We start from the raw sequence: 57,671 nt of genomic DNA on the forward strand, positions 1-57,671 counted from the left end.
TCGGGTGAGTGCCAAAACAGGTCTTGGCATCGATGAACTGCTAGAGCAGTTGGTGGCAACCATTCCTCCCCCTTCCGGCGATGCAGATGCGCCTTTGCAGGCGCTTATCATCGATTCCTGGTTTGATTCCTATGTGGGTGTGATTTCGCTGATACGTGTCATGAATGGCGTGATCAAGCCAAAGGACAAGATGCGGATCATGTCCACAGGGCGGGTTTTCCAGGTGGAAAAGGTGGGTGTTTTCACCCCTAAACAACTCAACAAATCACAATTGGGAACCGGAGAGGTGGGTTTTGTCATTGCAGGCATCAAGGAGATAGACGGTGCCCCCGTGGGTGACACCATCACCCTTGAGAATCGCCAGGCATCTGCACCTCTGCCCGGATTCGAGGAGATGCACCCACGGGTCTTCTCCGGCCTCTATCCGGTCAACTCAGATGACTATGAGGCCTTGCGGGATGCACTACAGAAACTGCGCCTCAATGATGCTGCGCTGCACTATGAGCCGGAGACCTCACAAGCCCTGGGATTTGGTTTTCGTTGCGGCTTCCTGGGCATGCTGCATATGGAGATAGTCCAGGAGCGCCTGGAACGCGAGTACGATCTCGATCTGATCACCACCGCACCCTCCGTAGTGTATGAGGTGTTGAAAAACAACGGTGAACTGATTCACATCGAGAATCCGGCTGCATTACCCGATCCCAGCAAGATCGAAGAAGTCCGCGAACCTGTGATCAATGCAACAATCCTTGTGCCCCAGGACTACCTGGGTAACGTGATCACGCTTTGCATAGAAAAGCGTGGTGTACAGAAGAACATGCAGTACCTGGCCGGGCAGGTACAGTTGAGTTACGAACTGCCGATGAATGAAGTGGTGCTCGATTTCTTCGATCGGCTCAAGTCGGTAAGTCGTGGGTATGCATCATTCGAATACGAGTTCACCCATTTTCAAGTGGCTCCACTGGTGAAGCTGGATGTGTTGATCAACGGTGACCGGGTGGATGCCCTCTCTTTGATCGTTCACAAAGACCAGTCGCAAAGCCGCGGTCGTGAACTGACAACGAAAATGAAGGAGATCATTCCGCGACAGATGTTTGAAGTTGCCATCCAAGCGGCAATCGGCAACAAAATCATTGCCCGCACGACGGTTAAGGCTTTGCGTAAGAATGTAACGGCCAAATGTTACGGGGGCGATATCACACGCAAGCGCAAGCTGCTCGAGAAGCAGAAAGCGGGAAAAAAGCGTATGAAACAGGTTGGTAAGGTAGAGATCCCACAGGATGCCTTTCTTGCCGTGCTGCAAGTGGGTAAGGATAATTAGCTCTCCAGGAGAGGATACCAAAAAACAATGAATTTTGATTTTCCTACATTTCTTGTTGTCGCCAGTGCCCTGACAGGCGGCATCTGGTTGTTGGATAGCATCTTTCTGGCACCGAAACGACGTCGACTGGCAACTGATCAAAGTGTAGATACGGATGAGGTTTCCAGTGCGGGAAAAGAGCCTCTGATCGTTGAGTACTCACGCTCTTTCTTTCCCGTAATATTCGCCGTATTGATACTCCGTTCCTTTCTGGTGGAACCGTTTCGCATTCCTTCCGGGTCGATGATGCCGACACTGCTGGTTGGGGATTTCATTCTGGTGAACAAATTCAGCTACGGAATACGCTTGCCTGTCTTGAATAAGAAAATAATAGAACTGGGTGATCCAGAACGGGGTGACCCCGTTGTCTTCCGTTATCCAAAACAGCCTTGGGTGGATTACATTAAGCGTGTCATCGCAATACCTGGGGACACAGTCTATTACCGAAACAAGACGCTGTATGTGAATGGAGAGGCGATGCCGCAAACTCCTGTGGGGCGGTATACGGGTATCGGCAGCGGAGTGCGCATGACCGGTGCCATAATGGCCATGGAAGATCTTGATGGGACTGATCATTCGGTTCTGATCAATCCTCTTGCACCTGATCTGCCTACCGGATGCAGGGTTTTGAGCCAGGGACCAATCACCATTCCACAAGGACAATATTTCGTGATGGGCGACAATCGGGACAACAGTAACGACAGCCGCTGCTGGGGGCTGGTTCCCGATGAGAACCTTGTCGGTAAGGCCTTCGGTATTTGGATGAATTGGGATTCCGAAATCGATTCATTCCCGCCCATAGCCTGGGAACGCATCGGAAAGGGTATTGATTAGCCGTTTTAAAAAAATTCACTTGCTGAATAGCCTGTTATCAGCTATTTGTGCAGTTTCTTCATGAAATATCGAGGTATCGCGAATGCAATCACTACAGAAACAAAGAGGACTCTCTGGTATCAGTATACTGGTAATCCTGATCGTTGCTGGCTTTTTGGTTTATGTCGGTATCAAGATCACGCCTGTCTATATCGATCACTATGCAGTTAAGGCAGCTCTCGAATCGGTGAAAAACGAACCTTTATCAGCGCGCAAGTCAAAAAGAGAGATTCGCAATATGATTCTCAAAAGGTTGGATATAAATAGTATTCGCCATGTCAATAATGATCACATAAATATAAAGCGTAGTGGTAAGAGCACGACAATCAATGTCGCATATGAAGAGCGTCGACACATTGCGCACAACATCTCTTTGGTGATGGATTTTGCAGAAACCGTTGAGTTAACAGCCAATTGAAAGCTGATGTCGATAAACTGTGCCGAGAACTCGGCTACCACTTTACCGATCCGCAGTTGATAGAACAGGCACTGACACACCGCAGCGTTGGCGGTAAAAACAACGAACGCCTGGAATATCTCGGTGATGCCATTTTAGGGTTCGTCATTGCCGATGAACTGTTCAACCATTTTCGGGAAGCGAGCGAAGGCCAGTTGAGCCGTTTACGTTCGAGCCTGGTCAAGCGCGATACCCTGGCCGAAGTGGCCCGTGGCTTCAATCTCGGTGACTACCTCCACTTGGGACCGGGTGAGTTACGCAGTGGCGGTCAAAGCAGAGACTCGATTCTGGCGGATGGATTGGAGGCGATCCTCGCATCGATCTATCTGGATGGGGGTTATGAGGCGTGTCGTCACGTGATTCAGACTATTTTTCTGCCTCGACTGAGTAGAATGAGCCTGGAGAATCAGCAGAAAGATCCCAAGACAGGATTACAGGAGTATCTGCAGGCGAATAAGATCGATTTGCCCAGTTATGAGATTGTGGATATCAAAGGTGATCCCCACAACCCGCTCTTTACCGTAAACTGCGCTGTTATAGGATTGGGAAAGAAGGCTATAGGAGAAGGCTCAAGTAGAAGGAAGGCTGAACAGGATGCTGCATCGAAAATGCTGACGCTTTTAATAGATGACCGAATCAAATAACCATTGCGGATATGCGGCGATCGTCGGACGTCCGAATGTCGGTAAATCGACACTTCTGAACCGCCTGCTGGGTTTTAGGTTGGCCATTACTTCACACAAGGCGCAAACTACACGCCATACAATTCTTGGCATCAACACGCTCGCCGGAGGCCAGGTGATCTATGTGGATACACCGGGAATTCATCAGCGTAGCGACAATGCCATGAACCGCTATCTCAACCGCACCGCTAAAACAGCACTGGCGGATGTGGATCTGCTGATATTCGTGGTTGATGCGTTGAGTTGGAACAGTGAGGATGAAAAGGTGTTGACTCTGATCAAGCAAGTCGAAACGCCCACTATACTTGCTGTCAACAAGGTCGATCGAATTAAACAGAAAGAGAGGCTATTGCCCTATCTTTCCGAGCTCTCATCTCGCCATCACTTCATTGAGATCGTACCGGTATCCGCAAAAAGCGGAAGGAATCTGGATACGCTTCAGGAACTGGTGCTCCGGACATTGCCGGAGGCTGAGAATTTCTATCCGGACGACCAGTTGACCGACCGGCCTGAAAAATTTTTTGCCGCCGAGATGATTCGGGAACAGATTACCAGAAGGTATGCCAAGGAGCTGCCCTATGCGGTATCTGTTGAAATAGAGCGTTTTGAGGAGCTGTCAGGGCTTTATCGTATCCATGCAGTCATTTGGGTTGAGAAAGCGGGACAGAAGGGGATCCTGATCGGTAAGGACGGACAGGCCCTGAAGGAAGTGGCAACACAGGCGAGGAAGGCCATGCAACAATTCTTTGATTGCAAGGTACACTTGGAGCTCTGGGTTAAAGTGAAAAAAAGCTGGTCCAGTGATGAGGCGGCATTGGTCCGCTTGGGCTACGGCGAATCTTAACAGGCCCTAATGAATGAATTAAGTCCGGCATTTGTAATACACCGAAGAGACTATCGAAATACCAGCCTCCTGTTGGAGCTTTTTCTTGCCAATCAGGGACGGATACCAGCGATAGCCCGTGGTGCGAAATCCGGTCACTCCTCCCGTGCTCTGTTGTTGCAACCCTTTTCCCCCCTAGGTGTTACTTTGACCGGCAGAGGTGAGGTTAAAAATCTCACACAGGTAGAACCGGATGGTCATCCCTATCGTCTGAAACAAGAGATGATCTATTGTGGAATCTATCTGAATGAGCTGTTGATGCGTCTTCTACAGCGAGGAGACCCCTACCCATCCCTCTATGTCCATTATCAGCAAACACTTGCCAGACTTGCCTTTGGGGAATCCGCCAACCAGTGTTTAAGGGACTTCGAAGTCTCCCTGGTAAGAGAGTTGGGTTATGGATTATTGTTGGATTGCACTGCGGATACCAATGAGCCGATTTCGCAAGGGCAGATATATGAATATCACATCGAGCATGGCCCAGTTGTCGCAACTGGTAGTGGTACAGGCATTGGCATTCATGGTCAGACACTGATCAGTCTGCATCGTGGAGAGAGACTGGATGAGCGTGGCAGGGTGGAAGCAAAACAGCTCATGCGTCGGGTCATCAGCTATTATCTGGGTGACAAGCCCCTTAAAAGCAGGGAGCTTTTTCAATCCTTAAAATAATTAATTAAAGGCGCTTATTTCCAAAACGGGTGAGTGATATTATAAATACCGCAGGCCGTGAAATAACTCCAAGCACCGTAAATAATCGCAGATTGTGAATCGTATACATTATTAATATTTAAATATGATTGACGTATATAAAAATCATCTTGCGACTGGCTTTAGTATTGCGGCCAGATTTATTTTTACATTTTGATTATTTTCAAACTATCCATTTTTTCGAAGGCGCTACATAGATGGACGAAAAAGAGATTTTACTTGGTGTCAACATTGACCACGTGGCTACCTTGCGTCAGGCGCGTGGAACCCGATATCCCGAACCGGTACAAGCCGCCCTGGTTGCAGAACAGGCAGGCGCAGATGCCATCACCCTGCATTTGAGAGAGGATCGCAGACATATCCAGGATAGAGATGTTGAAATCTTAAGCGATCTGTTGCAAACGCGAATGAATCTTGAGATGGCTGCAACATCGGAAATGGCTGCCATTGCAAAACGCTTTAGCCCCCACGACTGTTGTTTAGTACCGGAAAAACGCGAGGAGTTGACTACCGAGGGTGGTCTGGACGTGGCAGGTAATTTGGACTACATGACTGATTTCTGCGCTGAGCTTAATGATGCCGGAATCCGTGTGTCACTCTTTATCGATGCAGATTCCAAGCAGTTGGAGGCTGCTAAGGAAAGTGGTGCACCTGTGGTTGAAATACATACCGGTCACTATGCAGATGCGGCATCAGACAGAAATAAGCGTTCCGAACTAGAACGTATAATCAATGCAGTAGAATATGGAAACAGCCTTGGATTACAGGTCAATGCGGGGCATGGACTGGATTACCATAATGTTAAAGCCATTGTCGCCATCGCAGGGATCACCGAGTTGAATATCGGACATGCCATAATCTGTCGAGCGCTTTTCTGTAGCCTTGACCAGGCAGTAAGAGAGATGAAGGCACTCTGTAGCAATATGATTTAGTGCAAACAGGCACTGGTGCAATATGATTACTGCCCGACACAGTCGATCATTGACCATAACTATACAGTAATTAGCATTCATCAGCCGACCAGCTGCGTGCGCATGACGATTGCCAGGACCACCAGTACCAAGGTGGCAATCCAAACCGCTATATAGATCCTCATTGCCCGTTTTGCCTTGGTCTTTTCGGCCCAGCTGCGTGGCTGGATGCCTTTAACCAGAAACACAAGTTTGGCCGCAAGGTTGACGCAAACAATATTTGCCGCAAGCAGTAGTGCCGCACCCATCGCCAAATCCACTCGCCAGTGGCCCAGTGTCAGGCCTACCGCAGCGGCAGGTGGCAGCAGGGCAACCGCAACCATGACACCTACCAATACACTTGGCAGACCAGTGGTGAGCGAGAGTGCGGCAGCCGCTCCAGAGGCAAGAGCTAGGGCTAGAGAATCCATGCCGACATCTGTCCGTGCCAACAGTTCAGGGCTGCCTGAACCGAAGGGCCATAGTAACCCGATGATATAGGAGAGTCCGATAGCAATGACGATACCTGTTAGCAGGGATTTGAGAGAGCTCTTCATCAGATGAACATCACCCAATGCAGTACCGAGACCGAACGCAAGATTGGGACCCAGCAGGGGAGCGATAACCATGGCTCCGATGATGACAGCGACATTGTCCTTCACCAGCCCGATTGCCGCTACGATGGTCGATAAGATGACCAGGAAGATAAAGTTGCTGTCCAGACGCGCGTTCTTATCCACGGCTGCATACATTGCTTCCCTTGTAGAACTGGCGGAATCCTCTTCTCTTTCCTGTTCGGTCCTTGCGCGGGGCAGGGTGGCATCGACGGGAAAGACAATGATGCGGGCGGTCGATTGAGCGCCGAGTATATTCTGCAATGCATCGAGAGCCGGTTGCACATTTTCGTCAGTGACCAGCATACGCATAGGTTGCCTGCCATCCTCTCCCTCCTGCCCCAGCCTGAAATCCCTCGCCTTGTACTTCTCGGCGATAATGGAAATAGTGGGTTGGCTGCTGGCATTGGCAATGACTTCTATCAGCTTCATTTCTTGTTTCTACTCACATGAAAACGAGGCATGCGGACGTTTATCAGATTGTCTGTATTGGGTAAGTAATCTGTCCAATCAATCATAAGAGAAAAATATGATGTAACTGCAAATAAACGTAAATTACCGCATAATTAATCCCAATCTTATAACTATTTCACACGGCATTCATGCTATTTCCGAATAATCCGGCTTAGGTATCCGAATTTCAAATGCCCGATTATCTGCGCACTACTTTTTGGCCGGCAGCGCTATCATTTGTCTGCAAATAGGTGATAGGTTCAGTCCTGTCGACTGGTACAATGTCTTGGCCCGCTGCATCAGGGAGGCAGGTGAGGGTGATGGCGTGACAGTACAAAACAGTACTATGTTGTCCATATCGGCCACATCGTAGAGTAAGATCCAGGGGAATGCACAGCGTAGAGCGATCAGAACCTCAATGATCTCGGATTCCGATCTGGGCAGAATATTGACTGCGAACACCCCGCCTGTATTCAAAGCGTGAGCTGCATGCATGACAAAGTCAGTGGAGAGCTGTGAATTGGCGGTTCCCTGTCTGGTGCATATATCGGATACCAGAATGTCGAAATTAGCCTGATTTATCTCGAGATATTTTTCTGCCGGCAGTTGAAAAACTGTATGGCTTGATGGGATATGGAAATATTGTTTGGATATTTCAATTATTCTGGCGTCGATTTCGACTGATACCAACTCAATATCAGAATATTGTGACAGAATGAACCTTTCAATCGAACCGGAGCCCAGCCCCAGATTTAGCAGATTGCTTGGTCGAGGCATAAACAGGAGTGAGCAAAGCAGTGCCTGAATATAGGTGAGTACAGGAAGGGCTGGTTCCTTTAACAGCATGACTGATTGGATGGTACCGTCAGGAAACCGGATCCATCGTAAGTCACCATTCTGGCGTATTTCAAAACTCTCTAAACCTGCCGTTCCATGATTAACCTGTTCTCCTGGAAGAGTCAGAAGATGCTCCATGTTCATGCTGTATTGCTCTATCTTGAGCATGGTTTTTGTTGTACAGATGATTGTAGACCTTGCGAGGGCAGTGAGAGTTAACGTAGTGCCGGATGGCTAGCTGCTGATGTATCTGACCAATTGTTCGATCACGAATTGCTGTTCTTCAATGATCGCTTTTACCAGATCGCCGATGGAGATGATGCCTACGAGCTCATTATCTTTCATAACTGGGAGATGACGGATGCGTTTTTCCGTCATGATCGCCATACACTCCTCTGTGGTCTGTTCAGGGTTGACCACCAGAACCTGGCTACTCATTATCTCTTTTACCCGGGTCTCTTTCGATGTACGTCCCTTCAGAATGATGTTGCGGGCATAATCACGCTCGGAAAAGAGTCCGACTATCTTTTTGTCCTCCACAACGACCAGAGAACCGATCTCATGGTCAGCCATCGATTGCAAGGCTTCAAACACCGTGGCATTGGGATCGATGGTCTCGATATCGTAACCCTTGCGTTGTAAGAGCTGATTGACTGTTAGCATGCCGATGCCTCCTGTGGATTTTTCTCGTTAGTGCTCGTGCATAGTGTATGAGGTTGTTTACAAACCCCAAACTGGCTTGGATTTCCCATAATAATAGATCATCAAGCCCCGAAAGAGGGAAATCAATACTGCGTTCAGTGGATAAATCGGGGTAAAATCAAGGCCATGAAATACAAAACCATTGAACAATTCGTCGGTAATACACCACTGGTCAGACTTCAGCGTCTGCCCGATGATGACAGTAATACACTGCTTGTGAAACTGGAGGGGAACAATCCCGCCGGCTCGGTGAAAGACAGGGCTGCTGTCAGTATGATCAGCCATGCCGAGGCTCGTGGAGAGATCAAGCCCGGCGATACCCTGATCGAAGCGACAAGTGGAAATACAGGGATCGCACTGGCAATGGCGGCGGCAATCAAGGGTTATCGATTGATTTTGGTGATGCCTGAGCATATGAGCCTGGAACGGCGTGCTGTGATGAAGGCATTCGGGGCTGAACTGCTATTGACCCCTAAAGAGGGCAGTATGGAAGCCGCTATCGATAAGGCAAGAGAACTGGAGGCTTCAGGTCGAGGATTGATTCTTGATCAGTTTTCCAATCAGGACAATCCCCAAGCCCATATTGAAGGTACCGGACCTGAGGTCTGGCGGGACACAAACGGTGAAGTGACCCATTTTGTGAGTGCCATGGGCACTACGGGTACCATTATGGGTACCTCCGTCTATCTCAAACAGCAGAATCCACAGATTGAAATCGTCGGTGTTCAGCCCATGGAAGGTTCGAATATACCCGGGATTCGCCGCTGGCCGGAGGCCTATTTGCCAAAAATTTACGATGCCTCAAGGGTTGATCGAATAATCGATGTTTCTCAGGCGGATGCGGAAGAGACGACACGTCAGTTGGCGGCCAAAGAGGGGATCTTCGCCGGTATCTCCTCCGGTGGAGCCGTTGCCGCTGCGCTGAAACTGGCCTCAATGGTGGAGAATGCGGTCATTGTCTCCATAATCTGTGACCGGGGTGATCGCTACCTCTCCACCGATGTCTTCCCAGCAAGCTGAAATGGGGCGCAGAAGCAGACGCAGACGCCAACCGTTCCCTGTGGAGCCGGTCGAAGCCGAGATAGAATCCCTGACACAAGATGGGAAAGGCGTGGCACACATCGATGGCAAGGCCACATTCGTCTATGGATCGCTGCCGGGTGAGCGAGTACGCTTTGTCTATACCGGACGTCGACGTAAATATGACGAGGGTAGGGTGGTTGAAGTCATCGAGTCCTCGCCACAGCGAACAGAGCCCCGCTGCAGTCAATTCGGCATTTGTGGTGGCTGTAGCCTCCAGCATCAACAGCCGGAAGCACAGGTTGCCAGCAAGCAGCAGGCAATGTTGGATGCCTTGAAGCATATCGGTAAAGTCGTGCCTGAGGAGGTAATGAGTCCCCTGGTGAGTGAATCAGTCTGGGGTTATCGCCGCAAGGCCCGCTTGGGTGTGCGCTATGTGCCGAAAAAAGGTGGTACCTTGGTAGGCTTTCGCGAGCGGGGTTCATCCTTCGTTGCCGATATCGATCAATGCCATATTCTGCATCCCAGGGTCGGTCAACTGATACCGCAGCTTAGTGCATTGATCGATCAGTTATCGATACATGATCAAATTCCCCAGATTGAGATGGCCATGGGCGATGAGGAGTGCATTCTGATCTTTCGCATGCTGTCGCCGCCTTCCGACGAAGACCTGATGAAGCTTGCGATATTTGCTCCCCAGCATGGAATTTCTATTTATATTCAGGAAGGCGGGCCTGAATCAATCCGCCCATTGGACTTTGAGCCTACAACGCTTAGCTATTCACTGCCCGAGTATGATCTCCAGCTCGATTTCCTGCCCAGTGACTTCACCCAGGTCAATACGGATATCAATCGACAAATGGTAAAGCGAGCGATCTCGCTGCTTGAATTACAACCCGATGACCGGGTATTGGATCTGTTTTGTGGATTGGGTAACTTCACCCTGCCATTGGCAAGTGCTGCAGGACAGGTCACCGGTGTTGAAGGTGACAGCGGATTGGTCGCCAGGGGCAGAGAGAACGCACTGCGCAACGCAATCGATAATATCGAGTTCTATACCGCTAATCTCTATGAGACGTTGGATAACGAACCCTGGCTCATGCAACGCTTCAATAAGGTGTTGCTCGACCCACCCCGGAGTGGGGCGGTTGAGATACTCGAGCACTTACCCAAACTGGGCGCTGAACGCATTGTGTATGTCTCATGCTACCCGGGAACCCTGGCGCGGGATGCCGGTATACTGGTGCATGAACAGGGTTATCGCCTGAAATGTGCCGGTGTCATGGATATGTTTCCGCATACAGCTCATGTGGAGTCTATTGCACTGTTCGAGAGATACTGAGCCCGGCGCCAATTGATTTGCAGGTAACTAATATATGGCATTAGAAATAGAGCGTAAGTATTTGGTAATAAACGATAAATGGCATGATGGCATTATCAAGGAATCGGTTATGAAACAGGGCTATCTTGCCAACGTACCCAATGCCAGCGTGCGTGTGAGGGTATCAGGAGAAGAGGCTCGATTGACCATTAAAGGGAGAAGCGAAGGAATCAGCCGAAACGAGTATGAATACCCCATTCCTTTAGGGGATGCTGAAGAGATATTGAATAACCATATTTCGGGGGCATTGATCGAAAAGATCCGTTATCGGGTCAAGTGCGGTGACCATCTCTGGGACCTCGATGTCTTTGATGGTGCCAATCGAGGCTTGATTGTGGCTGAGGTGGAACTGAGTTCAGAGGAAGAGGCTTTTAAAATGCCTGAATGGGCAGGTGAAGAGGTTTCATCGGACAGCCGCTATTACAATGCAAGTTTGGTCACACATCCCTATTGTGACTGGTAGGGGGGCGGACAGTGGGGTGGCGCCGGCTTAGCTTACTGCTGTTTCTCCCGCTCTTCATCCATGCCTGCTCCACTTCCCATGTTGACGATTCGATACGCATGGGCTTGGCATCGTCACCCATGAACCTCGATCCCCGCTATGCAACCGATGCCACATCAGAGCGGATCAACAGACTCCTCTATCAGCGCCTGGTGGCGTTCGATGAGCAGAGCATGCCCGTACCGGATATTGCTGATTGGCGTCGATTATCTCCACGTCACTATCGATTTCGTCTGAATCCCGAAGCCGGTCGATTTTCCCATCAGCGCAAATTGGATGCTGATGATGTCATCGCCACATATCGATATGTACTGGATGCGAAAAATGCATCGCCTAAACGTTCAGGGCTTGCGCTGATCGAGAGCCTGACCAAGGTGGATGAACTGACTATCGATTTCAAGCTCTCCCGTGCAGACCCATTGTTTCCCGCCTACCTGACGCTGGACATCCTGCCTGCGGATTTAATCGCCGATGATCACGATTTCGCACATCAACCGGTCGGCAGCGGTCCTTTCTCTTTCCATTCATGGCCAGTGAGCGGGAAACTGTTGTTGGTGAGAAGAAGTGACAAGCGGTTGTTCGAATTCGTGGAGGTAAAAAATCCGACGGTGAGGGTACTGAAGCTACTCCGAGGGGAGATAGATATGTTACAGAATGATATCTCACCCGAGCTGATCGGATACCTGGAGTCGCAATCCGCAATCGAAATAGCGCAACGTCATGGCAGTAACTTTACCTATATCGGGTTCAATCTGCGGGATCCCCATACCGGGGACCCGAGGGTGCGTCTGGCAATCGCCCATGCCCTTGACCGGCAGGCAATCATCGAGCATGTCATGCACGGCGCCGCGCGGCAGGCAGAGGCACTCTTACCCCCAGAGCATTGGGCGGGTGCACCATCTCTGATGGCTTATGAGTATGATCCTGAGAAGGCTGCCAGGCTCTTGAATGATGTGGGTTACACTACCGCTGATCCGTTGCGCTTGGTCTATAAAACCTCCAGTGATCCCTATCGGATTCGGCTGGCAACAGTGATCCAGAGTCAACTCAAAGCGGTCGGCATCGAAGTTGAACTGCGCAGCTACGACTGGGGCACATTTTTCGGTGACATCAAAGGCGGGAACTTTCAGCTCTACAGTTTGAGTTGGGTCGGAATCCGCACACCGGATATATTCAGGTATGTCTTTGGCAGCGATTCTCTGCCCCCCACGGGCGCCAATCGCGGACGATATGTCAGCCATGCCGTCGACCGGTTGCTGCGGCAGGTTGAATCGGCTGATACCCTGGAGAGACAGGCGGATCTCTACCATCGGATACAAAAACAACTTCACCAGGATCTGCCTTATCTGCCACTCTGGTACGAGGCGCAGGTGTCAGCCTCGAATCCAAGGGTCAGCGGCTATCGGTTAATGACAGATGGCAACTATGACGGACTTGAACAGGTAAGGCTTCGGCAGCCCGAGGAAACAAGCGATGCCCAGATTGCAGTTGCGCATTGAACTGTCTCAACAACGCCTGATCTGCAGTGAACTCGGCCGGATTATCAGATCCTATCCTGTCTCGACAGCGGTAAACGGCCCAGGTGAGTTGTGTGGCAGTGGTTGTACGCCACGGGGAAGACACCGGATACGCCTGAAGATCGGAGACGGTTGTGAGGAAAACACAGTCTTTGTTGCACGACGCCCGACCGGTGAACATTTCAGCCGGCAACTGGCCGCCTCAGAACCGGAGCGCGATTGGATCCTGACCCGTATCTTATGGCTGACCGGCATCGAAAAGGGAAAAAACAGAGGTGGGGATGTGGATAGCCTACGCAGATTCATCTATATCCACGGTACCCCGGAAGACCAACCAATGGGAGTGGTCGCCTCCCATGGCTGTATCAGGATGCGCAACCGGGACCTGATCGACCTGTTCGACCGGGTCGAGAATGGCACCCTAGTGGAGATCGTTGAATAGTGGGGGCATTCCTAATCTCCCGCCTGTTGAGCGCACTCATCGTCATCATTGGCGTCGTCTGTCTGGTTTTCATGCTCATCCACCTTGTGCCGGGGGATCCTGTGGATGTCATGCTGGGCGAATCTGCGATACCGGCGGATCGTGAGGCGTTGCGAAGCAGCCTGGGACTCGATCGACCGATAACGGTCCAGTTGACTGACTTTCTCAAAGGTGTCGCAGTGTTGGATTTGGGAGACTCTCTGCATACCAGGCAGCCCGTGTCCGAACTGCTTGCCAGCCATATACCCGCAACCCTGGAACTGGCCTTGGCGGCGCTTATCGTCACCCTGCTGACCGCAATACCCCTGGGTATTTTGGCCGCTGTGAATCGAGGAGGTATGGGTGATTGGGGCGCTATGGGTTTCTCCATGTTGGGTCTCTCGATTCCCAATTTCTGGCTTGGTCCGTTGCTCATACTCTGCTTCAGTCTGTGGCTGGGTTGGACACCGGTAAGCGGCCGAGAGGACTTTAGCAGCCTGATCCTGCCCGCAGTGACGCTGGGTACGGGATTCGCCGCCATCCTGGCGCGCATGGTGCGCAGCAGCCTGTTGGAGGTGCTGGGAGAGGATTATGTTCGGACCGCACGGGCCAAGGGCCTGGATGAGACCAGGGTTATCTGGCGCCATGCCATGAGAAACGCATGGTTGCCGGTGATTACCCTGCTTGGCTTGCAACTCGGGGCCTTATTGGGTGGGGCCGTGGTCACCGAAGTTGTATTCGACTGGCCGGGTATCGGTTCCCTGATGATCGAATCTATTCAGAAGAGGGATTATCCGGTTGTACAGGGTTGTGTCCTGTTCATCAGTCTCGCCTATGTACTTGTCAACACACTGACCGATATCCTGTATGGCCTGATAGATCCGCGCATACGCAGTGGAGGCACGGCATGATGCGGCGCTGGCTCCCCTATCTGTTGATCGCGCTCTGGGGCATTGCCGCGCTGATCGGTCCCTGGTTCAATGAACCGGCAAACCTGATCGATCTTGAAAAGATCCTCCAGCCTCCCTCTCTATCAGGCCTGCTCGGTTACGATGACCTCGGACGGCCTATTCTTATGCGACTTGTGGCGGGCGCACAGACCTCATTTCTTGTGGCGGTTGGTGTGGTGGGGCTCTCTGCCATTATCGGTACCGCGATCGGTCTGTTGGCGGGTTATCAGGGGGGGTGGCTCGATCTGCTACTGATGAGGGTGATCGACATATTTCTTGCCTTCCCGGGCATCCTGCTGGCGATTGCCCTGGCCGGTGTGATGGGACCGGGGATCGACAACTTGATCATAGCGCTCTCGGCGGTGGGCTGGGTGGGGTATGCACGCCTCACCCGCGGCCAGGTGTTGTCATTGAAAACTCGGGATCATGTCACGGCAGCCGTCGCACTGGGTAGCTCCCAATGGACGATTCTGACAAGACATCTGCTACCGTTGCTACTTGCCCCTTTGATTGTAGAAGCCACATTCGGCATGGCCGGGATGGTTATCGCTGAAGCGGGGCTCTCCTTTCTGGGCCTGGGGATTCAGCCGCCTTATGCCTCCTGGGGAAGTATGATCCGTGATGGTGCCGGTTACATGCTGATGGCGCCGCATATGGTGCTTGCGCCCGGAGTGACGATTATGTTGCTGGTGTTGTCACTCAATCTGCTGGGCGATCGTCTGCGAGACTATCTGGATAACCGTCTTGACTAGGGCCCAGGGATTCTCTATTACTGAACTAAAAAGGTGGTGAAGAACAGGGCCTTCAGTTCATTCTTTCCACTCAGCTCCTGCATCAGCTTGCCGAGAGTCGATAGCGCCTTTTTACGTAACGCCTCCTTACCACTCGGAGATTTGATACTCTTCCCATCCTGTTCCGACAGCAGCAGCAGTAAACTATGGCGAATAGCCGGGCCGTGAAGGTTGAGCTCATCGAGAAAAAGCTCATCATTGGTCATCAGCTGTACATCACAGCGGATATACTTTCCTCCACTCGCCAGATTGGCGACCAGGGAGGGTTTGACCTGATAGTAGCTTATGACCGGTGCCGCCTCTTCGGTCTCCTTTTCTTTCTCATCCTCGTCTTCCGCCAGCAGCGGCGGGGCAACGAATAACATCAATGCAAGTAGTATTCTGAATGAAAGCATCTTTTTACCTACACACAATAGACTGGTTTCCTCTCCACCTATGTTTGCGGCATACTGACCGAATTATTGAGCGATATGGGTCCCGATATAGGAGAATTAGGTCCGCATTGTCGCTTGCCGTCTCTTTCAATAATCAGACGCCGGAGATGCTGATCTATCACCTTTTTCAGAGTAATAATTCATTTGCATTGAGTGGGTTGCCGCATGTCCCGCTCGCTGAGGTGTGCGTATGAGTCTGGGCCCCGTGATGCTTGATCTGGAAGGCACAGCCATCTCTGCGGATGAGAAGCGACTGTTGAACCATCCTGCGGTGGGAGGCGTGATTCTCTTTACCCGAAATTTCGACTCTATGGAGCAGTTGCAAACACTCTGCGGTCAGGTCCATAGCGTGAGAAATCCTCATCTCCTCATCGCGGTCGATCACGAAGGCGGACGCGTACAAAGATTCAGAGAAGGCTTTACCCCACTGCCTCCGGCCGCATGGTATGGCGATCAGTATCGGAAAAGTGCCGAGCAGGGGCAGGAGTTGGCGCGACTCGGTGGCTGGTTGATGGCCTCCGAGCTGCGAGCCTGTGGTGTGGATTTCAGTTTCGCCCCGGTGCTCGATATTGGTTTCGGTATCAGTGAGGTGATCGGGGATCGAGCGTTTTCTTCACAACCTGCTATCGTTGCCCGCCTGGCTCAGGCGTGGATGCAGGGGGCACACCAGGCGGGAATGGCGGTTGTGGGCAAACATTTTCCCGGTCATGGTGGGGTAAAAGCCGATTCCCACCTAGCGTTGCCGGTTGATCAGCGTCGCTTCGAAGATCTGGAAATGGAGGATATACGCCCCTTTGAAACCATGATCCAAGCCGGCATGGAAGCGATCATGCCTGCACATGTGGTTTATAGCCGTATCGATAAGGAACTGGCAGGATTTTCACCATTCTGGCTAAACAAGGTGCTGCGTCAGCAATTGGGATTTCAGGGGGTGATCTTCAGTGATGATCTCAATATGGCGGCGGCCAAAGAGGCGGGCGGTTACGGGGATCGCGCTAAAGCTGCACTGTCTGCCGGCTGCGATATGGTACTGGTATGCAACAATCGGCCGGCCGCCATCGAAGTACTGGACTGCTTAAAGGACTATAATGATCCCGCTGCCCATGTGCGGCTGGTGAGAATGCATGGGCGAAAACAGCAGACCATACAGCAGCTCCATCTTGAACCCCGGTGGAGGAGTGCCGTAAATCGCTTATCAGTGGCGCCGGAAGAGATCAGTCTCGATCTGCGCCTGGAATAGTAGAATAATTGAGTGCTTTGCTGGCGAACTTAGTGTTAACAGACCTGGTAACTACTTGGAATTGAATCCACAATGACAATCACTGCACAGCAGGCGGCCGAGGTTTTGGCTACTGCCGATCAGATATTCACACCCGCTGAAATTGAACAGACGCTGGATCGTTTGGCGATGGAGATAACAGGCAAGCTGTCGGGTGAGGATCCGTTGGTGCTGTGTGTATTGAACGGGGCACTGATACCTACCGGACATCTTTTGACACGCCTGAATTTTCCATTGCGGCATGACTATATTCATGCCACCCGATACAGGGGTGGCACCAGTGGCGCCTCGTTGGAGTGGATTGGCCGGCCCAGTACTTCATTGGAAGGTGAGACGGTATTAGTGGTGGATGATATTCTGGACGAGGGCGTCACCCTCTCGGCCATTGTGGAGGCCTGCCATAAGGCGCGGGCAAAGAGGGTGTATAGCGTTGTTTTGGTGGAAAAGGTGCATGATCGCGGGGTTGGCTTCGTGGCGGATTTCGTCGGAATGACGGTGCAAGACCGATACGTCTTTGGCTTTGGTATGGACTATATGGGATACCACAGAAACCTGCCCGGTATTTACGCAGTAGCCGGGAATTAGTATTTACCCTAATGCGTCATACCTTGACTCAAGGGTAATCCCGGGTGTTAATCATACTAAAAAACTTGTAAAATTAAGCATCTACTGCCATTTTTAAATGAGTGGTACAAACTAGAAGGGTGTGCTGAACCCGGCGAAGATCGGGAAGCGCGTATTAGTTTTTTCGGTGTCACCTGTATTCGTAAAAAGCACAGGGACTACCGGACAATGAGGAGAGTGGAAGTGACTACAATCGAAAACCTGAAGGGCAGTCATACTGATATACAGGAAATCATCAGTGATCTCAGGGCCATGATGACGAAGGAGCAGTTGAGCATACGTCCAAACGCGATGACAACTCACAGAATGATCTGTGATCTTGCCGAAAAGATGAAGGTTCATATGTCTGAGCAGGACAGAGGAGTCTATCCGGACCTGTTGACCCATAATGACCCAAAGCTGAAATCGATAGCTTGGGGTTTCCTGAATGGTCAAAAGCCGATGAGAAAACAGTTCGAGCAGTATCATCACCGCTGGCTGAAAAACTGTGACTTTAATTTTACCGATGAATTCATTGCCGATACGTTCGAGATCTTTGACATGATCGAAGATCGTATCCAGCGCGAAGAGACAATACTGATCCCAACACTGGAAAAATCAGGGGTCTTTGCCCGGGCAGTATAATTCATCAGGATATAAGGAGGAGATTGTTGAAGGGGTGACTCGTGTCGCCCCTTTTTTTATTTCAACCATTGTGGCGGTACGGCTACGATCGTTACTGACCTCTCTTCTCATAGCATCCATTGTAAAGAAGCACTAGGGCCAGTGGGCTATCCACTTGTTGCCGATCCTAATCATGCGGTTTGCAAGGCCTATGATGTTGAAACCCCGGATGGAAAGGTCGCATATCGCGGTTCATTATCTTATCGATAAAGAGGGGATCGTACGCCATCAGGTAGTTAATGATCTGCCTCTTGGACGCAATATCGATGAGATGCTATGGATGATCGATGCATTACAATTCAATGAAACCCACGGTGAGATCTGTCCGGCCGGTTGGAAAGAGGGTGACGCAGGCATGAAGGGAACCCTCGAAGGTGTTGCGGACTATCTGGCAGGGCATGCGGAAGGCCTGTAATCCAAAAAAACGGCAAGGGCCGGTTCAGTAAAATCGGCCCGAGTCTGAGCTGCAAGGTATGGTTTTTTTTACCTTCTCACTCGATGTACAATGCTGATTCTATCAAGCAGCAAAACAGCACCTGATAATGACAAAACTGGCCATCATCGGCGGAACCGGGCTGGATGAGATTCCGGACCTCGAGATTACCCATCGTGAAGTCTGCCACACTCCGTTCGGTGAGCCCTCCGCAGCATTGACCCATGGCAGCATTTCCGGACACGAGGTTGTGTTTCTGCCTCGTCACGGTGCCTCCCACATGATTCCTCCACATCTCGTCAATTACAGGGCGAACCTGTGGGCGTTAAGGCATGTGGGTATTCAGACCATTCTCGGTGTCGCGGCTGTAGGGGGAATTGGTTCCGAGATGGCCCCCGGACGCATTGTTATACCTGATCAGATCATCGATTATACATTTGGTCGTGAACACACGATTTTTGACAACGATTTAAGTCATGTGACCCATATCGACTTTACAATGCCTTACTGTAAAAAGTTACGTCAGGATTTGATTGAGGCGGGCCGTCTCAGTGGCGTGAATCCGGTCGCCGGCGGAACCTACGGTGCGACTCAGGGACCAAGGCTGGAGACAGCTGCAGAAATCACCCGTATGGAAAGGGATGGATGCGATTTGGTAGGCATGACGGGTATGCCGGAAGCGGCATTGGCAAGAGAATTCAATCTCTGTTATGCCTCATGCGCCGTTATTTCCAACTGGGCGGCAGGAAAATCGGAAGGGTCGATCAGTATGGGCGATATCGAAAAGAATCTGATCAAGGGCATGGATCATGTAAAATCCCTGCTTGTGGAGTTACTTAGAATCCGTGCCAAGTGATCGCTTTACCATGGCGTTGCTCGATAGAAATCAATTAGATAAAAAATTATTAAAAACAATACTTAATGGATTATTGCTAATTCTGATTCTGATATTTGCCCGGCAGCTTCGTGGAGATCCTTTCGAACTGGGCATGGCGTCATTGAAAGCCGGCGATTACGCTGAGGCGTTCTGTCTTTGGCGTCCGTTGGCAATGCAGGGAGATAGCGAAGCGGCTTACCATTTAGGATGGTTGTATGCCAATGGTAATGGGCTGCGTGTTGATATTCGCAAGGCTGTCTACTGGTGGAAACAATCCGCTGTCCGTGGTCATCGTGATGCGATGTTCGCTTTGGCACTGGCTTTTACCGATGGCGAGGGTATTGGCAAGGATCAGGAGAAAGCAATCGATTGGTACCTGAAATCCGCGACAAAGGGACATGAAGATGCGCGGGAGATCGTCAAGATGAAACTGCGCAATGGTGAGCGGGTGATTCTCGATCGACTCAGTGAGTTGTTGACAGAGCCTTGGCTTGGAGATCGAGTCACTGTTGCCAGAGATCGGGTGAATATACGCTCGGGTCCCGTTCTCGACAGGGCTGTTGTCAAGCAGGTTATAATGGGACAATCACTTATCGTGATCGATCGTCATGGCGACTGGTATAGGATCGTTGATCCTGAAGACTTGAGCCTGGGTTGGATTGCGGTTTGGTTAACGGAGCCAAATCAATAATTTACTATTTCTTTTTTGAGACACCGTCTTGGATTAGGTTACAATATCACGAAGATTATTCGCGCGCCTGAGGGGAATTAACATGGCTGACGAGACAAGCAGTGCTGAGGAAAAAACTCAGAAGGATTCGGCAACAGAGACAGTGACAGTCAAAAAGAAGGTTGCCAGGAAGAAGAGTGCCAAAAAGAAGGTCGCCAAGAAAAAAGCGACCACAAAGAAAAAAGTGGCAGCGAAAAAGAAGGCTGCGGCCGGCGATGCGGCACCAAAACCAGCGACGCCAACAGCCGTTGCTGCAGCCAGCACCATGGGTTCAGAATCCAGTGCGGCAGCTGGCAGCAAGCCAGCCCCGACAAATGTCACGATTCAAACAGAGCTGAAAAAAGATACCACATCGGAGGATTCATCGATGACAACAGATTCAAAGAGCGCAAGTGGCTTTTGGGTAAAAGTCACCTTCTGGCTCGTCATCATCATACTGGGCTTTATGTATATCAGATCGTTGGCCAACAATCCGCAATCGGATGCCAATACCACTGCGATGGAGCAAGAGGCGGTCGAGACATCGGCCACAGCCGACTCTTCCGCAACAGATCAAGCTGCAGGGGAGAAGAGCGCTTCCATGGCTTCATCCACTGAAGATGAAGGCAAGGCATCGACTGAGGCGGCACAACAGGGTGGAATCGAATCTGGCGACAGCGTCTCCGCTACCGAGCAGGAGCCCCGGGTCGAATCAGCTCCCGCTGAAACAGCGCAACAGACAGCTGCCGCTGATCAGGCAACAGCCGATGCAGGCACTGTTCAACAGTCCGTTGCCGCTGGAGCCGAAGCGACAGCATCCGATTCCCAGAAGACACCCTCGACAGCGGACCAGGTGCAATCCATTCGCGATCTGCATGCCGAGTCTGTAAGCAAAATACTCAAGGAGTTCGATGATCTTCGAGATGCTACCATGGCGGAGATGGAGGCAATGCGGAACCGGATCCAGGCTGAGCGCGAGTTGCAGGAAGCGATGGTTCCGCCGCCGCGACCGGCATGGACCGGGCGGGGATATTCGCCTTATGGCAGCTATCCGCCGTCACGGCAGGGCAATTCACCCTACTATCGGCAGTAGACAAAAAACGGGCGCCAAGCGCCCGTTTTTTTTAACTGCCGTAACCCACTACCAAGGTCCGCTGGAAAGAGCACCGGGCATCGGTACCGGACCGGAGCAAGATCAATTGAGATGAGCCAGTGCCTGATCGTAGTCAGGTTCCTGTACGATTTCAGGTACCAACTGGGTGTAGAGCACCTTATTATTCTCATCCAGGACCACCACAGCACGGGCACAGATACCGGCCAGAGGTCCATCTGTTATCAGAACACCATAATCCTTTGCAAAATTGCGATTCCGCATCATCGACAGTGATACCACATTGTCGATTCCCTCGGCACTGCAGAAACGTCCCTGTGCAAACGGGAGATCGGCCGAGATTACCAATGCCACCGAATTGCTCTTATCGCCCATTGCCTGGTTGAATTTTACGGTCGATGTTGCACAGACGCCCGTATCGAGACTGGGAACGATATTCAGCAGTTTTCTTTTGCCGGCATAGTTGCCGAGAGAGACATCCGAAAGATCGGCGGCTGCCAAGGAAAAATCGGGTGCTTCGGAGCCCACCGCCGGGAGCTCGCCATTAGTGTTGATCTGATTGCCTTCTAAGGTGATTGTTGCCATGTTTCTATCCTGTTTTATCGGGAGGAAATTACGAATGTTTAAGCATAGGAATTGTATTGATATCAGCGGAAGGGAAAAACCCCCAATTGATAAAGTTACTTGCCCGGCTTTTGTCCCAGTGGCAGTCCCCGGATCAATCCCGCGCCGGACCGCTTAATGGGATGCGATCTCTTGGTAAACTGTGGGTGAGATCTCTTTCGTGATTGAGAGAACGTTTTGTTGCAAGGGGTCAGACAGTTCTCTGATATCCTCGATATTGATGATCTCTTCAAAAGATGGAATACCTGATATCTCCGTATTCTGAATGATGATGTCATCAGATGGCAGGAGGGTTCTCAGGGGACAGGAGATGATAATTACCGGCAGCTCTCCCAACCCGTCATGATGAGAGGTATCGATAGTGAAACGCAGGCCTTGGAGTATACTCACGAGCCCCGGGCGTTTCTCCAACACCAGGTTCAGGGTCAGGCACTGCAACAGGGCATGGGACAGCTCGTCCTCCTGCTGGTTGCGATTCCCCTGTAGCAACTCAAGTAACCTTTTAGGATTCAGATCGGGATAAGAGAGGACCCATTTCAAGGGAGAGGTCACGGTAAGTGAGGCTGATTTATTCTCCGCGGTCGCTGTATAGGGATACTCGACCGCAGTCAGGGCAGGTGTGGCCGCAAAGATATCCAGGGGCGGGGATAGCTCGGTCTGGAGGGAAAACGGTATTTGGCCGGCGATCGCCTGATAGCGGCTTTTCAGGTCGCGAAAAGCCATTTCAGCACCCTTAACAGGCGCTTTGGAACCTCCCCGGATGTATTCACCGAGGATCGGCGTCGGCGAAAAGAGCGGTCCCAGGGTTGACAAGTAACCATTCAGATCGGTTTCAATCTTTTCCGATATTGATCTTGTCAACTTGCGCAATTCAAGGATTTTTGGGATATCGAAGGTTTCGTTCATCTGCTAGCCCGCTTTATTGTATGAGTCCAGGTCATCCGTCTGATTGGGATTATCGTCCCCGCGTCCAAGGAACGCTAATCCAAACAAGGAGCAGGCGTCAATATGATTTTTTTTAATTGATCACCATTTGCTACACTCTATCAGGGAAAGCATAGACGAGACATAAGAATATGCATGCCTGGAGTGCGGCTGCTTATCCCAGATAAAGCGGTAATGAAGGAGTGGGGGTTTGGACAAGCAAAAGCCTATGCCTGACACGATCGGAAGATTCAACCTGATTGAGGAGATCGGTGAGGGGGCGATGTCGATTGTCTACAAGGCATTCGACCCGGAGATCAATCGCACGCTGGCGATCAAACTCCTGCGCGGGGAGGTTGCGGCAGACCCGGAATACCGTTATCGCTTCCTGCAGGAAGCTAAGGCGGCAGGAAAGCTCACCCACCCCAATATCGTCACCATTTTCGACGTCGGTGAGGTCGAACAGGGGCCCTACATCGCGATGGAGTTCCTTGAGGGCCGGACCCTCGAACAGATGATGGACTCCAACACCCCGATTGCCGTCAGAGAGGCGGTGGTGTATGGCATTCAATTGGCGGAGGCCCTGGATTACTCCCATAATCGCGGCATCGTGCATCGGGATGTGAAACCGGGAAACATCATCTCCCCGGACGATGGTCATACGATTCGCATTACCGATTTCGGCATTGCTCATGTGGACTCCCCCAACAAGGAGCACCGCACCCGGATGGGGGCGGTTTTGGGCACTCCGCAATACATGTCACCCGAACAGGTCGAAGGATTTCCAGTCGATGGACGTTCCGATCTTTTTTCGCTCGGCGTCATTCTCTATCAGCTCATAACAGGGGAGAAACCTTTTGTCTCCGAGACCCTGACCTCCCTGCTGATGAAGATCGTGCAGGAGGATCCTCCGCCGATCGAGGACAAGACCGGGGAAATTCCGCAAAGCCTTATAAAAATCGTCGAAAAACTGCTTAACAAGAAACCTGAACTGCGTTTTCAAACAGGTAAGGAACTCGCCACGGAACTGCGCAGTGTGGTACATGAGATAGATGAAAAGCAGCAACATATCAATGAAACAAAGATCCTGCCGTTGCGAATCAAGTGGACCGCAGTGATGGCGGCAGTGGTTTCGATCGCAATGATCCTGGGCTCCTATCTTGTGTATCAGAAACAAGTGGATGCGATGATCGAGCTGGCCCTCGACTCTGGTGGGTCTTTGGCGGAGTTCATCGCAGTGGAGAGCGCCGAGGCTGTGCTGATCCAGGATTGGGTCGCCCTGGAAACATTCGTGCATGAAATCAAACAGCGACAACAGATCAGCTACCTGAGAATTCTCGATCATAAAAAGATTCTGCGTGCCAGTACTTCTGTTGAAGAGGTAGGTAGGAAACTGCAAGCTGCCGAATCCCTGGAAATGTTGCGTGAAGACGACGGTATCACGATTTCCGAGAGGGAGCTGAATGATGAGATGGTATTTGATTTTCAGGCGCCGCTGGTTTTTCAAAACAAGCAAATCGGAAAAGTACAGCTTGGCTTGTCTCAGACACCATTGCTGGCTGCCGCAGATCTTACGTTCTACACCATGCTGGCGCTTCTGGTAGCGGTCGTACTGACCGTTGTCATCGTTGCCTATCTGCTGGCTACGGGTATTACCGTTCCGATAAGGATTCTAAGACGTGCCATCGCTCATGTGCATCATGGAAATTTGGGATATCGGATCAATAAAGAGCGAAACGATGAATTGGGTTTGCTCTTTTCCGAATACAACAGAATGGCGGACACTCTGCTGAAACAACGCGAAGAGTATCAGTCTCAGCAGCAACAGAGTGTCACGCAGATTATTGAAGAAGGCGATGACACCACGAATATTGTTCATGAGCCTGTGGTAGAAGAGTCGCCCGTACAGGAGGAGCAGGCGTTGGCCACATCGGATCAGGAATTCGATGATGCCACCAGAATTATGCCGCCCAAGCATAAAAAGTAACTTACTTAGGCGTCTCTCATTTCGGCTCGTTATGCCTGACAGTCAGTGTGGGAACTTGGAAGTGGTCACTACAGGAGGTATCGAACTGCAAACACCGAGGTACTTTTCAATGCGATTTTCGCTGATGAGATTTACACCACTGATTGTCTGTGCATTGATGATCGCCGGTTGTTCCTCTTCCATACTTCGCTCCGCATCCAGCCAGATTATCGCCAAGGACAGGGATTTCATCGTACTGCATGTCGGAAATGAAGATGCGCGCAGTTTGGCAAGGCGTTATCTCGGAGATAAAAAACACTACTGGGTGATCGAGGATGCCAATCAAGCCACTCCGATAAAGGCGGGCCGGGAAATTGTGATTCCATTGCGGACGACGAATCCAACCGGAATTGAATTTAGCGGATACCAGACAGTACCCATCCTCTGTTATCACCGTTTCGGTCAGCGTAGCGACCGAATGGAGGTGACGCCGGAGCAGTTCAGGGAGCAGATGGAATATCTGAAGAACAAAGACTACCGGGTGATACCGTTGAAGGATCTGCTGGGATTTCTCAAGGGTGAGCGGCAATTGCCAAAACGCGCTGTCGTACTGACCATCGATGATGGACACCGTTCAATCTATAAAGAGGCATTCCCGATCCTCAAGGAGTACGGTTATCCTGCGACCGTATTCGTCTACAGCGACTACATGAACAATGGTGGTCTGAAGACATCGGAACTTACCGCGATGAAGAAGAGCGGTTTGATCAGCATCCAGCCCCATTCAAAGACCCATAGCAATCTGACTGTACAGCAGGCCGGAGAGAGCCGTAGCAAGTATCAACGCCGGGTACGCCAAGAGATCTCTATCCCCAATGATAGATTGACTCAATACCTGGGGGAAAGGCCGCGTTTTTACGCCTACCCGTTCGGCGACAGCAACGACCTGGTGATCGAAGAACTGCAAGCGAACGGCATACAGTTGGGATTGACCGTTCAGCGTCAATCCAACGCGGCCTTTACCTATCCCTATCTGCTTCACCGCACCATGATATTCGGCGACAGGGATATGCAGGCCTTTAAGAAGAGCCTGGTGACCTTCAAGGCCTTTCGTCAATGATGCAATCATCAACACTGTTATCCAGCCTGTTACTTTCGGTTTGCCTCTTGTTGCACGGCGGCTGCTCATCTTATCCCTCGAGCAAGGGTGCGAAATCGGGTAACTACGGTAACCCCACCATCTGGCTGAATACCGCTGAAGCGCATGAAAATAGAGGCGATCTGCAAAGTGCGCTGTTCGATCTCAAGGTGGCGAGAACCGTGTCGGCGCGGGATACGAAGATCAACGCCGCGATTAAACGGGTTGAAGCGAAGATCGCCGCGCAAAGCAAAAAAAAGATGAATCAGGGCAAGCGAGCGGTTCGCCAGGGCAAGCTGAACAAGGCCAGGCGGTATTATCTCGAGGTACTTGGTCTGAACCCGAAACACAAAGAAGCGCTTGCAACCATGCGCAAACTTGATGAAAGAGCATCCAAGGCGTCGATGAAAAAGAAGGTTGCTGTTTCAAACCGCAACTACAACAACAGAACGAGAAGATCGAAACTCGCCAAAGGGTTCGAGGAGGAGGCATATATCTATTCACGCCAAGAGATATTGCAGGCACAAGATAAACAAACAAACCCTGCAGAATATCTCAAAGAGATCGAGACGCACTTGAAAAAATTCCCCAAGGATAAAGAGGTGCGTGATCTGCTCTCGAAAACTCTCCTAATCCACGCAAACACCGCATTCGAAGAAGAAAAATATAGTGATGCTCTGAGCTATCTCGAACAGGCTGAGCGCGCCTTCAATGGTGATGACAAAAGGCTTAAGAAAATTCAGCAGCAGCGTAAGGCGTATGGTAGGGCGTTATACGCCAAAGGTGTGAGGAGTTCTCGCGCAGATCCCGGACATGCGATTAAGTATTGGGAGTATGCGCTTAAGTTCGATCCTGATGACAAGAAGAGCAGCTTGAGATTGCGTAATAGTAAGTCTATGTAATAGTGAAATACGGGATCTACAGTAAATCAATATGTGAAATGCAATCCAAATACTCAGCCAGGTATATCCCTGACAGTCCAGCTGATTTTAAGCAGTTTCATTGCCCCAAGTGGCAGCAGAACGAGCACAAGGAGCAGCAGCAGTTCATACCAATGCAGTACGACCAGGTTGGCGGAACCTGTGTGGCTGTGCCATAGGTGGAAGGCGTAGGCCATTAATGGTGAATAGAGCAGGCCGATGGTGAAGCTGGTCATGAATAGTCTGAAGATATGAATAATCATATTATCCGATGAAGGAACTGAATTCCTGGTTAGTTTTTTTGAAGTCGCAGTTACTGTTTGAAGGGATCTTGCCTGTAACAATCTTGGGTTCCTCTGATTGAATCCATTAACGATCAAATTTGTTAGTGGCATCGGGAATCCGTTCTTGAGCCAAAGGGCTTTAATCGAAGGCAATAGAGGAATAAGATTCATCAATTGGGAATTAGAGGAGATATTTTGTGATGGAACAGTGGATTCGATTTGAATATCAGGGAAACCAAGGTTTTGGTACCTTGAGCGATAGCCGGGTAACCCCTTTTGAGGGAAACATGTACAACGGAGCAGCGGCAACCGGGGAGACGTTGCCATTGGATGCGGTCAAGCTGCTGACCCCCTGTCAACCGACAACAATGATCGCGTTGTGGAACAATTTTCATTCCAGGGCGGCGAAAGAGGGTTGGTCCAGGCCTGACCATCCACTCTATTTCATGAAGGCAAGCACCTCTTTTCTGCCCACTGGGGGGACAATAAGGCGACCCGAGACCTATGACGGCCCAGTGGTGTACGAGGGCGAACTCGGCATCGTCATCGGCAGTCACTGCAGTAATGTCAGCGAGGATGAAGCCGGGGACTATGTATTCGGCTATACATGTGTCAACGATGTTACTGCCCGTGGCCTGTTGAGGGAAGATCCTTTGTTTGTCCATTGGACGAGGGCAAAGAGCTTTGACACCTTCAGCGCTGTCGGTCCGGTTATTTCAACCGGCCTGGATGCGACAAAGTTGACGGTCAGGACATTGGTTGATGGGGTTGAGCTACAGAACTATCCGGTTACGGATATGTTTTATCGGCCTCATCAGATTGTCAGTCACCTGTCCCGTGATATGACGCTCCGTCCGGGCGATATCATCGCCTGCGGTACCTCCGTCGGCGCCGGGCCAATGCAGCAGGGCTGTACCGTTGAGGTGCAGATTGACGGTATAGGGACCTTGGTGAATAGTTTTTACTAGGGCCTTGTGCTCTGAAGGCTACTTCAATAACAGGGCCAATCCGCTGAAGACCAACAGCATGCTGATGGCGCGCTGAAAGGTTTGCTGTGACATATTGGTATGGATATGGCCGCCAATAAACATCCCGATGACCATTAGTGGGATAGCTACAGCCATCATCAGCATCAGATCCAAACTGAAAAAGCCCGAAAAGAGATAACCCGCGATACGCCCGGCCCCATCGAGCAGGAATATGGTCGCGAAGGTTGCTCTAAACTGGGTCTTTTCTATCTTACGGAACTTCAAGTACAAGACATAAAAGGGACCGCCGGTACCATATAGGGTACCGATCAGTCCGCCCATACTGCCGGCGGGGACCGACCATAGCGACGAGACAAGCGTATTGCGGGAAAAGGAAAACAGTGAATAGACGGCAAACAACAGTACAAAGGTACCCAATCCCATCTTCAGCGCCTCCATGTCCACAGACCTGAAGATAAAGAGAGCGGTTAATACACCGACAATCGCAAAAGGCAGCAGGGAGACGATCTCTCTCCATTGAATAGCCTCCCTGTGTTTGATGCCGTGGCTGGCTGAGGCGATGTAATCGAGAAAGACGATGAGCGGAACCGCCATCGTCAACGGCATCATCAAGGCAAGCAGCGGTATCGCTATAAGACCCGATCCGAATCCGGCAATGCCGCGCACCAGGTACGCCAGGCAGATGACACCTGTGGCGAAGATAAGATTGACCAGGGAGAGAGATTCAATCACGGCAGTCACTTATTTTTGTTGTTGTCGGCTCATATATTTCCATGCGGCGTATGCTTCCATGATTAATTAACTAAATCATTGATCGTGAGCAATATTTTCAAGCGTTTTTTTGATACTCCGTCGACCATTCACGGAGCCAACATCATTTGGCGATACATAAAGTATCAAAAGAGCCGTGATGGCATGATTAACCGGTAGCGGATGGATGTCTGATGTGCCAAAGGATGATGTCCATAGCGATATTGTCTTTCCAGGCAATGCCAAAAACTCCCTATAGTTCCATTGTATCGAGCAGTATTGCTGATCTCCGCTGTAGCAGCGAGAGACTGTTGCAGTTTCCAGGGCATGGAATGGATGCAGAGAGGATATAATTATCCTATGCGTGACTCCCCCAATGCCGATGATGATCCATCATCATGGTGGTTTAAAACCACAATATAGTGCCACTCTATCCGTTTGGCATGATTGTGCTTCTTATTACGAGCTATATTACCGTTCAAGGATAGACCAGGCAACCAACACATCAAGTAGGAATTTATCCCAAAGAGATGATCACATAATGTTTTACTTGGGATTTTATGCCGGACTTCTTCCCTTTAAATCATTACCTTAATAAATGAGTGACCTGGAGGAAATACACCAATTACTTTATGGCATGGCAAAATCTACTGCTTCCGTATCGTAATTCATTCACATAGTGACTGTCGGTGCGGGTGGTTCGCTTTTCTTCTCATTATTTCATGACCCGTTTCAACCAGATGTTGACGTAATTCCCCCGGTTCTTTCCGCAGTGCCCGCTCTATTACTAATAGTGCTTCTCGATAACATCCCCGATCAGCCAATACATCAGCCAAGTTGTTGAGGGCCGCTATATGGTCAGGTTTTACGCTAAGCAAATACCGATAGTTCTGCTCAGCCGAACTCAAATCACCTTTCGCATGCAGTGCGGCGGCAAGTCCGAACAGTGCTGTTGGGCTATCCGGCCATTGGGTTAGTGCCGCCCGGTAGGCTGAAATCAGACTGTCGATCGGGACCAGGCGTTCCATGGCCGCCACAGCTTTAAGGTATGGCAATTCTTCGGGTATTGCAGGCAATTCTCCGGGTTTTAACGACACCATGGCCCAGTGGCCACCACGTTTCCAGGTGTCGAGAAATCGATAGGTGGAAAGGATCTCCCGTCGGGTGATGCCTGATCGCAGGATTATCTCATCCGCCTCTGCCGAGTAACCGATAACCACCGCATAGTGCCAGACAGGCCATAGCTGCAGACCGAGGTTCTGTAATACCAGCACTGGACGACCTGCCTGCAACTCTCCAATCAGCGTGGGCAGGTCGGGTTCGATTACATAGGGGATTCTGCCGAGGCGACGGCTGGCTGCTACCATCTCGATCTGCAAGCTACCCTTTTTTTCCGGCAGATAGACGAGAGGGACCAGGGATTCGGCTGTTACGGATACACCTGAATGGCCGAGCAGGGTGGCCAGCGCGGCCGGTCCGCACTGATACTTCTTTTGTGGATGGAAGGGTGTGGTCTCAATCTCCAATTTTGAGACTGCTGTCTCAGTAGTGAGCAAGGACGGTAGAATCGGCGGCCGGCTTGTACAACCGGACAACAGCAAAAACAGCAATGCAACGAGATAACGACGCCATGCCATCAGTTCACCAAAAAACGCGTACTAGACGGGACAGCTCTGTATCTTTGCTCCGAAAACCCGCCTAGAGCTTGGTGAAAACGTCGGTGACACCCAGTAGTTCCAATACAATCAAAACAATGAGTACAGCGCCAAGGACGCCAAGAACACTGCCGCCTGCCGGCAGTTCATCCATTTGCTGATTAAGCATCACAAGCTCAGCGTCTGTGAGTGCATCCAGGCGCAATTCCGCCTCCGCAGGATTGACGCCCATACCGACCAGGGTGCTGCGGACATCGTCGCGGGTCATTGCCGAGCGGATTCGGTCTATATGCATTGCCCTCTCATCCATTTGAATAACCGTCATGGTATTGATTGGTGATGCGAGGACTAGGGAGGGAAAACCTATGAGGGCAATATTTAGTGCAAGGATGAGTATCAAGAAACGCTTAAGCACAGATTGGAGCACTTGCTTCCTCCTTGGTCGTGGACATTGACGCAGGGCCTGACTACAGAGGTATATAACCGCTTTGAGGGACTGAGGCAATTACAAACCCGTTATGTCGACTCTTTTTTGCGACTTGATAGGGAATCAGTGATTATGACAGGAATTAAATTACTATTCCTGAATGCTTGTTTTGAGGCCGCCCCATGCCCGTCATTCATCTGGACCTATCTTTTGCAGTTGCTGTTTCATCTCTAACGCGCGCGCCTTATAACCTGGCGCCAATGAATGGTTAGGATTCAACGCCAGTATCTTGTTCCAGAATGCTATGGCTTCATCAAGTTCCTGCTTTCTGAAGAGTTGCATGGCACGTCGATGGTAGCTGTCCGTCAACTTATCGCGGATTGAGAGTTGTGATGCCTGGGCGGCCGAATTATCCGGGTCGTATGTCAATACCTGGTTATAGGTCTGGTAGGCCTCTTCCAGGTTACCTGCAGTTTGCTGATCCTGGGCTGCGCGCATCAACTTCTGTGCCTCGATTTTGTCTTCAACCAGAATCAGTTTGTTGATCGCTGCATCGTCGGATGAGTCGAGGATAATCAGTTTCTCTAAAATGGTCCTCGCGTTATCCAGGTCACCCCGGTTGATGAGCTGATCGGCATGTTCGTTGTAGTAGCCGGCGAGCAGTTTCGGCAGTTCCTGTGCATTGGGGAGTTGGCTAATCTCGTTTTCCAGCAGGTAGATTGCTGCGCTGAGGTTGCCTTCTGCATGCAGTCCCATTGCAGTGCTGAGTGCTTCCTCCGCTGTCATTGCCGCAGGCTGTTCTTCAACAGCTAGCTCCACTGGTGGTTGCGAGGGTTCTTCGCTCTCCAGCGGTGCTTGCCCTTCCGGCATGGTGAGGGATGGCTCATCGATCTGAACTTCACCCGTCATTAAATCAGGCGTTACCGTGGTTTCCTCATCTGGTGTCGATTCAGGGATTTCCTGCACCACCGGTGCCGGTTCCGGTGGTGGTGTCTTCGGCTTAGGTTTAGGTTTTTTTCTCTCCGGCATGACACCGGGTACCCGGATGCGCTGTCCCGGCGCAAGTTTGCTCGGGTTCTCCAGTTTGTTGTATCGGGCCAGAATGACGAACTTGAGTGGATCGTTGAGAAACTTTTTGGCAATGATGGAAAGCGAGTCTCCCGGTTCCACGTCGTAAAAGAAGCTCTTCATACCGAGATAGTCGATGGGATCGGTATCCATCTGCTCGAGCAGATTCGTTGCAATCTGCAGGGTGGGTTTTTCCTGTAGTGCCCAAGCGAGTTGCAACCTGGCATTTTCATAGTCGCCCTGCTCGAGTTGTTGCAACGCCTTACGTACCCGTTGTGACGGGGTCAGCGAGTCCGGCGGTGTTGGGATGGTCTCCACCTCTTCCTGTGGTTCCGCCTGGACGGGTTCCGGCTGCTGCTGCGGACCCATGGCCACACAGGCGGAGAGACTCAAGATAAATAGGATTATGGTGAGGTGTTTGGCGAAATCTTGAATGCTATTAACGTTATCTTTCACAACATTATGTCTCTCAAGGCCTGTTAACACTCATCCAACCGGCCCTGCCGGGGCCATTTTTTAGACCAGCGAGGCAGCATGAACGATGGGTGGTTTTTTTACCTTCATTTTGAATAACCAAACTCCTCTCCTTGCACCATGGTCGGTGCTTTTTCAGGGGCATCAGAGCCGATTGGATGAGTGTTAACAGGCCCAAATGAACTTGTTTGATTCCTGCGTGCTGCTGTCCTGTCAGTGACTTTGAGCCAATATAGCAGATCATCCCTGTTCGGGCGCGTTTGATTGGGTCGATCTCACCTCTACCAGCACCAGAGTCACATTATCCCGTGCCCCGCGTTCCATTGCCAAGTCGATCAGCTGCTGTACCGCCTCCTGAAAGCCGTGACTACCCAATATTTGGGCGATCTCCGCATCGTTGACCTCCTTATTCAGACCATCGCTGCAGAGCAGGAACAAGTCACCGTCGCAGGGTTCGAAGATCTCTGCATCCAGTTCCAGTTCCTCACTGGCGCCAACCGCACGAGTAATATAGTTGGCGATCGGTGACTGTTCCGCCTCATCGCTGCTGACAATGCCTTGTTCAATCAACTCTTCAACCTGGCTGTGATCACGGCTGAGCTGTTTCAGTCTCTCCCGGCGATAGAGATAGATACGGCTGTCTCCCGCCCATTGATAGATACAGTAGCCCTGATAGGTAAGCAGAGTGACCACTGTGGAACCGATGATTTCACCGCCGCGACGTTGCGATTCCAACAACAGTTGTCGATTGACATATTGCAGGCGTTGCTCCACATCGCCGGCCAGTGCTCCCAGGGAATCCCCGGGGGTAATCGACTTGAGCTCGTTGACGATCATTTCTGAGGCCATATCGCCGGCGGCGTGGCCGCCCATACCGTCCGCCACCACCCAGATACCAAGATCGGCTCGGTCGAGACAGGCATCTTCATTGATAGAACGCACCATGCCCTTGTCGCTCATGTGCGCAGAGACCCAGTAGAAGCTGTTGAGACTCATTGCGGCTGCGAAGCTTCAATATCGGATGCGGCCCCCATGGCGTAGGTGCCGGTCTCGATCTCCTCCCAGCCATGCTGAGCCCAGGCACCATCGATCAGGGCACTGGCACCTTTGATCTGGGGTAGCCCCTGACACAGCAGCAGCGACGGTGAGATGCGCTCCGAACCCTGGGTCCACCAAAGGCTGTAGGCAAACAGCAGTTTCTTCATCAGATGGGGCAGAAAGAGGGGATAGATGGTGCGCATGGAGGATTGGTCATCGAGATTGGCATGCCAGGCGTTGCTCAACGCAGTAGTGGCCGCCTCCGGCTGCGCGGAGTGGATCTCCCGCTCACTATCGGGCAGACTCACTGCATGAAGCTGCTGCTCGAATGACTCCATCTGGAAATCGTCCTCCAGGCAGGAGAGGGCAAGGCTCTCCATCCTCGCGAACCAGGCCTCGGACTCCTCCATGAAGAGAAACAGATTGCATTTGGGATCGAGTCTGGCCGCCATGGTGAAGGGGTAGTAGCGTCCGACCCGGTCCACGCTGGGCATCAACACCCCGGCCCAGCCATGTTCACCGCAGATACCCGGAGTGAGGGCGAAGCGCCACAGGGGACTGGTGAGATAGTTATCCAGCCAGAAATCCCCGAGTTGTTCACGGCTGTTGGCTATCGCCTCCTGCATCCAGGTTTCCCAGGGCGCAATGAAGCCCCTCGGCAGGCGTCGTGTGACGAAATCCCCGAGGGACGGTATCTTGCCGTAGAACCCCGGAGCGTCTTCGTGCATTGTGTTGTTCAGAGTCTGCTCGGACACCGGAAATCTGCCAATTCTCTAAGTTTGAACGGATTGAGTGCTCCACTGGCACGCATCATGAATCGGGATTTACGCCCACCTACGTCAAACTCAACCTTGATGGTTTCGGGAGAGTCGGTGGCCTCTGTTTTTGCCTGATCGATGATCCGGAACCAGCCCCATGGTCCATCTTCGGTGAGCCCGGATGGTTTGTTGCCGGCAGGGGGCGCCAGCAGGATCTTGGTATCGCTGATGCCGGAATCATCGGGCCAGGTCATGCGGTTCCATCGGGCTGGCCCGTGGTTATACCTGACACGCTGTTGATTGAGTAACAGGGTAATCTGAGTGATGGTGGTATCCATGCTCAGGGGCTTGATCTCGAAGTGGATCTTCGGCTCCTGGGATGACCCGCTGAAAAATGCGTCGCGAATGACTGCCGCTCTTTGGAATTGTCTGAGGGTTCCTGTCGGTATGCCCAATGCACGGTTGCCGGCGGCATTCCAGCGCCAGTTGCGGCGTGATGTATCGACAAAGTCCTGCAGATAGGTATTGAAGAAATTGTCCATCATCCCACCCGGACCGAAAAAGCGCCCGAAATCACCGATAGTCACTTCACGGCTGCTGGTACGGTCAAGGGGATAACGACCAGTCAGGCTGCGCTGACAGAAGGGCAGCAGCTGGGTTTTCCAGACTGAGTTCAAATGTGATCTGACCCCGGAAACGGTCAGATTCGAGCTGCCGTCGGCCAATGAGTTGAGCATTCCCGCGAGGGGACCAGGCTGACGTTTCGCTTCCAGTTTCAGTCGGCTGATGACACTGCCACCCGCGGAAGGGTCTCTGGCCACATTGAAGGCTTGGTTGGATTGGTTGCCGGCGGAGGCGATTGAACTCATATGGGCATAGAGTTCGTTCAGCATCTCCATGGTTCTTTCAAGGGGTGCCTGCTCTCCCTCCTGGGCATCGATCATCCTGTTGAGACTGGCAAAATGCTGATCCACCGGGGTTGTCAGCAGGGAATCCTGCGGTGTCTCCTCAGATCCATCCGGCGCCACCTGGAGTATCGAGGCGAGTCGACGAGTGATGCCCGAGGTGTTTCTCTCCACCAGTTCAGCAGCCTTTTTTGCGCCGCCGGGAAGACGGGAGAGGGTGGTCTGCTCCTGGATCAGCTTCAGATAGCGGCGTAGGGGAGAACTCGGTCCTGAGATGATGTTGAGGATATCGACTGCCTGCCGCATGCTGTTGAACGGCTTGACCCGGATGTCGGCCAGCAGTTGATCCCAGGTGCGGATATACTCCTCGTAGTAGAGCTCTTTGACCCGCGCACTGAGCCTTACCAGATCGGTTTTGCCGACAATCTTCTCCAGATCGGGACCGAGTATCCATTTCTCTTCCAGCAGCTTGTTGGCTATCTCAAGATGGTCCTTGAGAAACAGTTTGTGATAACCCTCATAACTGAACAGGGCCGGGATCTCTTTGTCCAGCGGCTCGCCGGAACGACGACTGAAAACCATTTCCGCATCCGCTCCGATGACCTGGGAGAGTCGAATCGGAGGTATGGCGCCGCTTTCAGTGGTCCGTTTCATGCGGTTATAGACCCGGTCGGCCAGGGGTACCCGCAGCAGATTGCCGCGCACGTGGGCGATCAGGTCCTGATCCAATGGCAGGGTCGGCGTCATTGGCAGCATCTCCAGCAGTGCGTCGAGATGCCCCGTCAGGGCCTGTCGCGCCTGGGCATTCTCGGCACCGGGGAGGGTCAACTGCCACTGTAGCTGCATCCAGGCCTTGACGGTGGCGGCATCGAAATGCTCGCTGTCATCGAACATCAGATAGACCTTGAGGGCTTCATACAGGTAGTCGGGATTGTTTCCCTGTTGATTGAGTTGATTCTCCAGGCTGAGAATGATGCGAGGCAGAAACAGATTTTTCAGGCTGGTGCGATAGGCGCTCACAGCCTCGCTACCCAGTTTATCGCCCTGATACAACCCCAAACCCATGAGCCATGGGATATCGGCCTCCTGATCCGCGTAGCCGCCGGGGATCTGCCGTACCGAATCGAGTGCAGGGACCACATTGGTGAGGGTCAGGTCATCCGGTGCGACGGCGTTCACCTTCTCCTCGGCGGCATTCGCCTGGATCGCCACCTGGTCGATATAGCTCTTGTTGCGGCTGTAGCTGGTGAACCAGGCGATGCCGGCCAGCACCGCCAGGGAGATGGCCCCTGCATAGGCCACGCGCTGCAGCCAGGCACGCCGCTTTTCTACCCGGGTGTTGACGCCGGCAAGATGGGCTTCCGGAAAGATCAGATCCTTGAACAGACGATTGATGAAGTAACTGCGTCCGGAGCCGGAAAATGCGGGTGCGATCTGTCGGTTGAGACCGAACTCCTGGGCCATCGAGCCGAGCAGTCGATCGATGGGGGGGGCCTCCTGGGTGCCGCTGGTGAAGTAGATGCCCCGTACCATCGGGGTCTCCTGGAACCGGTTGGCATTGAAGGCCTCATGCAGAAAACCCTCAGCCGCTTCACGCAGGGCACTGAACTGTTGTGGAAAGGAGTAGATCAATACCCGGCGCTTGGCATCGCGCTCCTGTTCCAGGCGATCCAACAGGCGTACATCGATGCGTTTTTCCAGCGCCCTGAACTCATCCCGGAAATGACTGATGCCGCTCTCCTGATCGGCCTTGTCCGTGAGGGGGAAGGTCATGCCCCAGACCTGACTGCGCTCTTCCCTGCCCATGTTTTCGAAGAATTCGCTGAATCCGGCCAGCAGATCGCATTTGGTGAACAGTACATAGATGGGGAAACGGATCCCGAAGTGGTCGATCAACTCCTTGACCCGCATGCGGATCGCCTTGGCATGATTGAGGCGCTCCAGCTCCGTCAGCTGCAGGATATCCTCGACGCTGATCGCCACCAACGCACCGTTGATCGGCCGGCGTTTACGATGCTTTTTCAACAGATCGAGAAAGCCCATCCAGGCGGCCCGGTCGACCTCTTCGTAACTGTCCTGTGTGGTGTAGCGGCCGGCTGTATCGAGCAATACCGCATCATCGGTGAACCACCAGTCACAGTTGCGGGTGCCACCGATCCCCTGAACCGCATCATTACCCAGTTTATCCGCCAGGGGGAAGTGCAGACCTGAGTTGAGCAGGGCGGTGGTCTTGCCGCTGCCGGGTGGGCCGATAAACATATACCAGGGGAGTTGGTAGAGAAATTGGCGATTGTTTTTACCGCCGACCTTCGACTCCTTGAGTATTCTGATCGCATCGTCGAGGCGTTGGCCGAGAATCTCCACCTCCTCATCGGATTCCCGTAAAAAGCTTTGTGGCTGATCCTTCTGGCCGACCACGCTCTCCAGCATCTGCTGATTTTTCTTGCGTGCTGTGAGGAAGCGTCGCAACTCCATACCTACCCAGATCAGCATCAACAGGGGGATTGCGATCAGACGTGCAATTGCCGAGCCCAGAGGTTCGACTCCGGCGATGGCAATCAGGGGTCCGACCAACCAGATTATGACCGAGATTGCAATCAATCCCAGGATGGCAACGAACCAGCGATTTTTTACGATGCTTAAAATTGCGCGCATATGGGTAGCCGTTGCCTATGGTTTTATCAGGGTGATTTCTACACGCCGGTTGCGTGCTCTGCCCTCACCGGTGTCATTGGATGCAAGCGGCTCTGCCGAACCTCTGCCTATGCTTTGGATACGACCTGGTTTGGCGAGGTCGCTTGCCATGATCTTCGCCACCGATTCGGCGCGGGCTCTGGAAAGATGCCAATTGGAGGGGAAGCGCAGACTGCGAATCGGTATATTGTCTGTATGACCCTCAACCACAATCTCGCCTTGCAGCTGATCCATCGCCGCAGCGATGCGCTTCAACAGGGGTAGAAACTGTGCCTTGACGGCGCCACTGCCGGAAGCGAACAGACCGTCTCCGGCAATACGCACACTGCCTTCCGCGTAGTCCTCTGCAACATCGACACTGCCTTGGGTGATCTCATTCGCCAACAGGACACGCAGTGTCAGTTCAGGCTCCGGTGCCGGGGGTGGCTTGCGCTCCACCACGGTCTTTACATTACGCGCGATATTGTGCAGTTCGGCGTGAACCGGATCCGATTGTACATTCAGGCTGAGATTGAAGCCTGAATACATCAACAGCAAAATCACACCGGAAACAGCTAAAACGACCCACAGCGGGACATACTGAACCAGCGCATTCTGCTTCAGATAGATACCCTGCCAATGTCCGGACAGGTCACGTTCATACTCTTCGTGATGATTTCGTATCGTGCGATAGAGATTGTCGCGCAGTGTCTGCAGCTGGGCATAACCATCCGGTAGCGGGCGGAAGCGCCCCTCAAAACCGAAAGAGAGACAGATGTACATCACTTCCAGCAACTCGATATTCTTGGCTGGATTTTGCAGCAGTTTTTGCAGTAGCTGGAAAAACTTCTCACCACCCCATGCCTCGTTATGCAGGCTTACCAGCAGGCTTTGATCACGCCAGAGACTTTGATTGCCCCAGGGGGTGGAAAGAACCGTCTCATCGATAGTGGTGCACAACACGTATCGCGTCCAGAAGATCGTCTCTTTGTCCACACCAAGATCTTCTGCGGTGCGCTCGAAGATCCTGAACTTCTCGATGATGCTGTTTTTTAGTGCGGCCGGATCCGGATGTGACGGCGTCTCTCGCAAACGTCCCAACAGGGAGAGTAGTGAGGTGGCGGCAATCTCCAGTTTATTCGCGCCTTGTCGAGTCGGCAGTCTGGGGGCGGCAGCTGTCCGTTGCGGTGGTGCTGCCGGTGGGGCCTGAGATGGTGATGACGGTTGAGCTGCCGGACCTTTGCCACCCGGTCTGGGACGGATGACGGTGCGGTCACCTGTTTCGTTGGGCTTCATGCCAAATGGGTCGTCATGATCCATTGTCAACTACCTTTTATTGCCCAAAGTTCGAGTTCCAGACCGGGGAATTCACCTCCTATATGTATGTCACATCCTCCTGAGGTTTCAAGCAGATTCCAGTACTCGTTATTCTTGTCCAGTTCGAAGTAACTGAAGCCTGCATTGTATGGTATTTGTCTCGGTGCAACCGATAGAATGCGAAGACCGATGCCGGGGAGTTGAAGATTCACCAGGTCACGTATCTTTTCCACCGGGCCGATCTTGGTCTGGCTGGGGAATCGGCGCTGCAACACATCTGCCGTCAGGTTGGCATTGACCGCCAATACAAAGATCGCATCGCTCAACAGCGAACGGTCGGAGATGACCGCAACGCGTATGCCATACTTGCGCTCTTCAAGGGGTATGGCCACCGCTTTTTGTTCCAGTACCATGCTCAACGATCGGCGCAGCTCTCGCATCAGCGGGGTGAATGTCTCCTGCAGTGACTGATGCTGGTAGGTGGCAAAATCGGGTGGCCGCTTGTTACTGCTTGTAAAGGTAGCCAGTTCACCCGCCAACTGCAGGGATGTTTCGTAAAAGGAGAGGGGGTGAAGTGGCGCGGTCTCGCTGTAATGGGTGTAGAGGGGCTCGAAACGGTTCACAACCTGCAACATCAGAAAGTCCGCGACCTCGGCGATACCCTTGCCGCCGTCAACGAGACGCGAGGCGATGGCATCGGCACGATGATGCAACAAACCCTCGATCTCCTTTACATATCCGTCGAGACGGGGAGAGACTTCGCAATCGAGGCAGGGAGGAATGAAATCCTCATCCAATACCAGCATGTCATCGGAACGGCGTTCGACGATTTTGGCCACCGCGAGATGAGCGAACTCCTCCAGTTCCGAGGAACCGATCATCAGCCTCAATGTAGGTTGCGCGACCTGCAGGGTGGATGTGGCTGTAGAACCCGCAATACCGTCTTTGGTCTCTAACTCATCGACAACATAACGTTCCAGACCCTCTTCCTGATCAGCGAATCGGATATTCGCTGTTCCTTGGCGGGCCAGGGGAAGGGCAAGATAGATAATCTCACCTTTGTGCTCGGCCGGGATATCCAGCGGCGGGGGAGGGTTGTCGTTGCCGGGTATATCGAAGGTTGTACCATCCGGCAGCACACCATGACAGGACTCCACGGCCAGTCTGCCCAGTGCCAGTGCCAGTGCCAGTGCCTGTCTGTCGATCTTCAGTTGGGTAAAGCCCCAGCTGAAAGGGGTCAGATCAGCACAGCGCGCCTGAACCATATGTTCCAGGAAGCGCTCCTGTTGCTGAAAGTGGTGTGGCCTGAGGAACATTCCCTCTGACCAGACAATCCTAGACATCCAAGACATTATGTTCGGCTCTTTTAGAGTAAGTTATTTACTTTTTTTTTGGAGTGTGATGCCGCTCTTTCCAAACTCTATCACAAAGGTTGTTTCATCGTGCAGATTGATCTCGATTGACCTGCGCCAGGTAGCATTTTCGATATCACGATAGGCACCGATTACACCCACATAACGCGTATCCGGTTGCAGTTCCCGTTCCAAGAGCTTTACCTCGCCGGGTTGGAAATGGAGTTCATCCCGCATCAACATCTCATCTCCCAATAGAGCAACATCCTGTTCAAACAGGTTGAAGAAATCTGCGTTGTTGAAGACACTCAGCGATTTCAATTCATAGATCCGGGCAACGATTGGCGATGGCCGGTCGTTGATATCGGGGTTGACGCTTTGAGCGGCGCTCATCGTCACTGCCACACTGGAGACACTCGAACACCCCATCACCATCGCCAAGTAGAGAAGTGCAAAAATATGCAGTAGGTTTCTTATGATTGATTTCATCTGCGTGCCTTCCTGTCAGTTGGGTAGACCAGAGTCGGGTTGTTTGAGCGATTCCAAGCGACGTATCTGCTCTTCATAGGCTTGAGAGAAGGTGCGTCCGAAAAGTTGGTGAAAATCATCCTCGGCTTCGTTTGCAATCTCCGAATAGAGCTCTGTGAAGAGTTCCCAGGTCTTGGCCTGTCTGTAGAGCGGTAGTTTTTCCAGTATTGCCTGTTGACCCAGGCGCTGCTCCAGGATCTCCGGTTTGAAGCGTTGCAACACAGCATGCAAAGCGGCCTGCATGCCCACCATTACCGCCAGCATATGCGCCTCGATGTCTTCATGGGCCTCTTCGAATGCCGACAGCGGGGAGAGGTAGCCGCTGCTGGGATTGGGATTGATGATATGGCGTAGCGCCTCCTCGATATTTATGGAGAACTTCAGTGGATTGTTCTCGACCGGCTGTATCATGGTCTGGGACATGCGGAACTCTCCCTTCATCTGTGCCCTGGCGCGAAGTATCGACATGGTGCCGTTGACACTGGTACGCAATATCTTCCCCAGGTTCTGTAACAGGGTCTCCATCGGCAGGTCGGCAATATGCTCTTCGGATATTCCCATGCTTTCAGCCAAGACTCGACGCATAGTGGCTTCGTCGGATGATTGTGCGATATTGGGCGCCGCTCTCTCCGAGGGAGGTTGCACCGGAGCGGTAGCTGCCGTGTCTGCTTGTCCACCCGGCCTGGGAATCGATTCCCTGTTGACCGCGGGAGATGGTTCGTTCAGATCACTCGGTTGTAAAGGCGGTATATGAGACGGCTGGGGCGGAGTGGCTGGTACCGGCTCCTGATCGAGGGGAGGCAAACCGGGGGGGGATAGGGCCTGTGACTCATCCTTACGATCACTACCGTCATCATCCAGGTCCCAATCTTCCGGGATCGGAGTCGGCTGATTAAAATAAGCGTTCAAATCGGAGGTGTGGTCTGATTGGGATGGGAGGCTTGAGGCTCCGCTCTCTGGGGATGGCTCGTCCATCTCCAGACTGGGCGTCTCCGGCTCATCCAGGGAGTACTCTTCCTCGATGACCTGTTCCAGTTGCGGTTGCTCCAACGGTGTGGAAAAAGCCTCTTCCAAGTCTTGCCCGGCCTCTGCATCCACCATGCGGGCAAAAGGATCATCCAGGCCTTCGAAATTATTTGTCTCCAGGGTTTGACTAGCAGGCTTTTCTACTGATACGCCGATTTCGTAATCACCGATGGTGAAGCTGTCACCATCCTGCAGGGCGACACGGTTATTCTTCCCCAAGGGCTGGGCGGAACGGTTTATGAACACCCCATTGGCGCTGAGATCGGTGATATGAAATGATTCATCGCTGAAATCTATCTGGGCATGGCGTCCCGATATAAAGCGTTCCGGATCGGGTAATATCCAGTCATTCTCATCCCGGCGGCCGATGCTCCCGCCCTGCTGATCGAAGGTTACAGTCATGGGCTGTGTCGGGGGTGCCCCGGCAACCTGATTGACTGTCAATGTAATTTTCATCGCACCGCTTTCGGAAAACATGTCAACAACTGGTCATCTCTGTCGCTTTTCATCAGCTTCAAGAAAAGTTATAGCTGAATTCTTCATTCTCTACACCGATGTGGATTTTTCCAATCGGGCGTGCCTCCATCTTTTCAATCAGAATGTGTCTGCTGATCTCCGGCAGCAGGGTGTTGGTGAGGATGGCATCCACCATGCGGGCACCGCTCTCCACCTCTGTGCAGCGGCTGATGATCAGTTTCACGACACTATCGTCATAGGTGAGCGGAATGCCATGATTTTCTTGGATACGGGATTCAATGCGGCCCAGCTGCAGACGCACTACCTTGGCCAGGACCTCATCACTCAGAGGATAGTAGGGTATCACCACCAGCCGGCCGAGGAGGGCGGCGGGAAAGACCTTCAGCAGGGGATCGTGCAGTGAGCTGGAGATGGCATCGGGCTCCGGCATCAAATCGGGATCCTTGCACAGATTGTCAATCATCTCCGTGCCCACGTTGGAGGTCAGCAGAATCAAGGTGTTCTTGAAATCGATATGGCGGCCCTCGCCATCTTCCATCCAACCTTTATCGAATACTTGAAAAAAGATCTCATGGACGTCGGGATGGGCCTTCTCCACCTCATCCAGCAGGACTACGCTATAGGGTTTGCGTCGCACCGCTTCGGTCAAGATTCCGCCTTCGCCATAACCGACATACCCGGGAGGCGCACCTTTCAGGGTGGAGACCGTGTGCGCCTCCTGAAATTCGCTCATGTTGATGGTGATGACATTCTGTTCACCCCCATACAATGATTCCGCCAAAGTAAGCCCGGTTTCGGTCTTGCCCACGCCTGAGGGGCCGCAGAGCATGAACACGCCGATCGGTTTGTTAGGATTGTCCAGATTGGCCCGTGAGGTCAGGATGCGGCGGGAGATCATCTGCAGGGCGTGGTCTTGGCCGATGACGCGTCTTGCCAGGGTGTCACTGAGGTTGAGGATGGTTTCGATCTCATTTTTCACCATCCGTCCTACCGGGATTCCAGTCCAGTCACCGACGACGGAGGCGACTGCCTGAGCATCCACGCTGGGCAGGATCAGTGGGCGTTCGCCTTGCAGTTCGCTCAATTCCGATTTGAGTTCGGTCAGACGCTGCATCATCTCTTCGGCCGATAGATCAGATGCGGAATCAGAGCCCGTGTCCTCCGATTCATCACTGACCCCGAGCTTGCTTTGTGTTTCGCTATCCTCGCCGGCATTCTCTTCGGTGCCGGTGTCTTCATCGCCACCGTTCAATCCCTTGAGCTGGTTTTGTATCTGCAGCAGTTCTTCCACCAGCGCCTTTTCAGTCTCCCAGCGTTCTGAGAGCCGGACCAGTCGATCGCGCTCCTGCTCGAGTTTTTCCAGGGTGGCGCTTTCACGCTCCTCGGTATCCATGCCGATGGCCTTTTCCCGGCCGATGATCGCCAATTCCGTCTCAAAGGCCTCGATGCGGCGTTCACTGTCATCCACCTCTGCAGGGACAGCCGCCTGGCTGATGGCAACCCTGGCGCAGGTGGTATCCAACAGGCTGACCGATTTATCCGGCAGTTGACGGGCAGGGATATAGCGATGAGAGAGTCTGACCGAGGCATCCAGTGCTTCATCCAGGATCTGCACCTGATGGTGATCTTCCAGGGTCGATGCCACGCCGCGCATCATGCGGATGGCCCGATCTTCATCCGGTTCATCCACCTGCACCACCTGAAAGCGTCGGGTCAGGGCAGGATCCTTCTCGATATATTTCTTATATTCCGCCCAGGTTGTGGCGGCCACTGTACGCAGGGTGCCGCGTGCGAGGGCGGGTTTCAGCAGATTGGCCGCATCCCCGGTACCGGCACTGCCGCCGGCACCGATGAGGGTGTGCGCCTCGTCGATAAACAGGATGATCGGTTTTTCGGAGGACTGGACCTCTTCGATCACCTGCTTGAGCCGATTCTCGAACTCTCCCTTCATGCTTGCGCCGGCCTGCAACAGACCGACATCGAGTACCCGCAGGGTGACCTCTTTCAGTGAAGGGGGTACGTCACCCCGGGCGATGCGCAGGGCGAAGCCTTCCACCACTGCGGTCTTGCCGACACCGGCCTCGCCGGTAAGGATTGGGTTATTCTGGCGTCTGCGCATCAGGATATCGACTATCTGGCGGATCTCCTCATCACGCCCGACAATCGGATCGATTTCTCCATTTCTGGCCCGTTCGGTCAGGTCTACGGAAAATTGATGCAGTGCCTGCTGCTTGCCCATCTGGGCCGGGGCGATGGCATCACTGGCCTCACCGGGAGCGGCGCCACCGCCCACTTGGAAGCCGTCATTGGAACGCAATACCTGTTCCGGGGAGCCTTCAACCACTTCGTTAAAACGGTCTGTGAGGGTATCGATACTGAGCTTTTTGAACTGGTCGGAAATGCGCATCAGGGCATTGCGAAGCGTGTTGGTCTTCAATATCCCGATAATCAGGTAACCGGTGCGCACCTGGCTGTCCCCGAACATCAGAGTGCCATAGACCCAGCCTCGTTCAGTGGCCTCTTCCACGTGGGATGAGAGGTCGGAAATCGAGGTCGAACCCCGGGGTAATGCGTCGAGGGTTTCGGTTATATCCTTCGCCAAGTGGGAGGGATCGAGGTTGAACTGCTTGATGATGCGGTGGAGGTCTGAATCCTGCAGTTGCAAAATCTGGTGAAACCAGTGAACCAGCTCCACATAGGGATTTCCGCGCATTTTGCAGAATACCGTCGCACTTTCGATGGCTTTGTAGCCGAGGCTGTTCAATTTTCCAAACAGTGCGGCACGATTTATCTCGCTCATGTATGAAGCCCTCTGATTTCAAGCGGATGCAGGAACAGGTCATCGCCGTCCCGGCCCAGGGGTTCCTGAGCAAGCCATGTCGTCCAGCCGAGTCGGCTTTCGCCATCCAGGCTTAACTGCGGCACCTCTTGCTCCTGCAGGATCAGGTTCAACTCCCAGTCCTGCTCATCCCCGATATAGTTTTTTACGATTGCGATGAGTCTTTTCAGACTCTCGCCGCCGGGTAGCATACGTTGGTAGTCGTTATATTTGACGGCCCCCATCACAATGCGGAATTTCTGCTGTCCCTGCCAAACCCGGTCCCCCACGATTATCGTCGCACCCAGTGTACTGATATCCGTCGAGGCACCCAATCGACAACGACTGTTGTCAGGCAGTTCGATCCAGGTTCCGACAAACTCGTCGATATGTACCGGAAGTTGGAAAAAGTCTTGTATGATCGCTTCCAGACCTTCTGCATTGCGGGTCTGATCCGAGAGTCTCCCGGCATAGTGCAGTTTTGCCAGGTCCGGCATCGCATCGCGATCACGAAGGTGGGGGGATCCGATGCCGAATACAGAACCGAGGTAGTTACCGAATCTGTCCTGTTCCGGGCGATCGAAACTGACGGTCGGCTGACTGTTTGCCCAGACCCGGTAGAAGAGGGTTAGCAGCCGATGCTGAAAATGATCGAGAAAAGCGACTTGGGTGGGGTCATGCTCGTTGTGTATTCGGTCGTGGACATATTCAGTCAGATGAAGTGGGAGAGGCCCGTTGGGGCCCAGTAAACCAAAAAAGTAGACACCCAGACGGGGCGGTAATCCCCCCTTGCCCTGTTTGAATGAGGAAAGGGTTGATGGCTGAAACCCCATGGTCGGATCCTGACCGAGTCGAATTGCATCATGTTTGGTATGCAATGACTCGCCCAGACGAGGCTGTTTCGGATAGGCGCACTCCAGCCGCCGCATCGCCTGATAAAAATCAAAGCGATAGGGTGCCTGTTGCAGCCTGTCAAACAGACCTAGAGCGTTTGTCTCAGACCCAGCCTTACCGGCCATCGCATGATCTCTCCGCGTTGCAGGGTGACAATCACCGTCTCCGTGAAGGAGTTGATTGCCGTATATTTTCGAAAAAACTGTTCCATCATCGCACCGAACAGGAATGCGCCACTGCCTTCAAATGCCATTTCATCCAAGGTCAGGGTTACCTCCAGGCCACGGCCAAATGCTATCGGGCCAGGACTGGGCAGACGTCTGTTGACCGGCTTCGAGGTGATCGATACGACCCCTTCGATCTGTTTTCGCATCGTTGGATCGCCGGTGTCTGAATAGAGTTGTAAAAAGTCCTTCAGTGCCGCTGTACTCTGTTCCCGGTCCTCACCGGAGAGTGAGAGATAATTGAGCGAAAGATGATTGATCAGACGCCAACTGATGCCTCCCTTCGCGGTGGATGGCTTGGGTTTCGTGGGAGAACCAATACAGCGGATAGTATTCACCGGGGTACTGCTGTCGAGGCTGAAGTTTGATTCGCCGTGACCCAGTGGAAGATGCATCGATAGATCACGATTGGTACAGAGTGTCGTTACTGAAAGCTGCCGTAGATCACTTTGAAAGGGCGCTTCATCCCCATCCACGATAGAGATAAATACCTCACTGCCCACATAGCTGGAACGGGCACCCTCACGCTGTTGTTTGGATGAGAGCAACCTTGGCATTCTATGGGTGGCGTAATAGGCTTGAGGCTGATCGCTCGAGATAAAGTCATTACTGGCATAGAAGGGATAGAAGGTCTGACTCTGCTCGCTACTACTGCCGAAGCCCTTGATCTCCTCGATTTCATACACCTCATAGTCCATCGGCCGGGTCCGGTCGGGCAGGATATGATATTCCGCTTCACTGTCGGTCAAATGGATACGGTCGGCGCGTTTCGGAAAAAGGTTGATGCACGGAGCACAGTAGAGCAGGAAGTTTGATTCGTTCAGACTATCTTCAAGTTCGGGATCGCTCTCATCGAGCATGATGAAGAGATCCAGTGAATTTCCCTCACAACTACTGATGACCCGCTGCAGGTCGAACAGTTCGATGAACATGAATCGCTCGGGTAGCGCATAGTATTCCGCCAGGAACCGATAACCCTGAAAGGATCGGGGACCATATGGCAGCAGGGATTCGTCTTTCTCAAACCCCATGATGCGTGCCGGTCCGGGAGCTGACGTGGTGCTGTATTGATCCGAATCCGGATTTTTGCCGATGATACGCAAGGTGTGGCCTGCCAGCGCCTCAAAGGTACGCATTCCGGTTTCCCCTCCGGTTAAAAAGAGGGGCAGTTTGTTCAGGTCGAGCTTGTTGAATGGGATCTCACCGGTAGTGTTCAGCCTGATGCGTATGGCAGCCTTGGCCTTTTCCTGTCTACCGATACCTGCCAGGTTGATTGCCGCCGGTGTGGGGAGATAGTCCGCGCTTTGAATTTCGATCGGCCATAATGTGACATCTTGTGCGCTGCGATAGATACAGGCCGTGTGGCTCCCCTTGCCAAGGCGGCTGCGCAGGATCGAGTGGCGGGGCAGCAGGAAGCCGTCTCCCAGGGAGGGTTCCAGCATGTCTGCCTGGAACTGAACCACCATCATCGACGGAGTGGGACAGAGATAGTGGGGAAAGACCCGCTCCATCAGATGCTGGGTAAAGCGTGGGAACTCCTCATCGATCTTAAGCTGGATTCTGGCCGCGAGAAAACTGAAACCCTCTAACAGACGCTCCACATAGGGATCGGCACATTCGAATTCGTCGAGTGAAAGGCGGCTGGCAATCTTGGGATAGGATTTTGCGAACTCTGCCCCCATTTCGCGCATGAACTGCAATTCGCTGTTGTAATATTTGAGTAATCTCGGATCCATGTGATTACTCCAACCCTGAACTGAATGCATCGGACAGGGTCACGCCACCTTCCTCCAGGTCGATCTGGGTCTTGATAAGCAGATGGGAAGGTGTCGGCACCGCCCATAGCCGACCCTCGATTTCAAACATCAATCGATTGTGGCTCTCTTTGCCGCTGTCCCTGATAGAGCGTACCCTGACGGATTGCGGTAAGATGCGCGGCTCGTAATCCTGAATCGCCTGCCGTACCAGACGTTCCAGTCGCGCAAGATCCATCCCCGTTACCAGATGTCCCGAGAGCTCCGTGAGACCATAGTTGAGTACTGAATGTTCCACCTCCGGATAGGCAGTAAGATCTTCTGTGGTCGAGAGGTTGGTGGTGTTCAGCAACCAGGCTAAATCACGCATGACCATTTGTCGCAGGCGACGCATGGAGATGATCCGCTTATCCTGTGATTCACGGGTTTTGCCTGGCTCATCATCGGTTAGCCGGTCAAGCAGAGACGGTTGTAACTGATTCTGTTGTTTAGCGGTTTTCAAACTGAATACTCCGATTAACCGCCATTTGCTTGGAACGTTTGATATGCATACTGATGATTGGTTTGACTAGTCCGCTTCGCTGTCTATCGATGTTTTGAAATCAATCTGACGGGTACTCAACAGGGGATACTCGTCCAGATTGGTCGTAAACATCCTTTGTCCCAGTCCGGTATAGAGCCCTTGGTAGGGTTCCAGCCATTCGGTTTTCCTGGAAAGCTTCAGCATCGCATCGCTTTCTTCCTCGGTGTCCGGGTAACGTGCAGGAATCAGTGCAACAGTCTGTCCTTCGTTCTCAAACGTCAAATGGGCAGGCGCCCACACCATGTCCCTCAGATCCTCAGGCGTATCGATAGTCACCTGTTTCAGGCGCTGCATCGGAATCCAATAGTATCGCCCATTGATGATCGCCTCCAGCATCGGTCCGATACGATTGTCGGCATCGGCAATCCATTCGAAAGATTGCTCATCGATGGTGCCGGCGCTTCCTGGCGCCAACTCAAAGGCCTGATTGCGCAGTGTTTCGGCTTGAGCGTATTCTCCGGCCCCAGCGTGTTTCAGCGCTTCGATGAGAAATGCGGTCCACTCGGGGGGATCGCCGAAAATCAAAGGGGATTTCTCACCGCTGAATACCTCTTTTCGGAACAGTTCGCAATGAATGGCCTCGCGGTAGGTCTGCGTCATCGGTAGATTCAGTGAATCCATGTCGCCTGCCACGTCCAATTGACTCAGTGCGCGTTCCCATTCACCGATTACGCAGAGTAATTGAAAGAGAAATACCCGTAATTTAGCGTTCGAGGGCTCTTTTCGGATTGTCTGCTGTAGTGCCTGGAGAGCCTCGTCTAATTGACCTTGTTTTAAAAGTTCTTCTGCATCCATCGTGATGACCTTATATGCTCTCTGATCGAGGCAAATTGCAACGACCCTAATGAATTGTGATTGCTAGGATCTGTTAACACTCATTCAATCAGTCCGGGGGGATTATTATTTCGTTCCGGCAAGGCAGAATGAGCGATGCGTTGTTGTTCGTTGTTGGTTTGGAATTACCAATCCTCTCTCCTCGCGCCTTGATTGGCGCTTTTTCAAGTACAACAGAGCCGATTGAATGAGTGTTAACAGGCTCCAGAGTGTGTTCAATGTGCGATTCATGATCAGAATACCCACGTTGACGACTGCTCAAGGATACCTGTGATGACGAGTACAATGAGTGATCCCGAAGCTTTCGCAAATTACGATGGTATCTTTGCTCCCTTGACGCAAAATCCAAGGCAGACAGTTCCTTGGGTCAACTCACCCATTACTCCCCCTGGGGGAGTAATGGTGTCTGTTGTAAATTATATTGAATGGTGACCTGTTATGAGATGCATTACTCCTGTTTGTTGGTCTCAAGATTCCAGGTTCTGTCCGTGGCGGCACCAGGACTACCGGTATGATCAATAGGCGTGTACTCCCATTTGATCTTGCCGTATGCGAATTCTACGGTTTCAATTGGTTTGGTCTCATCACCTGCACTACCACCGGGCATGACCGAGTTGACGATGACATCTTCCATGGTGTATTTCATAAAAGTGTGTTTGTCACCTGAAGCCAGGCATAATTCGACTTCCACTTTTGGTATGTGTTCGCCTTTGGCGCACTTGATGTTGAGATCGGGTGTCCCATTGTCTATGGTCTTTACCGCCAGAAAAGGCGAGAAATCGGCTCGTCCGCCGGTTCGACCACCGGTGCCGCTGGCGCCGGAGACAGGCTGTGATACCCCGTGACTGTAACTCAATAATTCGATCCATTTACTGTGGGCATCATCGGTGCTTTCACCATCAACCCCCTCAATCTTCATAAACATATCAACTGCCATGATTAAATCCTCCAGTTAGTGGTTTCGCGGTATCAGGCTGTCTTCTCGGAAGGTAGCTTTGATACCAGTCGTAGAGAAACCGTCAATCCTTCCAGCTGGTAATGCGGTCGCAGGAAAAATTTAGACGTATAGTAACCAGGGTTGCCTTCAACTTCTGAGACAACAACTTCGGCGGCTGCCAGCGGTTTGCGCGCCTTGTCTTCTTCGGATGCTGTTGACGGATTGGGCTCAACATAATTCTGAATCCATTTGTTGAGCCATTTCTCCATGTCATCACGCTCTTTAAAGGAGCCGATTTTGTCGCGAACGATACACTTCAGGTAGTGGGCGAAACGGCAGCTGGCAAAGAGATAGGGGAGACGTGCCGCCAGGTTGGCATTCGCGGTTGCATCCGGGTCATCATATTCGGATGGTTTTTGCAGAGACTGGGCGCCGATAAAGGCGGCAAAGTCAGAATTTTTGCGGTGAAGTAGCGGCATGAAACCATTTTTGGCCAGCTCAGCTTCACGACGATCCGAGATGGCGATCTCGGTCGGACATTTCATGTCCACACCACCATCGTCAGTGGGGAAGGTGTGTGTCGGCAGACTCTCCACTGCGCCACCGGACTCAACGCCCCGGATACGGGTTGTCCAGCCATACATCTTGAACGCCCGGTTGATATTTACCGCCATCGCGTAGGCGGAGTTCGACCAGGTGTATTTGTTATGCTGTGCGCCTTCCGTGTCCTCTTCAAAATCGAATTCCTCGACGGGATCGGTCTTGACGCCATAAGGAAGGCGTGACAGAAAACGTGGCATGGCCAGGCCGACGTAACGGGAGTCCTCGGACTCTCTCAGAGAGCGCCAGGAGGCGTATTCAGGCGTCTGGAAGATCTTTGTCAGGTCCCTTGGGTTGGCCAGTTCCTGCCAGGAATCCATCTGCATGACCGTCGGTGCAGCGCCGGCAATGAATGGGGCATGGGCCGCCGCCGCAACCTTGGACATGTTTGTGAGCATCTCCACATCGGGCGGTGATTGGTCGAAATGGTAGTCGCCGACCATACAGCCATAAGGTTCGCCGCCGAACTGGCCATACTCCTCCTCATAGACCTTCTTGAAGATCGGGCTCTGATCCCAGGCGGTCCCCTTGAATTTTTTCAGGGTCTTGCCAAGTTCCTGTTTGGAGATATTCATCACCCTGATCTTCAACATCTCGTCGGTTTCGGTATTGTTAACCAGATAGTGAAGTCCGCGCCAGGTGCCTTCCAGCTTTTGGAACTCCTCGTGGTGCAGGATCAGGTTGACCTGTTCTGTGAGCTTTCTGTCGATCTCGGCGATGATGCCCTCGATGGTTTCGACGGCATCGTCGGATACGATGCTGGTCTCTTTCAGCACCTGCTCAGCCAGCGTCTGTACAGCACTGGTAACCGCTTCCTTGGTTCGCTCGGTCTTGGGCTTGAACTCCTGTTGAAGCAGTGCTGAAAACTCGTCAGGGACTACGCCAGTTGTCGATTCTTTGCCTTCGGCCTGTTGGGTATCTGTTTCAGCCATGCTTTACTCCTCTGCTGAGGACGAATCCTCAGATGATGCTTCGTCAGGATTGGGGGAAGATGCCAGTGATTGCAGCAGTGTCGGATCTTTCAAGGCCTTGGCGATCAGTTCCTCCGCGCCGGATTTACCATCCATGTAGGTCAGCAGGTTGGCCAACTGGGTACGAGCATCGAGCAGTTGTCGCAAGGCGCCGACCTTTTTGGCTACCGCCGCAGGTGAAAAGTCATCCATGCTCTCAAAGGTGATATCCACATTGATGTTGCCTTCACCTGTCAATGTATTCGGTACCCTGAAGGCCGTACGCGGTTTCATGGCTTTGAGACGTTCATCAAAATTATCGACATCGATCTCAAGCATCTTACGCTCGGCTACCGGCGCTAAAGCCTCTTCCGGTTTGCCTGATAGATCCGCCATCACTCCCATGATGAAAGGTAGCTGGATCATCTTTTCAGCCCCGTAGAGTTCCACGTCGTACTCAATCTGGACCCTGGGTGCCCGGTTTCGGGCTACAAACTTCTGGCTGCTCTCTTTTGCCACGATCTACCTCTCTATTATCTCTAAACCAATTCGGTATGTTGCCACTAAAAATCGATTCCGGCAGGGTAGTTTCCTGGCCCTACCTGTCCTCTTCCTTCCACAGAAAATCAAATTGCGACATGCCATTCGGCGCCAAGTCCTGGACGATCTCGTAAAAGTCCATCTTCACCAGCCGCTTTGCTCGATCGAGTAGCAATGGTATAGGGCTGGAAGGTTCATGTTTGCGGTAATACTGGTTGATTCGCTCTAAAGCACTGATGACATCGTCACGGCTGTTGATGGTTCCGGAAGATGTGTTTTGCTGTTGTGCCGATACGCCACTACCATCCTGCATCGTGTCAGCTTCCATCGTGTCGACGCCGGCTCGAGTCGCAACCTCTTTTTCCAGCAGTTTCATATGATCCACGAGGGATTGAAGATCAGGCGCCTGGTCGATGCCTACTCGTTCATTCAGCTGGCTCTCTATCGCGTTTACACACTCGATGGCACTGCGGATATGGGACAGGGTCTGTTGCGGCTGTTCCGATGGACACTCGCGGAATGCAGCGTCGATCTGATCCAGCGCAATCTCCTGGTTATCCGCATCGGTGGGTTGCAGGTTGCCTGTGGCAATTTGAATATCCCGGTAACTGAAGGTCCCCATGACGTTGGATGCAACCACTGGAATCTTGTTGACGGCGGCCAGGGTGTCAAAGGGGTCGCATAGATTGATCAGGGTGTTGATTCTGATCGTAGGATCGTTGTTGTCCTCAGGATCGAGTTGAGGATGCAGGCTCTCCCAATACTGATTAATGTACCCCCTGATGAGTTCGAGACCGTCGGAGAGTCCGGCAAAGCCATCGGTGTGAATCAACGCGCGGGTAAGGTAGATGGCAGCTCGCAAATCCTTGCTCTGCTGCAAAACCTGTAGTGCCTTGTTTTTCAGTTCACGCCAGTCCGGGTCTTCGGCCGGAACAATCGTGTCACCGAACTCCTGTTCCGCTTTACCCTCTGATGCCCTTTCCATCTCACTGAACAGAGGATCATATTCCAAGTCGGAACCTGCCGGGGCTTCCTCTGAGACCGCAGTGAGAAGTTTTTCAAGGTCAATGGTCGTCGTCAATCCTTCATCCCCCATGAAATAGTGCTGATCGCACTATTTGATTCTACTTGCTTATCTGATCTGTTTCTGTCTTTCCAATGTTGATTTCGCATATCCCTTTTAACCACTAGGTTTAGCACAAAACCGTTGTAGTTGATACTATAACAATTGCCGATAAGTGGAAGTTAAATATTACCATTTTGGTCAATATAGTAATTATTTACACCCTGGTTTATCGTCGCTAACGGAGCTGGTGAACATTTACATGATGGCACTTGTGTTGCGCTGTCCATAAAATTGCCGTCAACCGCTGGAAAAGCCAAGGTGTTGGAACCAGGGGAGTTGAATGGTGTTCCTGTTGCGGCTGCCGATAACCGGGACAAGACCTAGATTGAGTAATTGCTCGATCTGTTGCTCATTCAGCAGTAGTTTGGTGCAGGGCTGGAGGTGACGCTCACCTTCGCTCTGGTAGGTATAGGCCGGTAAATCGGTCAATAACGATGCCTGGACCGTATCCCCCTCGGTCATCCACCGATTTATCAGCACAACCGTCTGCGCATAGGCCGGGTTGCCCCATAACATCTCATCAATCGTCCAGTTTTGATTTAGCTCTTCAAATGATAGTGATTGAATAGGGTCGGTGGTGGAACCGTAGGGCAGGCGGAGCAGCATCTCGGGATACAGCAGTGCTATTCTCCTGGCTGAGGGTTGCTTTCTGAAGGTGTGCCAGGCATTGAAGGTATCCCCGAATTTGGCCTGATCGTTGAGGAAACTTGAAGCGGATCCGGCCAGCAGGGTGCCGTCAAAACAATCCATCAGTAATCCCAACCAATCCAGCATCTTTGTACTTTCCTGATCGGGGCCATAATGGTGATTATCTATAAGTATAAAACTGGATTCTAATAAATCTCGTCGTTCAAGCGTCTCTCTGATTACTCGATAGAGGGAAGAAGTTGTTGGTTCCGTATGACTCGACCGTTCCAGTTCCAACTCGGAGCGCCGGATATCCAAGAGATAGCATGTTATAGAGGGATCGGGCTCAATACTGTGCAACAACCAATCCACGGAACGCCAGCTTGCTTCCAGTTTTTGGAAACTTTCATTGTGCAGCACACTTCTTAATAAAATGGTTTTGTCTGTCTCATCGAGCGTATCGGCCGGCGATTCATCGGATGTATCGGACTGATCCACACCAGAGGCGTTTTCGGCAAGCCTACGAACCGCATCCGCGATCATCGATTGTTTGGCATTGTTTAAAGACGAACCTGATTCCTGTTGCTGTTCCACGGACAGGGGGCGTTGACCAAGCAACCGTGATAGTGTCTCCTTTTGCGATTCGTTTTCATCAGATCTCTCATCATCGGCTGATATTTCCTCGCTACGATGATCAGAGGAGGTTAGTGTCTGTTGCTCAGCCGTTACCGGTCGATAATCGGCCAGTTGGTCCAGCAGTACATCGGGATGAAAATCATCAAGGGATTTAAATCGAAGAGTGATTTGTTGGCCCGAGTTGCCCAACAGTGTAAGCGAAGGATGTAATTTTGCGATCTTTTTGTCGAGGGTATCGGTTTCGATGCTGTGCAGTGAATGGCCGCTTTCTGTGATTGGATTACCGGTGCCGGTGCCTCCGCCAAAGCTTCCAAGCATGACAATTGTAAAGCCTTTGGCGGAATCCTGTATGTGATTTCGATCCGTCTTTTTACCAAGCTCGACCGAGAAGTGCATTCGCTCCGACATATTATTATCTCATCCTTATCAGTGTGTAGCTGTCAACGGAACTATGTCACTCAACAAACCCCAAGCGTAGCAGGTCGTAGCAACTGTTCAATGTCCGCAAGGGTCTGTTTATTGAGTATTTGGCTATAAATCACACTGTGTGACTACTCATTTGTGTCTCGCCTAAGTATCTTAACGGAAGCCGCCAGGTCGAATAATCAGGCAATCAGGTATTCGGCATAGTGGCGACTGGATCGATTATTGTGCAGTGCATTGTATAAAGTGACACACAGCCATTGTGCAAAACTACCTATACGACAGCATTGACCCAAGCTATTCTGAATCACATACTCTAAATACTTAACATGCTTTCGTATAATCTCTCCATCTCGAGAGCGTTTAGGCATGAGACAAACAATGACAATGCTTAACTAGATGCGCAGGAGTCTTGGATGGCTTTCACACAGAGTAATCGGCAGCTACAGATCAAAACCCCGTTGGGCCCGGACGAGCTCTTGATCCTCAAGCTGGAGGGGCGTGAGGAGCTGGGCCGGTTGTATGAATTTACGGTGGACCTGCTGAGTGACAACGAATCGGTGTCCCATGACGACCTGCTGGGAAAGAAGATGACGGTCGAGATGGACATGGTGAACACCAGCAAGCGCTATTTCGACGGTTATGTGAGTCGTTTCACCCAGGTTGGGCACATGGCCTATTTTGCCCACTACCGGGTCACGCTACGGCCGTGGTTTTGGCTGCTGACGCAGACCTCGGACTGTCGCATCTTTCAGAACAAGCGGGTGCCTGACATCATCAAGGAGGTGTTTCAGGACAATGGTTTCAGTGATTTTGAGGATCAGCTGAGCGGCAGTTATCGGGAATGGGAGTATTGTGTTCAGTATCGCGAGACCGATTTCAATTTTATCAGCCGGTTGATGGAGCAGGAGGGGATCTACTACTACTTCAAGCATGAGTCGGGCAAGCACACGTTGATATTGTGTGATGACTACAGTTCGCACAGTGTGTTGGAGGCGTATGCGGAGATTCCCTATTTACCGCCTACGGAGACCGGGTCGAGCCGCTGGCGTGATTACATTCACAGCTGGAAGTTCAGTAAGTCGGTGCGGCCGGGAAAGTATGCGCAGACCGATTACAATTTCGAGACGCCGAAGTCGGATCTTTCGACGAATGCCCTGATGCCGAGAAGCCACCCCCATGCGGACTATGAGATCTACGATTATCCGGGCGAGTATGATGTACCGCCAGATGGAGAGACTTACGCCAGGCACCGGATACAGGAGTTGCAGGTAGGTCATGAGGTACTGGAAGGGAAAGGCAATGCGCGCGGGATAACAACGGGCGGTCTGTTCACCATGACCGAGCATCCACGGGGTGATCAGAACCGGGAGTATCTGGTGACGGGTGCGTATTATATGTTGCAGTCTGATGCCTTCGAGTCGGTGCCTGAGATAGCGGAGGGGCCGTTATACGGGTGTGAGTTCAGCTGCATGGACACCCGGGAGGGTTTTCGGTCGGCGCGGACCACGCCGAAGCCGATGGTGCAGGGGCCGCAGACGGCGGTGGTGGTGGGTCCGTCGGGCGAGGAGATCTACACGGACGAGTATGGCCGGGTGAAGTTGCAGTTTCATTGGGACCGTTATGGGCAGCGGGATGAGAACAGTTCCTGCTGGGTGCGGGTGGCGCAGGTGTGGGCGGGGAAGAACTGGGGAGCGATGCACATTCCGCGCATCGGCCAGGAGGTGATTGTCGATTTTCTGGAGGGTGATCCGGACCGGCCGATCATCACCGGGCGGGTCTACAATGCGGATCAGATGCCGCCCTATGATCTGCCCGCCAATATGACCCAGAGCGGCATCAAGAGTCGCAGTACAAAAGGCGGTAACCCCAGTACCTTTAACGAAATTCGCTTCGAAGACAAGAAGGGGTCCGAAGAACTCTATATTCATGCCGAGAAGAACCATAAGAACATCACCGAGAACAGCCGCAACGAAAGCGTAGGCTATGATCGCTCACTCACCGTCGGACATGACAAGTCAGAGCAGGTCAATAACGATAAGACCATTACCGTCGCCAAGAATCATACCGAGACCATCGGTGTTGACATGACACAAACGGTGGGTTCCAACAAAACAGAGACCGTGGCATTGAACAAGTCGCAAACCACGGGTGTCAACAG

54 protein-coding genes (2 of these 54 cut by a window edge) are annotated in these 57,671 nt (G+C 52.1%); 26 read left to right on the plus strand and 28 right to left on the minus strand.

The features are described from left to right. From lepA to pdxJ, 7 genes are all read left to right on the plus strand, one after another. Positions 1-1,321, plus strand: the 3' portion of a protein-coding gene (gene lepA / locus CODIS_RS12740; protein WP_069125666.1) for a translation elongation factor 4. Its footprint begins 485 nt before the window's first position; 1,321 of the gene's 1,806 nt are visible here — the last part of the coding sequence; its start codon lies off the left edge, out of view; it ends in the stop codon at positions 1,319-1,321. A gap of 27 nt (positions 1,322-1,348) precedes the next feature. Then, positions 1,349-2,194, plus strand: a complete 846-nt coding sequence (gene lepB, locus CODIS_RS12745) for a signal peptidase I (protein WP_069125669.1) — start codon at positions 1,349-1,351, stop codon at positions 2,192-2,194. Between the two features lie 82 nt (positions 2,195-2,276). Continuing rightward, positions 2,277-2,651, plus strand: coding sequence for a DUF4845 domain-containing protein (locus tag CODIS_RS12750; protein WP_069125672.1), 375 nt, complete (start codon positions 2,277-2,279; stop codon positions 2,649-2,651). After that, on the plus strand, positions 2,648-3,334 hold the full coding sequence (rnc, locus tag CODIS_RS12755) for a ribonuclease III (protein WP_069125675.1): 687 nt from the start codon (positions 2,648-2,650) through the stop codon (positions 3,332-3,334). Before CODIS_RS12750 ends, rnc begins: the two co-directional genes overlap by 4 nt. Then, positions 3,318-4,217 (plus strand): GTPase Era, encoded by a 900-nt coding sequence (era, locus tag CODIS_RS12760; RefSeq protein ID WP_069125678.1) that lies wholly within the window; start codon positions 3,318-3,320, stop codon positions 4,215-4,217. The genes rnc and era overlap by 17 nt, the downstream gene beginning before the upstream one ends. A gap of 9 nt (positions 4,218-4,226) precedes the next feature. Continuing rightward, on the plus strand, positions 4,227-4,925 hold the full coding sequence (gene recO / locus CODIS_RS12765) for a DNA repair protein RecO (RefSeq protein WP_069125681.1): 699 nt from the start codon (positions 4,227-4,229) through the stop codon (positions 4,923-4,925). A 236-nt stretch (positions 4,926-5,161) separates the two neighbouring features. Beyond that, on the plus strand, positions 5,162-5,896 hold the full coding sequence (gene pdxJ / locus CODIS_RS12770) for a pyridoxine 5'-phosphate synthase (RefSeq protein ID WP_069125685.1): 735 nt from the start codon (positions 5,162-5,164) through the stop codon (positions 5,894-5,896). An 80-nt stretch (positions 5,897-5,976) separates the two neighbouring features. On the opposite strand, the gene CODIS_RS12775 is transcribed toward pdxJ, so the two are convergent. The 3 genes from CODIS_RS12775 to CODIS_RS12785 form a co-directional block, all read right to left on the minus strand. Further along, on the minus strand, positions 5,977-6,960 hold the full coding sequence (locus tag CODIS_RS12775; protein ID WP_069125688.1) for a TIGR00341 family protein: 984 nt from the start codon (positions 6,958-6,960) through the stop codon (positions 5,977-5,979). Between the two features lie 231 nt (positions 6,961-7,191). After that, on the minus strand, positions 7,192-7,986 hold the full coding sequence (locus tag CODIS_RS12780; RefSeq protein WP_069125691.1) for a spermine/spermidine synthase domain-containing protein: 795 nt from the start codon (positions 7,984-7,986) through the stop codon (positions 7,192-7,194). Positions 7,987-8,052: 66 nt separating this feature from the next. Next, entirely contained in the window at positions 8,053-8,481 is a 429-nt protein-coding gene (locus tag CODIS_RS12785; RefSeq protein WP_069125694.1) for a CBS domain-containing protein, read from the minus strand. Positions 8,482-8,646: 165 nt separating this feature from the next. Between CODIS_RS12785 and cysM the strand changes: the two genes are divergently transcribed. The 7 genes from cysM to CODIS_RS12820 are packed head-to-tail and all read left to right on the plus strand — an operon-like array spanning position 8,647 to position 15,102. Beyond that, entirely contained in the window at positions 8,647-9,540 is an 894-nt protein-coding gene (cysM, locus tag CODIS_RS12790; protein WP_069125696.1) for a cysteine synthase CysM, read from the plus strand. 1 nt (position 9,541) lies between these two features. Continuing rightward, complete coding sequence (rlmD, locus tag CODIS_RS12795) at positions 9,542-10,882, plus strand: 23S rRNA (uracil(1939)-C(5))-methyltransferase RlmD (RefSeq protein WP_069125699.1); 1,341 nt, start codon at positions 9,542-9,544, stop codon at positions 10,880-10,882. A gap of 34 nt (positions 10,883-10,916) precedes the next feature. Next, positions 10,917-11,384: a CYTH domain-containing protein gene (locus CODIS_RS12800; protein WP_069125702.1), complete on the plus strand. Its 468-nt coding sequence runs from the start codon at positions 10,917-10,919 to the stop codon at positions 11,382-11,384. Between the two features lie 11 nt (positions 11,385-11,395). Further along, entirely contained in the window at positions 11,396-12,922 is a 1,527-nt protein-coding gene (locus tag CODIS_RS12805) for an ABC transporter substrate-binding protein (RefSeq protein ID WP_235615213.1), read from the plus strand. Then, positions 12,897-13,382: a L,D-transpeptidase gene (locus CODIS_RS12810; RefSeq protein WP_069125707.1), complete on the plus strand. Its 486-nt coding sequence runs from the start codon at positions 12,897-12,899 to the stop codon at positions 13,380-13,382. The genes CODIS_RS12805 and CODIS_RS12810 overlap by 26 nt, the downstream gene beginning before the upstream one ends. Then, a complete protein-coding gene (gene nikB, locus CODIS_RS12815) occupies positions 13,382-14,311 on the plus strand; it encodes a nickel ABC transporter permease (protein ID WP_069125710.1) in 930 nt (309 codons plus the stop codon). The genes CODIS_RS12810 and nikB overlap by 1 nt, the downstream gene beginning before the upstream one ends. Beyond that, entirely contained in the window at positions 14,308-15,102 is a 795-nt protein-coding gene (locus tag CODIS_RS12820) for an ABC transporter permease (RefSeq protein WP_069125713.1), read from the plus strand. Before nikB ends, CODIS_RS12820 begins: the two co-directional genes overlap by 4 nt. Before the next feature lie 17 nt (positions 15,103-15,119). On the opposite strand, the gene CODIS_RS12825 is transcribed toward CODIS_RS12820, so the two are convergent. Next, positions 15,120-15,536, minus strand: a complete 417-nt coding sequence (locus CODIS_RS12825) for a flagellar basal body-associated FliL family protein (protein WP_069125716.1) — start codon at positions 15,534-15,536, stop codon at positions 15,120-15,122. A 229-nt stretch (positions 15,537-15,765) separates the two neighbouring features. Here CODIS_RS12825 and nagZ point away from each other — a divergent pair, with 229 nt between their 5' ends. From nagZ to CODIS_RS12860, 7 genes are all read left to right on the plus strand, one after another. After that, on the plus strand, positions 15,766-16,815 hold the full coding sequence (nagZ, locus tag CODIS_RS12830; RefSeq protein ID WP_069125719.1) for a beta-N-acetylhexosaminidase: 1,050 nt from the start codon (positions 15,766-15,768) through the stop codon (positions 16,813-16,815). Positions 16,816-16,887: 72 nt separating this feature from the next. Continuing rightward, positions 16,888-17,439 (plus strand): hypoxanthine-guanine phosphoribosyltransferase, encoded by a 552-nt coding sequence (locus tag CODIS_RS12835; RefSeq protein ID WP_069125722.1) that lies wholly within the window; start codon positions 16,888-16,890, stop codon positions 17,437-17,439. Between the two features lie 222 nt (positions 17,440-17,661). Continuing rightward, positions 17,662-18,102, plus strand: a complete 441-nt coding sequence (locus tag CODIS_RS12840; RefSeq protein WP_069125724.1) for a hemerythrin domain-containing protein — start codon at positions 17,662-17,664, stop codon at positions 18,100-18,102. Positions 18,103-18,310: 208 nt separating this feature from the next. Further along, positions 18,311-18,556 carry a hypothetical protein gene (locus CODIS_RS12845; protein ID WP_305782114.1) on the plus strand — a complete coding sequence of 82 codons (246 nt, stop codon included), beginning with the start codon at positions 18,311-18,313 and terminating at the stop codon, positions 18,554-18,556. A 127-nt stretch (positions 18,557-18,683) separates the two neighbouring features. After that, positions 18,684-19,430, plus strand: a complete 747-nt coding sequence (locus CODIS_RS12850) for an S-methyl-5'-thioinosine phosphorylase (RefSeq protein WP_069125727.1) — start codon at positions 18,684-18,686, stop codon at positions 19,428-19,430. Positions 19,431-19,563: 133 nt separating this feature from the next. Beyond that, entirely contained in the window at positions 19,564-20,142 is a 579-nt protein-coding gene (locus CODIS_RS12855) for an SH3 domain-containing protein (RefSeq protein WP_069125850.1), read from the plus strand. Positions 20,143-20,224: 82 nt separating this feature from the next. Beyond that, positions 20,225-21,253, plus strand: a complete 1,029-nt coding sequence (locus tag CODIS_RS12860; RefSeq protein WP_069125730.1) for a hypothetical protein — start codon at positions 20,225-20,227, stop codon at positions 21,251-21,253. 102 nt (positions 21,254-21,355) lie between these two features. Here the strand turns inward: CODIS_RS12860 and tpx are convergent, their stop codons facing one another. Beyond that, positions 21,356-21,856, minus strand: coding sequence for a thiol peroxidase (gene tpx / locus CODIS_RS12865; protein WP_069125732.1), 501 nt, complete (start codon positions 21,854-21,856; stop codon positions 21,356-21,358). A 153-nt stretch (positions 21,857-22,009) separates the two neighbouring features. Continuing rightward, positions 22,010-22,801, minus strand: a complete 792-nt coding sequence (locus tag CODIS_RS12870; protein ID WP_069125735.1) for a hypothetical protein — start codon at positions 22,799-22,801, stop codon at positions 22,010-22,012. Between the two features lie 247 nt (positions 22,802-23,048). Between CODIS_RS12870 and CODIS_RS12875 the strand changes: the two genes are divergently transcribed. The 3 genes from CODIS_RS12875 (at position 23,049) to CODIS_RS12885 (ending at position 26,825) form a co-directional block, all read left to right on the plus strand. Continuing rightward, positions 23,049-24,806 (plus strand): serine/threonine protein kinase, encoded by a 1,758-nt coding sequence (locus CODIS_RS12875; protein ID WP_069125737.1) that lies wholly within the window; start codon positions 23,049-23,051, stop codon positions 24,804-24,806. A gap of 124 nt (positions 24,807-24,930) precedes the next feature. Continuing rightward, positions 24,931-25,905 carry a polysaccharide deacetylase family protein gene (locus tag CODIS_RS12880; RefSeq protein WP_162420214.1) on the plus strand — a complete coding sequence of 325 codons (975 nt, stop codon included), beginning with the start codon at positions 24,931-24,933 and terminating at the stop codon, positions 25,903-25,905. Positions 25,906-25,952: 47 nt separating this feature from the next. After that, complete coding sequence (locus CODIS_RS12885) at positions 25,953-26,825, plus strand: tetratricopeptide repeat protein (RefSeq protein ID WP_154723119.1); 873 nt, start codon at positions 25,953-25,955, stop codon at positions 26,823-26,825. A gap of 53 nt (positions 26,826-26,878) precedes the next feature. Here the strand turns inward: CODIS_RS12885 and CODIS_RS12890 are convergent, their stop codons facing one another. After that, positions 26,879-27,106 carry a hypothetical protein gene (locus CODIS_RS12890; RefSeq protein ID WP_069125746.1) on the minus strand — a complete coding sequence of 76 codons (228 nt, stop codon included), beginning with the start codon at positions 27,104-27,106 and terminating at the stop codon, positions 26,879-26,881. A gap of 221 nt (positions 27,107-27,327) precedes the next feature. Here CODIS_RS12890 and CODIS_RS12895 point away from each other — a divergent pair, with 221 nt between their 5' ends. Continuing rightward, the gene (locus tag CODIS_RS12895) at positions 27,328-28,095 is read left to right on the plus strand and encodes a fumarylacetoacetate hydrolase family protein (protein ID WP_069125748.1); all 768 of its coding nucleotides are present in this window, start codon (positions 27,328-27,330) and stop codon (positions 28,093-28,095) included. Positions 28,096-28,113: 18 nt separating this feature from the next. Here CODIS_RS12895 and CODIS_RS12900 read toward each other — a convergent pair whose 3' ends face one another. The 21 genes from CODIS_RS12900 to CODIS_RS13000 form a co-directional block, all read right to left on the minus strand. Beyond that, positions 28,114-28,848: a sulfite exporter TauE/SafE family protein gene (locus CODIS_RS12900; protein WP_162420216.1), complete on the minus strand. Its 735-nt coding sequence runs from the start codon at positions 28,846-28,848 to the stop codon at positions 28,114-28,116. Between the two features lie 686 nt (positions 28,849-29,534). Then, on the minus strand, positions 29,535-30,503 hold the full coding sequence (locus CODIS_RS12905; protein WP_083220748.1) for a PA2778 family cysteine peptidase: 969 nt from the start codon (positions 30,501-30,503) through the stop codon (positions 29,535-29,537). Between the two features lie 61 nt (positions 30,504-30,564). Further along, positions 30,565-30,948 carry a PA2779 family protein gene (locus CODIS_RS12910; RefSeq protein WP_069125753.1) on the minus strand — a complete coding sequence of 128 codons (384 nt, stop codon included), beginning with the start codon at positions 30,946-30,948 and terminating at the stop codon, positions 30,565-30,567. A 189-nt stretch (positions 30,949-31,137) separates the two neighbouring features. After that, positions 31,138-32,472 (minus strand): LysM peptidoglycan-binding domain-containing protein, encoded by a 1,335-nt coding sequence (locus CODIS_RS12915; RefSeq protein WP_069125756.1) that lies wholly within the window; start codon positions 32,470-32,472, stop codon positions 31,138-31,140. A 258-nt stretch (positions 32,473-32,730) separates the two neighbouring features. Further along, a complete protein-coding gene (locus CODIS_RS12920) occupies positions 32,731-33,486 on the minus strand; it encodes a PP2C family protein-serine/threonine phosphatase (protein ID WP_069125759.1) in 756 nt (251 codons plus the stop codon). Beyond that, the gene (gene tagF, locus CODIS_RS12925; RefSeq protein WP_154723121.1) at positions 33,483-34,283 is read right to left on the minus strand and encodes a type VI secretion system-associated protein TagF; all 801 of its coding nucleotides are present in this window, start codon (positions 34,281-34,283) and stop codon (positions 33,483-33,485) included. The genes CODIS_RS12920 and tagF overlap by 4 nt, the downstream gene beginning before the upstream one ends. After that, on the minus strand, positions 34,265-37,846 hold the full coding sequence (gene tssM, locus CODIS_RS12930; protein ID WP_069125763.1) for a type VI secretion system membrane subunit TssM: 3,582 nt from the start codon (positions 37,844-37,846) through the stop codon (positions 34,265-34,267). Before tssM ends, tagF begins: the two co-directional genes overlap by 19 nt. 15 nt (positions 37,847-37,861) lie before the next feature. Continuing rightward, complete coding sequence (gene icmH / locus CODIS_RS12935) at positions 37,862-39,184, minus strand: type IVB secretion system protein IcmH/DotU (RefSeq protein ID WP_069125766.1); 1,323 nt, start codon at positions 39,182-39,184, stop codon at positions 37,862-37,864. A gap of 2 nt (positions 39,185-39,186) precedes the next feature. Then, entirely contained in the window at positions 39,187-40,533 is a 1,347-nt protein-coding gene (tssK, locus tag CODIS_RS12940; protein WP_069125768.1) for a type VI secretion system baseplate subunit TssK, read from the minus strand. A 24-nt stretch (positions 40,534-40,557) separates the two neighbouring features. Continuing rightward, positions 40,558-41,022: a type VI secretion system lipoprotein TssJ gene (tssJ, locus tag CODIS_RS12945; protein WP_069125771.1), complete on the minus strand. Its 465-nt coding sequence runs from the start codon at positions 41,020-41,022 to the stop codon at positions 40,558-40,560. Positions 41,023-41,037: 15 nt separating this feature from the next. Further along, the gene (tagH, locus tag CODIS_RS12950) at positions 41,038-42,543 is read right to left on the minus strand and encodes a type VI secretion system-associated FHA domain protein TagH (protein WP_162420218.1); all 1,506 of its coding nucleotides are present in this window, start codon (positions 42,541-42,543) and stop codon (positions 41,038-41,040) included. 58 nt (positions 42,544-42,601) lie between these two features. Next, positions 42,602-45,364 (minus strand): type VI secretion system ATPase TssH, encoded by a 2,763-nt coding sequence (gene tssH / locus CODIS_RS12955; RefSeq protein ID WP_069125779.1) that lies wholly within the window; start codon positions 45,362-45,364, stop codon positions 42,602-42,604. After that, on the minus strand, positions 45,361-46,401 hold the full coding sequence (tssG, locus tag CODIS_RS12960) for a type VI secretion system baseplate subunit TssG (protein ID WP_069125781.1): 1,041 nt from the start codon (positions 46,399-46,401) through the stop codon (positions 45,361-45,363). The genes tssH and tssG overlap by 4 nt, the downstream gene beginning before the upstream one ends. After that, the gene (gene tssF, locus CODIS_RS12965; RefSeq protein ID WP_069125784.1) at positions 46,365-48,236 is read right to left on the minus strand and encodes a type VI secretion system baseplate subunit TssF; all 1,872 of its coding nucleotides are present in this window, start codon (positions 48,234-48,236) and stop codon (positions 46,365-46,367) included. Before tssF ends, tssG begins: the two co-directional genes overlap by 37 nt. Positions 48,237-48,240: 4 nt before the next feature. Continuing rightward, the gene (tssE, locus tag CODIS_RS12970) at positions 48,241-48,756 is read right to left on the minus strand and encodes a type VI secretion system baseplate subunit TssE (protein ID WP_069125786.1); all 516 of its coding nucleotides are present in this window, start codon (positions 48,754-48,756) and stop codon (positions 48,241-48,243) included. A 66-nt stretch (positions 48,757-48,822) separates the two neighbouring features. Beyond that, a complete protein-coding gene (locus CODIS_RS12975; protein ID WP_069125788.1) occupies positions 48,823-49,632 on the minus strand; it encodes a type VI secretion system accessory protein TagJ in 810 nt (269 codons plus the stop codon). A gap of 487 nt (positions 49,633-50,119) precedes the next feature. After that, the gene (locus CODIS_RS12980; protein ID WP_069125791.1) at positions 50,120-50,608 is read right to left on the minus strand and encodes an Hcp family type VI secretion system effector; all 489 of its coding nucleotides are present in this window, start codon (positions 50,606-50,608) and stop codon (positions 50,120-50,122) included. A 32-nt stretch (positions 50,609-50,640) separates the two neighbouring features. Continuing rightward, positions 50,641-52,140, minus strand: coding sequence for a type VI secretion system contractile sheath large subunit (gene tssC / locus CODIS_RS12985; protein ID WP_069125793.1), 1,500 nt, complete (start codon positions 52,138-52,140; stop codon positions 50,641-50,643). A gap of 3 nt (positions 52,141-52,143) precedes the next feature. Beyond that, positions 52,144-52,677: a type VI secretion system contractile sheath small subunit gene (gene tssB, locus CODIS_RS12990; RefSeq protein ID WP_069125795.1), complete on the minus strand. Its 534-nt coding sequence runs from the start codon at positions 52,675-52,677 to the stop codon at positions 52,144-52,146. Positions 52,678-52,756: 79 nt separating this feature from the next. Further along, complete coding sequence (gene tssA / locus CODIS_RS12995) at positions 52,757-53,794, minus strand: type VI secretion system protein TssA (protein WP_069125798.1); 1,038 nt, start codon at positions 53,792-53,794, stop codon at positions 52,757-52,759. Positions 53,795-54,061: 267 nt separating this feature from the next. Next, positions 54,062-55,495, minus strand: coding sequence for a type VI secretion system contractile sheath domain-containing protein (locus CODIS_RS13000; RefSeq protein ID WP_069125800.1), 1,434 nt, complete (start codon positions 55,493-55,495; stop codon positions 54,062-54,064). A 431-nt stretch (positions 55,496-55,926) separates the two neighbouring features. Here CODIS_RS13000 and CODIS_RS13005 point away from each other — a divergent pair, with 431 nt between their 5' ends. After that, positions 55,927-57,671, plus strand: partial view of a type VI secretion system Vgr family protein gene (locus tag CODIS_RS13005; protein ID WP_069125802.1) — the 5' portion only. The gene runs 448 nt beyond the window's last position; only the first 1,745 of its 2,193 coding nucleotides appear in the window; its start codon is at positions 55,927-55,929; its stop codon lies beyond the right edge, outside the window.

This window comes from Candidatus Thiodiazotropha endolucinida, from assembly GCF_001715975.1.
In the GTDB taxonomy this organism is placed as follows: Bacteria; Pseudomonadota; Gammaproteobacteria; order Chromatiales; family Chromatiaceae; genus Thiodiazotropha; species Thiodiazotropha endolucinida.

Coding starts and splice junctions, on each gene's coding strand:
- CODIS_RS13000 (WP_069125800.1), bottom strand. CDS start 55,495: ATGTCGGAGCGAATGCACTTCTCGGTCGAGCTTGGTAAAAAGACGGAT.
- CODIS_RS12890 (WP_069125746.1), bottom strand. CDS start 27,106: ATGATTATTCATATCTTCAGACTATTCATGACCAGCTTCACCATCGGC.
- CODIS_RS12870 (WP_069125735.1), bottom strand. CDS start 22,801: ATGAACGAAACCTTCGATATCCCAAAAATCCTTGAATTGCGCAAGTTG.
- tssH (WP_069125779.1), bottom strand. CDS start 45,364: ATGAGCGAGATAAATCGTGCCGCACTGTTTGGAAAATTGAACAGCCTC.
- CODIS_RS12820 (WP_069125713.1), top strand. CDS start 14,308: ATGATGCGGCGCTGGCTCCCCTATCTGTTGATCGCGCTCTGGGGCATT.
- CODIS_RS12775 (WP_069125688.1), bottom strand. CDS start 6,960: ATGAAGCTGATAGAAGTCATTGCCAATGCCAGCAGCCAACCCACTATT.
- CODIS_RS12800 (WP_069125702.1), top strand. CDS start 10,917: ATGGCATTAGAAATAGAGCGTAAGTATTTGGTAATAAACGATAAATGG.
- nagZ (WP_069125719.1), top strand. CDS start 15,766: ATGAGTCTGGGCCCCGTGATGCTTGATCTGGAAGGCACAGCCATCTCT.
- CODIS_RS12980 (WP_069125791.1), bottom strand. CDS start 50,608: ATGGCAGTTGATATGTTTATGAAGATTGAGGGGGTTGATGGTGAAAGC.
- rlmD (WP_069125699.1), top strand. CDS start 9,542: ATGGGGCGCAGAAGCAGACGCAGACGCCAACCGTTCCCTGTGGAGCCG.
- tssA (WP_069125798.1), bottom strand. CDS start 53,794: ATGGGGGATGAAGGATTGACGACGACCATTGACCTTGAAAAACTTCTC.
- era (WP_069125678.1), top strand. CDS start 3,318: ATGACCGAATCAAATAACCATTGCGGATATGCGGCGATCGTCGGACGT.
- icmH (WP_069125766.1), bottom strand. CDS start 39,184: ATGGATCATGACGACCCATTTGGCATGAAGCCCAACGAAACAGGTGAC.
- CODIS_RS12880 (WP_162420214.1), top strand. CDS start 24,931: ATGAGATTTACACCACTGATTGTCTGTGCATTGATGATCGCCGGTTGT.
- CODIS_RS12905 (WP_083220748.1), bottom strand. CDS start 30,503: ATGGCATGGCGTCGTTATCTCGTTGCATTGCTGTTTTTGCTGTTGTCC.
- recO (WP_069125681.1), top strand. CDS start 4,227: ATGAATGAATTAAGTCCGGCATTTGTAATACACCGAAGAGACTATCGA.
- CODIS_RS12975 (WP_069125788.1), bottom strand. CDS start 49,632: ATGGATGCAGAAGAACTTTTAAAACAAGGTCAATTAGACGAGGCTCTC.
- CODIS_RS12750 (WP_069125672.1), top strand. CDS start 2,277: ATGCAATCACTACAGAAACAAAGAGGACTCTCTGGTATCAGTATACTG.
- tssK (WP_069125768.1), bottom strand. CDS start 40,533: ATGTCTTGGATGTCTAGGATTGTCTGGTCAGAGGGAATGTTCCTCAGG.
- CODIS_RS12835 (WP_069125722.1), top strand. CDS start 16,888: ATGACAATCACTGCACAGCAGGCGGCCGAGGTTTTGGCTACTGCCGAT.
- CODIS_RS12825 (WP_069125716.1), bottom strand. CDS start 15,536: ATGCTTTCATTCAGAATACTACTTGCATTGATGTTATTCGTTGCCCCG.
- cysM (WP_069125696.1), top strand. CDS start 8,647: ATGAAATACAAAACCATTGAACAATTCGTCGGTAATACACCACTGGTC.
- tagH (WP_162420218.1), bottom strand. CDS start 42,543: ATGAAAATTACATTGACAGTCAATCAGGTTGCCGGGGCACCCCCGACA.
- CODIS_RS12785 (WP_069125694.1), bottom strand. CDS start 8,481: ATGCTAACAGTCAATCAGCTCTTACAACGCAAGGGTTACGATATCGAG.
- tssJ (WP_069125771.1), bottom strand. CDS start 41,022: ATGAAATCAATCATAAGAAACCTACTGCATATTTTTGCACTTCTCTAC.
- tssM (WP_069125763.1), bottom strand. CDS start 37,846: ATGCGCGCAATTTTAAGCATCGTAAAAAATCGCTGGTTCGTTGCCATC.
- CODIS_RS12875 (WP_069125737.1), top strand. CDS start 23,049: ATGCCTGACACGATCGGAAGATTCAACCTGATTGAGGAGATCGGTGAG.
- tssC (WP_069125793.1), bottom strand. CDS start 52,140: ATGGCTGAAACAGATACCCAACAGGCCGAAGGCAAAGAATCGACAACT.
- pdxJ (WP_069125685.1), top strand. CDS start 5,162: ATGGACGAAAAAGAGATTTTACTTGGTGTCAACATTGACCACGTGGCT.
- lepB (WP_069125669.1), top strand. CDS start 1,349: ATGAATTTTGATTTTCCTACATTTCTTGTTGTCGCCAGTGCCCTGACA.
- tssF (WP_069125784.1), bottom strand. CDS start 48,236: ATGGATCCGAGATTACTCAAATATTACAACAGCGAATTGCAGTTCATG.
- CODIS_RS12845 (WP_305782114.1), top strand. CDS start 18,311: ATGGAAAGGTCGCATATCGCGGTTCATTATCTTATCGATAAAGAGGGG.
- tssG (WP_069125781.1), bottom strand. CDS start 46,401: ATGGCCGGTAAGGCTGGGTCTGAGACAAACGCTCTAGGTCTGTTTGAC.
- CODIS_RS12920 (WP_069125759.1), bottom strand. CDS start 33,486: ATGAGTCTCAACAGCTTCTACTGGGTCTCTGCGCACATGAGCGACAAG.
- CODIS_RS12850 (WP_069125727.1), top strand. CDS start 18,684: ATGACAAAACTGGCCATCATCGGCGGAACCGGGCTGGATGAGATTCCG.
- CODIS_RS12895 (WP_069125748.1), top strand. CDS start 27,328: ATGGAACAGTGGATTCGATTTGAATATCAGGGAAACCAAGGTTTTGGT.
- CODIS_RS12860 (WP_069125730.1), top strand. CDS start 20,225: ATGGCTGACGAGACAAGCAGTGCTGAGGAAAAAACTCAGAAGGATTCG.
- CODIS_RS12855 (WP_069125850.1), top strand. CDS start 19,564: ATGGCGTCATTGAAAGCCGGCGATTACGCTGAGGCGTTCTGTCTTTGG.
- CODIS_RS12780 (WP_069125691.1), bottom strand. CDS start 7,986: ATGCTCAAGATAGAGCAATACAGCATGAACATGGAGCATCTTCTGACT.
- CODIS_RS12810 (WP_069125707.1), top strand. CDS start 12,897: ATGCCCAGATTGCAGTTGCGCATTGAACTGTCTCAACAACGCCTGATC.
- tpx (WP_069125732.1), bottom strand. CDS start 21,856: ATGGCAACAATCACCTTAGAAGGCAATCAGATCAACACTAATGGCGAG.